Raw genomic sequence first — 57,671 nt, forward strand, 5'->3', positions numbered from 1 at the left:
GAATCTTTGGTTTTCTATATCAGCTCACTTTGCCTGGAACTTTTTTCAAGGCCCTATTTTGGGCAGTCCGGTTAGTGGTTTAAAAACCGAAAGTATTTTTAAGCAAACCTTAAATGGGCCAGATTATATAACTGGAGGCAAATTCGGTTTCGAGGCATCAATAATTTGTACATTACTCCTTTTGGTATTTATATATTTATTGTACTTGTTTTGTGAATCTAGAGCAAAAGGTATAGCTCATAAAAATTCTAATCTAAAAATTGTTATAGGCTGAGAAATAATTTTGCACGTTCCTAATTAAAAGATAAAATCAATGCCCCTCATATCAAAAGACACTTTAGATGGTACTTCCCTAATCTTCCTCCACCAAACCCACATCCGATCGCAAATAATTTACAGCACTACTACAATAGCGGGTTTAGTAGCCTTAGCAAACTTGCCTTTTTTGTACAAACCGTAAGCGTAAAAGGCACTGGCTTACTACAAAGTGCGGTAGAAAAAACAGAATTTCGCTAACAAACGATAGCTAATTTACCGTTTTCAAAAATTTCATCCTTGAAAAACACGATTTCATCCTTGAAATTAGAAAGTAGATGTTTTTTTTGCAACTATTGTGCTACAGAAATAACTGGCCAAAAAGTTTTTGATTTAATGTTTAACTTAAATTTAAAACAAAATGAAAAAATTGGAATTGGAAAATTTTGGTGTTCAGGAATTGAATGCTAAGGGGATGGAAGATGTTAATGGAGGAGGTTTTTTTGGAGCACTCATTGGCTTTTTGGTTGGGGCTACATTAGCTCTTCTTTCCGGTGAAACTACAATCAATGGTGAAGTTGTTTCTGGAAGTGACAATTGGTTTACCGCTGGATTAATTGGTGCTGGTGCTGGAGCAGTGATTATACCTATTTAACATTAATGGGTAGTGGATTGTAAATTTTAGCAATCCATTACTATTACTTTAAGCAATCTATGCTATAGCTCACTTCAGATGGAACACTTGAAATGGTTAATCTGATTATATTTCCTTTAGTTAATATGAAACATCTGATTATTATCCTAATTTTTTCAACCATCCTTATTAACATTACGTTTGCACAAACCATTTTACTTAAGGGTGAGGTTATTGATAATAAGGATAATACAAGATTATCTGGTGTAACAGTGGCTGTTGGTAATACAATTACAAAAACAGATAAAAATGGTTTTTTCGAACTAAACGCCGAATTGAAATCATTGAAAGAAAGAGCAATAGATTTTAGCCACATAGGTTATCTAAACGTTCGCTTAATTTATCAACCCAATCATTTTTACATTGTAGAGTTATCTGAATCCACAAATGAACTAAAGGAGGTAATGATTGGGATAGGTGATGACATTTTGAAAAAAGCTATCAAAAGAATTCCTGAAAATTATCCAGATAAACCAATTGCTATGAAGGGAATATTAAGGACACAAACGTGGCGCAATCAATCTGAATATTTTAAAGCTGATGCGATTATAAAAGCATATATCCCATCGTATAACAGTACAGAAAGAACAACCATTGCTGTTTTAGAAAATCGAATAGATACGCTATTTGATAGATCGTTAATGTTTCTAAGGCATTCTTCCAACTATAATGTTGTAGATTTTCAGGATATTGCGCATAATCAACGCTTGTTAAATAAAATTTCAAAAAGAAAGAATTTTGACTATCTATTAACTGGAAAACAGTTTTATAATAATCGTAAAGTATTTGTAATTAACATCACTCAGAAAGATTCTTCAAAGGTTTACGATAAGATTGATGCAACGTTTTACATTGATACGGCCTCTTATGCTTTTGTTGCATCAAACATCTATTTATATAATTTAGTTAGGGTTGGCTTGATTAAGCATAAAGTATTGAATTATAGCGTTTCTTACGACAAGATTGGAGCCAAATGGTATTTAAATGAAACGCATACTCATGCAAGTTCAGAATTAAGAAGAGAGGCTCCTGAAACTACTGTAGACTTTTTAAGGACAGAAATTGATAGTATAGATGTTGCAGTGCTTAAATATCAAGACATTATTCAAAATCGAGACGATATTTTTTCGGTTGATAAGAGAACGAGAGGGGATATATGGGCTAAAAGTGAAAGTTTGTTTCAGCAAGCCGAGAAAGAAGGTAGAATTGAGCGAATTGCAAATACACTATTAGATACAATTAAGTATAATAACCTAGTCTCAAATCAGAATATTAAAAAACCTTCTTTCGGAAAAAGGTTTGTAAATTATTTAAGTCATGATAACGTTAGACAGATATTTGGTGCCAAAAAGTTTGCGGTTGAATTTAGCGATGGACATGGATATAAATCCGTAACAGCAAATTATGGACTAAATACAGGAGCCGATTTTAGATTATATAAAAATGTTTTCTTAGGCTATCAAATATCTGCTAATTTATGGAATGATAAACGTATCAATCTTTCAGCACTCAATCTTAACTTATCACATGCCTTTATCTTCAATAAGTCATCTAGAAATATAATTCTTTCACCATATTTCGGTTTTGAATATTTGGGTATAAGAAAAAAGGACGAAAGATTATATAGAGATTATTTTAATTATGGATTGAGGATGTCTTATGAATTGACACATCGAAAAGCATTATTTTTTTCTTCTGGATTAAATTCTACATTAAAAACTTCTACATTCAACGAGTTTTTTATAAATCCAAGCCAGTACGTATTTGGTTTTGGCATCGTGTTTAAACGTTAGATTCCAATTTCTATACGCAACTTAATAAATGTCTTAAATTTATGCTTCTTTGAGGATAATCTAACCCCTTATATTTGTTTTACACTTTTATCATAATAACAACCGCTCATCTTATTTCTTTAATAATTATTTGTAGTTTTACAAATAATTGAATATGCACGATTTTTGGAATAACCTGCATCAGCTAATCGATCCCGAGAAATTATTGAGGGAAGGCGGTTTCTATCTCGTGATATTTGTTATCTATGCAGAGACTGGTCTGTTTTTTGGTTTTTTTCTCCCTGGAGATTATCTTTTATTTCTTGCCGGTATGTTTGTGGCCACCGGTAAATTAGATGTAAATATAGCTATACTCCTTGCAGGCTTATGTATTGCAGCAATATCTGGTAATTTTACAGGCTATTGGTTCGGGCGAAGAACAGGTCCACTTTTGTACACCAGAAAGGATAGTTTCTTCTTCAAGAAAAAATATTTAAGGGCGGCCGAAGCATATTATAACAAGCAAGGTGCCTTTGCGCTAATTATGGGAAGGTTTGTTCCGATCGTTAGGACCTTTGCCCCGATTTTTGCTGGTATAGTGAAACTAGATTTCAAACGATTTGCTTTATATAATGTTGTTGGTGGAGTACTCTGGATTTGCTCGCTTACATTATTAGGCTATTTCCTGGGCAGGAGGTTTGAAAAAGAGATTAACGATTACTTATTATATATTATTATTGGCTTTATCCTTATCACAACTATACCATTATTGATTACCTTTGTAAAAAGTAAGGTTTCGAACCTGGAAGAGGAAAAGACAGATTTAAATTAAAAATGGCAAAAGAAGAAAATCACGCTTGGCATAGCGTATCACCCGGAGCAAACGTTCCAGAAATTGTAAATGCAATTATTGAAATTCCTAAAGGCTCAAAAGCCAAATATGAGATCGACAAAGAATCAGGATTGATTAAATTAGATCGTGTTCTTTTTTCATCTGTAATGTACCCTGCGAACTATGGCTTTATTCCGCAAACATACTGCGATGATAAAGATCCATTAGATATCTTGGTGTTATGCTCGGTAGATGTTTATCCAATGACCGTTATCGAAGCCAAGGTTGTGGGTGTAATGCATATGGTGGATAATGGCGAACAAGATGATAAGATCATCGCAGTAGCAAAAAATGATATGTCGGTTAATTATATCAACGATTTGGACGAATTACCACCACATACAATGAAAGAAATTGTTCGTTTCTTTCAAGATTACAAAGCATTAGAAGAAAAAAATGTGACAATCGAACACTTACTAGGTGTACGTTATGCACACAAAGTGATTAAAGAAAGTATAGAACTTTATAATACTACATTTAGAGAATTGGCATAATGGATTTACCCACGGTCTGCTTGTTTTTAAATTTCGACTTAACTGCAATTCCAACAACATCAAATCTAGCTATGGTTGCCATAGCCGAAACAGATACATCATCAGTTGGGTGGCGATTATTTTTTGCGTTATTTTTAGTTTTATTGAATGGGTTTTTCGTTGCAGCTGAGTTTGCAATTGTTAAAGTTCGTGCATCGCAAATAGAAATTAAAGCCAAATCAGGCAGCAGAGTTGGCAAAATGGCCAAAACCATTATCCACAATCTCGATGGCTATTTAGCCGCCACACAACTTGGAATAACCCTCGCATCTCTGGGTTTAGGTTGGGTTGGTGAGGGCGTGATGCACACCATCTTTAAAAATCTTTTTGATAGCTTAGAATGGGGTTTAAGTGATGCTTTCATTCACTCTGCTTCTACAATAGTTGCTTTCTCGTTAATTACGATTATGCATATTGTATTTGGAGAGTTGGCGCCAAAGTCGTTCGCTATTCAGCGTCCGGTGGCTACAACCTTATTTGTATCTGTTCCATTGCAGATCTTCTACGTGGTATTAAGGCCATTTATTTGGATGTTGAATAGTTTGGCGGCTGTTATTCTTAAGCCATTTGGCATTGATACTTCAGCTGGTCATGAATCACTTCATAGCACCGAAGAGTTACAATACCTGCTTGATCAGGGCAAAGAAAGCGGCGCATTAGATAATAATGAGCATGAACTGATTAAAAACGTTTTCGATTTTAACGAACGCGTGGTTAAAAACATCATGGTACCACGTACCAAGATATCTGGTATAGAATTAACTTCGCTTAAAGAAGATGTTGTAGACAAAATCATTAAAGAAGGCTACTCTAGATTACCCGTTTACCATGAAATCATGGATAAAATCGTAGGGATTATCCACGCCAAAGATATTTTGCCTTTAGTAGCATCGGGAAATCAGCATTGGACCCTAAACGATATCATTCGGAAGCCTTACTTTGTTACAGAAACGAAGAAAATTAAGGATTTGATGAGCGAGCTTCAAAGCAACCGAATTCAGATCGCTATTGTTTTGGATGAATTTGGGGGCACTGCCGGAATGGTTACGCTCGAAGATATTGTAGAAGAGCTTGTTGGAGAAATTCAAGACGAATACGATGAAGAGAAACCTTTAGTTGAACGCGTATCTGATAATGAATTCATCGTTAATGCGTTCGCAACAGTTTATGATGTAAACGAGTATCTTCCGCACGACTTACCAGAAGACGAGGATTTTGATACCATCGGCGGATTAGTTTCTCACGTTTTTGAACGTATTCCTGAAGTAGGCGAGAGCAATGAATCATACGGTTATCTCTTTACTATCTTAAAGAAAACCGAACAAAATATCGAAACCATTAAGTTAGAACTTGTTATAAATAAGGAAGATATGGTTGATAACCATTAAGTTTCAACCATGCATATTTTTTATACACCAGATATTGCGCAAGATACTTACATCCTAAACGAAGAAGAAAGCAAGCATTGTGCCCGAGTGTTACGTTTGCCTATTGGTGCCTTGGTAAATTTGGTTGATGGGCAAGGTGGTTTCTACACTGCCGAAATTGTTTCTGATCATCCGAAAAAGGTCGTGCTTAAAGTTCTGGAAGTCATTAAAGATTTTCAAAAGCGAAATCATTATTTGCATATCGCAGTTGCGCCAACTAAAAACATCGATAGGTTAGAGTGGTTCCTGGAAAAGGCTACTGAACTAGGAATTGATGAGATTACACCAATAATTACTGACCGGTCCGAACGTCGTGTTGTAAAAGAAGATCGGCTGAATAAGGTAATTACTTCTGCAGTAAAACAGTCTATCAAAGCTTACCATCCAGTTCTGAATGATGCAATATCTTTTGAAACATTTCTGAAACAGGAGCGGGAAGGGAATAAACTTATTGCCCACTGTATTGGCGAAGAGGAAAAAGCCTATATTTCAGACTTAGTTAAGCCTTATCAAAAATACACTATTCTTATTGGCCCTGAAGGCGATTTTACACCCGAAGAAGTAAACTTGGCTTTGAATAAAGGCTTTAAAGCATTAACTTTAGGTACAAACAGGCTGCGTACTGAAACTGCGGCGCTTGCTGTTTGCTTTGAAATCAATTACCTTAATCGTTAATCAGTTTGAAATTAATAGTTGCCAGGTTACCTAAATATATTATACCCGTTTTCAACATTGGTTTAATTGCCATTTCATTCTGGCTAGTGGCTTTTATGCATATTCCGTCTTACCGCATGGCGAAGCTTAAATACAGTGGTGGAGGAGATTGGTATGCAGACCGAACAGCGCTGCCAAATTTGATCGCATTTTGCAATAGCAATTTGAAAACGAATTTTTATCCTGAAGAAAGCATCGTTGAAGTAGGCGCTAAAGAAATTTTTAATTATCCTTTTATCTATATGACAGGCCATGGAAACGTCGTATTCAGCGACCAGGAAGTTAAAAATTTACGAAGTTATTTAACCGGGGGTGGCTTCTTGCACATTGATGATAACTACGGCTTAGATAAATTTATTAGACCTCAAATGAAGAAGGTTTTTCCCGAGTTAAGTTTTGAGGAGTTGCCAGCCAATCACATTATCTACAACCAGAAGTATAAGTTTCCTTCGGGCTTGCCTAAAATTCACGAACATGATAATAAAAGGCCACAGGGTTTTGCATTAATTTACAAAGGGCGGTTGGTTTGTTACTATACCTTCGAATGCGATTTAGGCAACGGCTGGGAAGATCTTGGCACTTATCCTGAAGATACGCAGGAAACTCGAACGAAGGCGCTAAAAATGGGTGCAAATTTAGTTCAATACGCTTTAACACAATAATCATATGTATAAGGTAACAATAGATGATCATTTTGATTTCGACATTGAAGATACTGCAGGAGCAATCACTGTCAACGGGCATTCTGTTGAGTTAGATTCAAGCATAATAAACGCCAGGGAAACCAATATTTTGTATCAAACTAAATCTTATAACGTAGAGGTTGTAGAGGTTGATCAGCAAAGTAAAGTATGCAGAATAAAAGTTAATGGAAATATATATTCAGCAAGAGTAGAAGATCAATTTGATCAACTGCTGAAGCAATTAGGTATGGACAAATTTGCATCCGGAAAGGTAGCAGAAATCAAAGCACCCATGCCTGGTTTGGTACTTAAAGTGTTGTTGGCTTCGGGTGATGAAGTTAAAAAAGGTGATAATCTACTCATCTTAGAGGCCATGAAGATGGAAAACATGATTAAATCAACAACCGATGGGGTGATTAAGAATATTGCTGTGAAGCAAGGTGATAAGGTGGAAAAAAATCAAATCCTGATTCAATTTGCATAGTATAAAATAAAATTAAAGCGCATAAAAAAACCCGATGAAACGCACCGGGTTTTTTTATATATTCTATTTTCCTTTAACCCTGTAAGGTTTTTGCGGAGGATTTTTAAAGCTTCTTTTCCCAGCAGTACTAATCTCTGGTGCACCAAGCATGGTCATGGCGCAACGGAAACCTAGCTCTGCAGAAGATTCGTCTTGTTGCATAAAGCGACGGGTAGCAGGATTTAACCAATAAGCCATATCGTTCCAAGAACCGCCTTTATAAACTCTTGATTTGTCATTAATCAAGGTTACACCTTCTTCGTTAAGAACTAGGTTTTGCCTATCGCGGTAACCTCTTTGATCGGCTTGATAAGTATTTGATGCAGTAATTGACTGCGGATCAGTAGATTTTGAAATCGAATCTGCTCGTTTCGCCTGTGCTTGCTTATCAGCCCAGCTTTGCTTTCTTCCAGAATAGGCGTTTTCCTTAATTGGGTTGCCATACTTATCCAGCGCAATTTTGCCTTTTTGCGTGTCTTCAAGTTTTTTATTGGTAAAATAGTTACCACGATAAGGATTAAATGCATCAGCATCTGTAAAAGTTCCAGTTCTGTAAACATCGTTTACCCATTCGTTTACGTTTCCAGCCATATTGTATAAGCCAAAATCGTTTGCCGTATATTGGATAACAGGAACAGTTAAATCTCCCTTATCATTTAATGAACCACCAACACCCATGTAATCTCCAGGCGCCCGTTTAAAGTTGGCCTGAATCATACCCCTGGTTTTTTTCTTCGCCGAGCTTACGCCCAAGCCATTCCAAGGGTAAATTTTGTTTTGGTTGATGTTTTCGTATTCGGTATTTCCAATTAAGCCTAAAGCTGCATATTCCCATTCAGCTTCAGTAGGTAAACGGTAAGGCTGCATGATTACACCATCCTCTAAAGTGGCCGTTCTACGTGCCTGTGTATTGCCCTTGGCAGCACCAGCGGTTGATGTTGCAGCACCTGCTTTAGTATTATAGTCGATAGGCGCATTTTTGCCCTTATCATCATATTGCCCGTTCAGGTAAGCATCGGTGTTAAATGGCTTATCTGGTTTTGGTGTAGCTGCTGCAGTATTGCCTTTGCCAGTTGTTCCTGCATTTAAACTCTTATAATCTGTCAAGATGCCTTTTTCACGCAAGATAAATTCGTTTGCTCTCGAAGTTCTCCATTCGCAATAACGAGATGCCTGTTCCCATGAAACGCCCACAACCGGATAATCACGATATGCCGGATGTCTAAGGTAATTATCTACATAAGGCTCATTATAAGATAGGGCACGGCGCCATACCAACGTATCAGGAAGTTCATTATAATAATATTCCGCATCTTCTGGATAATTATATCTAATCCAGTGCAGGTATTCTAACCAGTCTGTATTCGATACTTCTGTCTCGTCCATGTAAAACGATGGTACCGTTACCTGTCTTTTGTAGTTATAAATACTAGGTTCTACCCCAGGAACTTCAATTGCGCTTCCACCTACAACCAGTACACCACCTTCTATAGGAATCAGCCCGGGACCAGGTGCCCGCCTGTATTGCGTCGCAACAGCAAAAGCGCCTGAAGCATTATTTTTACTTCTACGATCGGCATACGGAATACCTGTTTTACTAGAGCTATTTCCCCCTTTAGAGCTACAGCTTGTAAGCAAAATTGCTAATGATAAACAAGTAAAAGAGTATAGTAATAATTTTTTCATATGTACTTTAGGAAATACCACCTGATGGTGATTAAGACGATAAAATTAAACAATTTAGATGAATATATAAATATTGTGACAATAAATATTGAATATAATTTTAACCCATAACGTATTATTTTCTTTCGTATTGTGTCTGTTTAATTTTTCATGGTGTAAATGGTTAAATCGTTGTAAGCGTGCAAGATATTTTGGACTGTTTATTGCCAGTGTATCATTCCAAACATTTTATTCTCAAGATTACAAATCATGCTTAAAAAACTTTTATTGGCCATTATTACGGTTTTTACTGTAATTCTGCTTCTTGCTGCTACCATTCCGTTCTTTTTTAAAACAGAAATAGATCAAAAAATGAAAGCAACAATTAATGCTAAGGTAAATGCCAAGGTAGATTTTGCAGACTATGATCTAAGCTTAATCTCATCTTTCCCCAATCTGGGTATAAAAATACACAATTTAAATGTTGTTGGTGTCGATAGCTTTGCGAAGGATACATTAGCTAAAATTAAAAGCTTGCAAGTTAACCTCAACTTATGGAGTGTGCTTAAAGGCCAAACCTATCAGATCAAATCTGTAGCGTTGCAGGAACCAAATATTTATGCGAAAGTATTGAAAAGTGGCAAAGCAAATTGGGATATTCTTAAACCCTCAGCACCGCAAAATGCAGATACTGCTAACAAAAGTGCTTTCAAGATCGCAATTAATCAATACGAAATTGAACAGGGTAGAATTGTTTATGATGATGCTTCTCTGGGTTTCTTTATGGATTTAAAAAATGTAAATCATACAGGTAAGGGAGATTTTACGCAAGATTTAATTGCTTTATCAATCCAGTCAGATATAGAAAATGCTACTGTAACTTATGCGGGAATTCCTTACTTAAATGGGGTTAAACTAGATGCCGAGCTCCCCCTGGAAATTGATGTGAAGCAAATGAAGTTTACATTTGGCGAAAATAAGATTAAGCTTAACGAGCTATTGCTAACTGCAGTAGGTTATTTTTCTATGCCGAATAGTGAAGACATCAATATGGACTTTAAGTTCGATGCGAAAGAATCTGATCTTAAAAATTTCCTGTCTTTGGTTCCCGCTATTTATGCCAATAACTTCAAAGACATGGAAGCAACGGGAAAATTTGCGCTAAGTGGTACTGCAAAGGGTATTTACAACGACAAATCTCTGCCCGCCTTTAAGTTAAATATGGGCATCCAGGATGGCAAAATTAAATATCCCTCGCTGCCATCATCAATCAATAACATTCAAATGAGGTCTGTTATTAATAACCCCGATGGAATTCTTGACCACACCATAGTTGATGTACCAACTTTCCATCTGGAATTTGGGCAGGTACCTGTTGATGGAAGGCTTTTGCTTAAAAACCTGAACACCGACCCATTTGTAGATATGGCTTTGAAAGGTAAGCTAGACTTGAAAGAGCTTACTGCCATTTTCCCTATGAAAGACATTGCTTTAAGTGGTCTACTAGCAGTAGATGTAGCTGCAGCGGGAAGGAAATCCTCAATTGACCAAGGGGCATACCAAAACTTTAATGCTTCGGGTCAAATTCTTGCAAACAATTTTATTTATACAGGCAAAAATGTACCTATGCCAGTTCATATATCCAATGCAAAGATGGTATTTAGCCCAAAGAATATTACATTAAGCCAGTTGGTAGCAAAGCTTGGAAAAAGTGACTTTGAAGCCAGTGGATCAATAAACAACTATCTTGCATACTTTTTTAAACCTAACCAACCACTTTCTGGCAGGTTTAATCTTTCTTCAAATTTAATTGATTTAAATGAGTTGATGGGCAAAAAGCCCGAGATTAGTCATAAATCTTCAGTTCAAAATGAACTTAATGTTTTCCAAGTGCCTGGAAATTTAGATTTTGGAATAGCTGCTAAGGCTGGAAAGGTTCTTTACGACAATTTTGATCTATCTAATGTTAAAGGCGGGCTCTTAATTAAGGATAAAGCTATCAATTTCAATAATATAGGTATGGAAATGCTTGATGGCATATTAAAAATGAATGGTACTTATGCTACTATTAATCCTCAAAAACCACATGTTAATGTAGACTTTGGAATTGAAAAAATGAATATCCAAAAGACATTTGCGGCATTTAACACGATCAAACTATTAGCCCCTGTAGCAAAATATACTAATGGCGTATTCACAACCCAACTCAAATTTAATTCTGACCTGGATCAGCATATGATGCCGGTTTACGAATCCATCAATGCACAAGGATTAACCAATATTGTACAGGCTGTGGTAGCGGGCTTCGAGCCTTTAAATAAGCTAGCTTCTGCATTAGGTACTAATGCGCTTAAGCAACTTGCTGTAAATAATTTGATTGCTAAATTCAATATTCAGGATGGGCGTTTGAATGTTGCGCCATTCGATATCAAAAAGGATGGTATAGTCATGAATGTTAAAGGTTCTAATGGGTTAGATCAATCTATCGCTTACGATTTAGCCCTAAATGTTCCCAGAGAGATGCTTGGCACAAGAGCAAACGAAGCTGCTAATGCTTTGCTTGCAAAAGTAAACAGGAGTGTTGGTACAAGTGTTGCTATAGGCGATAAAATTAAAGCGAATGCTGCAATGGGTGGTACAATTATGAAACCTACCCTAAATTTAAAATATGCTCTGGTCGACACAAAATCAGCGGCAAAAGCTGTTCTAGATAATGTAGTAGCTGAAAAAAAGGTAGAAATCCAACGTAAAGCACAAGAAAAGGTCGATACGCTGAAAGCCAAAGCAACTAAAAAGATCGAAGAAACCATTTCAGACAAACTTAATGGATTATTTAGGAAGCGAAATTAATCATTATTCAAAGCCAAATACCCTACATGTATAGCTTGCACTAATCATCGATCTCACATTTGCGTGTAAAAATCGTAGGTTTAATTAGTAAGTATGTAGTTTATTCGTAATTTGGTGAAATATAATTTTTGGTTTTACGTTAAAGAGCTAATCAATCTCATGTTTTAGCGAACACCAAAATCTAAAATTACGTACCTTAAAGGATGAATTTCAAGTACATTGGTAAACTTGCTTTTTCTGTAATATCTATGGCCTTGGTGTTTGGTAAAACAAATGCTCAGGTAACTATAGGCAATACACAAACCAACGGTACCGAGTCTAATAATATAGTTACAGCTGTTCCATTCTTACTTATTACGCCAGATGCACGTGCAGGCGCTATGGGAGATGCAGGAGTTGCCGTAGCTGGCGATGTAAATTCATCGAGTATAAATCCATCTAAGCTTGCTTTTCTAGAAAAACCTTATGGCTTTTCGGTATCTTATAGTCCATGGTTAAAAAACTTAGTGCCAGATATTAACCTTGCGTATTTGAGTGGTTTTTATAAGTTAGATGATCGCAATACTTTGGGTGCTTCCCTTCGGTATTTTTCTCTTGGTTCGATCCAGCTAACTGACATTAACCAGCAGGATCTAGGTATGGCTAATCCAAATGAACTTGCCTTTGATGTAACCTTTGCCAGAAAATTCGGTGAAGAATTTTCATTAGGCACTTCGTTAAGATATATTTACTCTAATCTTGCATCTGGTCAATTTACATCTGGTCAGGTTCATGGCGGTAATGCCATTGCCGTAGATGTATCTGGTCTCTATAAAACGGGTACTACTTGGTTTGGTAAACCGACTATTGTTTCGGCTGGCGCCAATATTTCCAACATTGGTACAAAAATGAGCTATTCTGATGGCGGAGAGAATTTCTTTTTACCTACAAATTTTAAGCTTGGTGGCGCCTCAACAGTTTCGGTAGATGAGTTTAGTACCCTTACCTTAGCCTTAGATTTTAATAAGCTTCTTGTGCCAACTCAGCCCATATATGATGGGAATAATAATATTGTAAGCGGCCAAGACCCCAATAGATCTGTTCCGGCTGGTATATTTGGCTCATTTACAGACGCACCCGGAGGTTTCAGCGAGGAACTTCGCGAGGTTGGAATTTCTACTGGCCTGGAATATTGGTACAACCAACAATTTGCTTTAAGAGCCGGATATAACTATCAAAGCCCAATGAAAGGCGACAGTAGATATTTTACTTTGGGCCTGGGCCTGAAGTATAATGTGTTTAATATTGATTTTTCTTACTTGCTGGCGAATGCACAGACAAGTCCGCTGGCCAATACCCTCCGCTTTGGTCTTTTGTTTAACTTTGGCGAAAAAAGGTTGTTAAACACTAAATAATCGGTTAGAAGATACCGGTAATCTTATTTACAAATCATGAAAATTAAAGTTGGATTTGGTTTCGATGTACACCAATTAAAGGATGATCATCCCTTTGTGGTTGGCGGTGTAAACCTCGAACACCACAAAGGCGCATTTGGGCATTCTGATGCTGATGTTTTATTGCATGCAATTTGCGATGCCCTTTTGGGTGCTGCAAACCTGAGAGATATTGGATTTCATTTCAAAAATACCGATGAGCAATGGAGAGGAATAAGCAGTTTGATATTGCTTAAAGAAACCATCAAGTTATTAACGGGTAAGGGCTGGAAAGTAGGTAATATTGATGCAATGCTTTGCATAGAGGCACCAAAAATTAATCCGCATATTCCAGCAATGCAAGAAAACATTGCGCATGCAATTGGAATTTCTACAGAAGATATTTCTATTAAAGCAACCACTAACGAACAAATGGGTTTTGTAGGTAGGGAAGAAGGCGTGGTTGCATACGCGGTTTGCTTAATTGAGAAAGAGTAACTGGAAACCTACTTCAATAGTTTATCATGAGAAAGCCGGCAAATTATTGAAACTGCCGGCTTTGTTATATGGTATTCAATATCCACGAAAACAGTAATTGCTGCGATAACATCGCTATTGCAACATTTTTTGTGTAGGAAATATCTTGGGTCTATGCTTGTTTTACGAATTGCAATTCGCCTAGCAATCTTACTTCTTCACTTACCATTACGCCACCTGTTTCTAATGCTGCGTTCCAGGTTAGGCCAAAATCAGATCTGTTAATTTTACCGCTTAAAGTAAAACCTGCTTTGGTATTTCCCCATGGATCTGTTGCTATACCGCCAAACTCTGCGGTAAGTGAAACAGGTTTTGTTTGTCCCTTGATGGTCAAATCACCTTTTACAATATAGTCACCACCATCTTTTTCTATTGTTGAAGATTTAAAGGTAATTGTAGCGAATTGTTCAGCATCAAAAAAATCACCACTTTTTAAATGGTTATCACGATCAGTATTTCCAGTATCTAATGAGTTAATCTCACCACTGAATGAAACTTCAGCATTTTCGAATTCATCTCCTTCTGAAGTAAGCTCAGCAGTAAAAGACTTTAAACTGCCGGTAACAGTTGTAATCATTAGGTGTTTAACTTTAAACTGAAGTTCGCTGTGTGTTGGATCTAATGTCCATTTTGTAGTTGCCATATCTTTTATGTTTTTGAGATTTTCTATTTACAATACAAAGATATGGCGTTGGATTTTCATCCCGATTGATGTATGATAAGTATTCAAGATGGGCCAAGCTGCTAAGTAACTTTACCCGCTTAATTATATATTTCAACATCTGGTAATGTATCAGTTTTAAAACCGACCTGCCTTTATTCCCGATTAAGTTCTAAAGTGTTTATTTGCCAACTCTTTTCTAACCCTGCTAAGCGATTCAGGTGTAATTCCAAGGTAGGATGCGATCATCCACTGTGGAACCCGCAATGTGAGGTTTGGGTAAAGTTTGATGAAATCCAAATAACGTTCTTCGGCGGTAGCACTTAAAAGCATATTAATTCTCTTTTGCATAAAGCGAATAGAATTGTTCAGCAGTTTAGTGTGCATGGGTTGCAAACACGGAACCTTCATAGCGGCCTGCTCCATAAAATCGTTTGGCATGATGATAACTTCAGTGTTTTCTATTGCATCGATGAAGAAAATAGACGCTTCGTTATTCATATTGTTGCGATCAGAAATTAGCCAATTTTCTGGTGCAAACTGAAGGATATGTTCTTTGCCTTTCGCATCAATAGAATAAGCACGTAACAAACCTTTTAAAACAAAAAAACCATTCTTGTTGATATCGCCCGTATACTGGATGATCTCATTTTTTTCAAACTTCTTAATTTTTAAATCGCCTGATATGCTGTCGAACTGCTCGTCTGTAATTTGAATTTTTTCTTTGAGATAGTTTTTAAACTGATCAATCATAAAGCGGATGCCTATTTCTTAAGCGGTTTAATATCAGAAAAATCTACATTACATTTGCAATTTCCACCACAACCATCTTTTTTCACTTGCAAAGATTTGTATACAAGGCGGCCAACATAGGCAATTGCCACGGCAAATAATAAGAACACTAAAATGGTTTGGATGTCCATAAGCACAAATATATACCTCAAATTCCGTTTATCGTTCAGCTTATTGTAAAAAGAAACATTTGTAATGAAGCCAAAAGTAGCTGAGAATGTATTTTAGATTATCCAGTCTTACCAAAACTACTTTGAGCAAGGCTTGCCAGTTCTTTTATCAGGAGGCTCTACTTTTCCATAAACCCAACTGTGCCGCCTACCCAGTCAAAATCTGCATTATACCTCACACCGATCATTTTGCCTCGGCTTAGCCTGGCGAGGTTAATACAAAGCTGAGGCTCACCTCCATCTGGCCATAGGTACATCATCCTAATCTCTGCTTTAACTCCACCATCTGGCGCTTGAACAACAGGTTCGTAAGATACTTTCTTCTGTAAGATCCAATTTTCAGGATCTTCAATTTTGCTGATATCCTGCTCAGTAACATCAATAATCACGCCCATGCCCGCGAAAGAAAATAATGGTTTAAGCACATAATTCTTTAAATCCGCTGGGATACTGTCGATTTGATTCAAGAAACGCGTTTCTGGTACGAATTCGCTATTCAGAAATGGCATTGTGTACTTGCTGATTCGGTAAAACCAATTAGGATGCGTAACCCACTCAATGTCTAAATCATCGCGTGGATCGAAACTATTGGCAAAAACAGCCATGTCATCGGCAACCTCATCAAAAATTAGGCGATTGTAAATCCTTTTTAGTCGAATTTTCTCCCCATTTTCTGTGTAAAATAATTGGTTTCCAACTTGCTCAATATCTGCTAATGATAGCACTTTTATTCCGAGCATTTTTTTAGTAACCAAAAAGTCGATTGCGGTTTTTTGGTTTGGCGCATCAACATCCATCAGCGCAACTTCATGTGCCTGGTGTTTGCCAATAATCACTTCCCGTAATAGGTTAACGTAACTTTCTTCATCGTAACCATTCAAGAAATGGTCGGTTGAGGAATCGATATCGAAACATGTTCTAAAGGTATTTGCTAGGTGCACCTGGAAACCATAGAGCGATGGAAAACCTTGCATTTCAATCAGCATAGGCGTCAATGCTCCAGCTTCATTTTTACAAATACCAAAATCGAAAGTTAAAAAATGGGGCTGTTCATTTTCATTCGGAACATTCCAGTCGGCAGGAATGGCTTTGTTCGTTAGCGTTTTGAAATTAGGTTGCCTAATCAGTTTTATGATTTCCTCACCCGCTGAGATTAATTTTTCCTTTAGGTCTTTAGGAACAAATACAGGAGTTTCTGCTACACGAAATGGGATCTCGGCATATTCTTTCTCGAGTTCATGCAGAAATCTTTGATACTTTTCTTCGGTAAACTGTCGGTTATATCTATCTCGTTGACTGGTTATCATGGCTTGCGGTTATTGTTTGAATATGTTTGTTAGGCGCATCCCCGTGCACCATGAAGCCAAATTAAATCACAAACTTTAGTATAATGCTGGTTTTATAATTGCTTCTGTAAGCACAAGATCGGCTATTATGCTTCCTGAAAGTTTCCTATGGCTTTGTTTAGAAAGTTAGGCAAAATAACGCTTTGTGTTAGCACAATCCTAGCTGGGTCATCCAGACTGGTTAGCATATCTAAGTATTTTTGTTCGCCATGAGTTTCAATAATCACTTTACGTTTTTCTTCCTGCAAGAGATACATTTTCATTCCCACCGGATCTGCTTCTGGATGAAACTGGGTACCAATAATCTCCTCAGAGAAGCGAATAGCCATCATGCAACGCTCTAAATTTACGTGTTTTCGTTCCTTTTCTATGGCCAGCAATGTGGCGCCTTTCTGATGAAAAGCGTTAAAATCTGGTTCTATTACCTGCCAATCTCTACTATCTACTGAGAAGAAAGGGTTCGTAATACCATCAAATATTTCGTCATTTTCTCCATCAGGGGTTAGCGTAATAGGAAAAATACCAAAAGCATTTGATTTCCTCTCAGTTACGTTTCCCAATTCATATTTACGGCATGCCAATTGAAAGGAATGGCAAATTAAAAAAGCATACTTTTTTTTTTCCTGGCTTTGCTCATTAAATTCTGTTATTTGATCCAGCAAATGGTAAAAATCATTCTCCCATTTCTCACCCTCACTTTCTAAAGGACTGCCCGGTCCCCCACTCGAAATGTAAGCGTCATACTCAATACCTGGTATTTCACCTTTTTGCCTCAAATCGAAAATATCGAAGGTTAGATTGACATTATTTTCTTGCCTAAATCGGGATAAGATTTCCTGAATTCCCCTCATTCCCTGGTTTGGTGCGCCATTATTCATATCAATAATGGCCACCTTTAAATCTCTTTTATCCATGTTGAAGTTTACTTAGCACCTATAAGTGTTTGAGTAGTAATGTAATCTACTACCGATTCAAAGTTACCAGTTTGTTGATAAACTGCCAACTGCCTGTCGGCACCAGTACCATGTTCCAGAATTTTGTGAACGTAATTAATGTCTTCACGGCAACCTAAATCGTCTACTACATCGTCAACAAAATCCAATAATTCCAAAACAAGATTGCGGCAATTTACTTCCATTTCCTTTCCAAAGTCGATTAGGTTACCATCTATTCCATACCTGGCGGCACGCCATTTATTTTCGTTAATGAGTGCCCTTGAATAGCTGATAAACTCCATATTTTGAAGCCGGAGCTTATAGAGCTTAGCACATAAAGCCTGAAACAATGCTGTAAAAGCCATGGTTTCATCAATAAGCATTGGGCAATCGCAAATTCGAAATTCTACTGTATCGAAGAACGGATGTACCCGAATGTCCCACCAAATTTTCTTTGCATTGTCCATGCAATTAGTTTTGATGAGTAATTTTACATAGTTATCGTAATCCTCGATGCTATTGAAGATATCTGGAATGCCCGTACGGGGAAATTTGTCGAAAACTTTTGTCCTAAATGATTTGTATCCGGTGTTTCTAGCTTCCCAGAATGGCGAGTTGGTGGATAGCGCAAACACGTGCGGTAGAAAATACCTTACCTGATTTGCAATGTGAATGGCCAGTTCTCGGGATTGAAAACCAACATGTACATGAAGTCCAAAAATTAGGTTCGATCTCGCAGCTTCCTGTAGTTCATTTACAATCTCATTATAGCGGGGATGTTCGGTAATTAATTGCTTTTCCCAATGTGAAAATGGGTGGGTGCCGGCCGCTCCAATTCTTAAGCCTTGTTCTCCGGCCAGTTGAGAAACGGTATATCTTAATTGAGAAATTTCTTTCCTTGCCTCGCCAGTTGTTTTGCAAATGCCCGTGCCAACTTCTACAACGGCTTGGTGCATTTCTGCTTTCACTTGATCTTTATGGATCCTTTGAGCAGCTTCGACAATTTTTTGGTCGTGTGAGGTAAGTTCTCTGGTAACGGGATCGATTACCATATATTCTTCCTCTATGCCCAGCGTAAATTCATTCATCCTGATGTGTATTAATTAAATCCCTATTACTTTTTTGGTGCGGCTTTTTTAGGCTTTGCAGGCGCTTTGGCTTTTGCAGCAACAGGCTTAGCTGCAGCTTTGGTTGCAGCCTTCGCAACTAAGGGTTGGCCTGAAACAGATGCTTTCATATATTCACCCCAGGTTAAATTATCCTGCCCGTCCTTCTGTGATTTTGCACGCTCTATGGCATAGTTTGCCGTGGTTTCAACTACCCAATCAAAGTTTTCCTGTCCCACGCTTTTGATATCTGCATCTGGCGCCGGGTTACAAAAGTCTATGGCTATAGGTACGCCATCCCTAACTGCAAATTCTACTGTATTGAAGTCGTAACCTAAATATCTGCAAAGTTTAAGCGTATATTCTTCAACAGTTTTTAGAAGTTTAGGATCGGGTGCTTTACCGTCTACGGCATAACGTAAATGATGTGGGTTTCGCGGATCATATTGCATAATGCGCACATGTTTTCCGCCAATACAATAACACCTAAAGTATTCATCGAAAATAATTTCTTCCTGTAAAAGCATTACCAATTGTTCTGTTCCGCTGTGCTTATCAAAAAAATCTTCCTTATCATGAAGTTTATAAACATCTCTCCAGCCACCACCGTTATAAGGTTTCATGTAAGCAGGAAAACCGGTATATTCAAATATTGCATCCCAATCTAAAGGCATGGTAAGGTTAGAAAAAGACTCGCCAGTAGTGCCAGTTGGATGTTGCCTTGAAGGTATGAGGGCTGTTTTTGGTACGGGAACGCCAATTTGTTCTGCCAATGCATTGTTAAAAAATTTTTCATCGGCGCTCCACCAAAATGGGTTATTAATTACAGCGGTGCCGGTAATGGCAGCATTTTTTAGAGAAGCCCGATAAAAAGGTACGTCTTGCGAGATGCGATCGATGATAACTGAATAGCCCAGAGGCTGGTTCTGAAATATTTTATCAATTTTTACCGCCTCGGCTACTATGCCACTTTCTGCTTTTTGATTAATTCTTTCGATAACGGCTTCAGGAAAAGAACGCTCCTGGCCAAATAAAATCCCTATTTTTTTCATTGGTCTATTTCTTTTAATGTTCAACTTGTTTATGCAATATTTGTTTGCAAAACTTTGTCTAATTGGTTGTATTTTTTAGGTTATAGTTGTGCTATATAGTTAGGAAACATCTCACGCCAGATCGGCCAGTCGTGGTCTGCATTTTGCCTGATATCGAGCCAGTGGTTTATTCCTTTTTGGTGGAGGATTTGAGACAGGCGCTCATTGTCTGGCCTGCACATATCTCTATCTGTTGTACCCAAAACAATTTTCATGTAGTGTAACTCCGGGTTACTGTTGTTCATGATATAATCCATCGGGTTGTTGAAATAGACATCATCATTGTAAAAACCCTCTAACTGCCCGGTTATATCAAATGCACCACTTAAGCTAAACATATGGCTCACCAGCCATGGGTGGCGAAAAGCAAAGTTAGCGGCATGGTATCCGCCAAAACTGCATCCTGCTGTAATAATTTTGCTGTGCCCTGTTTCATTTCTGGCTAAAGGGGCAACTTCCTCAAGCAAATATTTATCATACCAGATATGATTTTTTACTCGGTCTGCGGGATGTATGCTTTTGTTGTACCAGCTTAATTTATCAATGCCATCAGGACAATAAATCTTAATCTTTCCCTCGTTAATAAATCCTTCTACAGCATCTATTAATTTGAAATCTTTGTTTTCGAAATATCGCCCCATGCTCGTTGGGAACAGTAGAATAGGGATACCACCGTGACCAAAGATGAGCATGTCGATTTCAGCACTTAAATTTGGGCTGTACCACTTTTTATGTTCTTCTTTAACCATAATCAAAATTGAATGTTTTAAGATAGAAATTTAAAATCATAAAATGCATCTATCTTTTAAAAATAAAGCTGATGTAAAAATCCGTCATCGATCATCAATAGTTTGTTCAGATTTGTAACTTTGGCCAAAATTCTGTGGTGCTATGCCAAGTGATAGGGGGATTACAAACATGTATACTACAATTTTATCAGTAAAAATAAATACCAGTAATTATAAAATCCCTTCTGCTTATCTCAAGCGGGAGGTAGAAATAGATATGTATTTACCTGAAGGCATTTTAGGTAATGAAAAAATAGAGCTATTGCTGTTAAACGATGGACAAGATGTTGCTAAAATGGATTTTGCCAGAATTTTAACAGAAGCACATCATTATAAAAGAAACCATAGACTGGTTGTTGTTGCTATTCGTGCTTCTGCACAAAGGCTTTTAGAATATGGTGTTGCAGGCGTGCCCGATTTTAAGGGTCGGGGTGCCAATGCAAAGCAATACAATGATTTCATAGTTAAAGAACTTTTGCCTTTTGTAAAGAAGAAAATTGCATTGCCCATTACTGGAAAAGTTGCCTTTGGCGGTTTTTCTTTAGGTGGATTATCTGCCTTTGATATTGCCTGGAATAACCCATCAGTTTTTGATTGTATTGGTGTTTTTTCTGGTGCTTTTTGGTGGCGTAAAAAAGATTTAGCAGAAGGCTATACAGATGCAGACCGAATTATGCATGCAATGATAGCAGCTACATCTACCAAACCAGGCATGCGGTTTTGGTTAATGACAGGGACTGAAGACGAGAAAGCTGATCGAAACAAAAACCTCATTATTGATTCAATCGATGATACCATAGATGTTGTTAAAGCACTTTTACTTAAAGGTTATAAACGGCCTGAAAATATCTTTTACTATGAGAGAGTAGGAGGAAAGCACGATGTACCTACTTGGGAAAGTGTAATGCCCGCATTTTTAAATTGGGCCTTTGAGGTTTAGTTTGAAAGTTATTTTTTAGCGTAGCGGTTAAACCACCTGCTGCCGTTTGCCCTAGCTATTGTATAAGCGATCTGCTCAATAGCTCGATTAAGCAGCATTATTTCGGGCTTACTCATTTGCAAGTTTTTTATTTTAACATGATAGGAAGAAAACTTATTTAGCTCTACCTCTCCACTACGGTTTAAGGCGTTACGAAACGTAATCACAAAGCATGGCCTTTCTTTCTTTATTGCATTGGTAACATAGTTCAAATAAATCACCCTATCTGCCTCTTTAATGCTTTGCACAAAAACAATGTTTTGATTTGGCATAAAGAATTTTTTGATCTGTTGGGCAAGGTCTTTCGGGATGGGCAGAAGTACAGCAAACCTACGATTGTTAGCATTCGATAGAATTCGCTTTCCCTCGCCTAATGTATTATTAAAACCAAAGGTGGGGCTTTGTAAATCATTATACCAGTTAAAATAATCTACATAGTTCTTTTCTGTACTTATCGGAACGATTTCATTTGTTATATTTTTTAGGAACTCTATTGTATTGAGATGAGTGGTTTCAATATATAGTTTTAGAATTGGATTTGAGCTTCGGTAACTATCCTGAAGAGAAAATACGTCACCTTTTTTTATTTTAGTGGCGGGGTTGATTTTAGCAATTGCGCTATCGGGGTAAACGCTAATTACATCTGCTGTGGCACTTTTATTTGCGTTAACCAATCGATTTCCATTTGCAATGCCGCTGAGATATCCAGCACCAAGCGTAATGGTCTGCGCCTTCCCATCAACACAATACAAGGGCTGCTTGTTAATTTTGTTAGCTAAAGGTAAGCCAATAAGGTTTCGATTGTTTCGATTAGCATCATTATGAAAAATGGGCTTCTGTTTAAACAGTTGGAAGCCATTAATTTCGGTGCTAATTCCGTTTAACAAGCTCAGAAACACAATATCCGTTTCTGTTTTTTCGAACATGCTTAGAATAGTTCTTGTAAGTGCACCATGTGGAACGCCAGATTCATCCCAGATTTCCTTTGCCTTCTCATCATCTTTGCATGCGGAGATAGAGGCGAAGTAAGAGTTTTTGGTGTCTGATGGTCGCGGCACTATTTCTTTATCAGGTATTACAGGCATTACACTTAAGTTAACAGCCTTGTCTTCACTTTCCAGGGCGAAAAATGGGATTGATTTCGTGCTGCCACTATCTGGTACATTGCCATCAAAATATGGGTTATGTTGCATGAGATCAATGGTAGTCGTCATCGAGATGTTGCCGCTATAACAACAATCGAAGATGGCTGTGAAGATTACTTTTTTGGCTACGAATTGATTAAATATTTTTTTTAAAGTGTTGTCTTTCATTAAGCAATTATAGCCTGGAGAATACAAATCGCTTAATACCAGCGACTGGTTGTAACCTTTCTTCACCGGATCGTTATTGATTTCGAAATTGTCTATGTAGATGCCGTGTCCGCTAAAGTAGAAAACAACTACATCGCCCGACTTACTCTTATTTAAGGTAGTTGCAAAAGCATCTATTAAATTTTGTTGGCTGGCTTTTTCATTTAAAATGAGGTTGATGTTTTTGTCGTCAAAATCGAAACGCCTGCTGAGCAGTGTTCGCATGCTCATGGCATCGTTAACACAACCTTTAAGGCTATACTCGCTTTTTTGCCCAGGTTTGCTATAATAATCATTAACACCTACTAAAATGGCGTATTTACTTTGTGCGAAATGTATGGTTGGGAAGCATATTTCCAGCAAGATGATTATTGCAAATAACTTACGCATTTGAAAAATTTTATATTAAATTTAGTTTTTAATTACCTGAAAATGAAATTAATAACGCTCTGTTGTATAATCCTTTTTACACCTTTCACAATTTTCGCCCAAAGAAAAATTATCGATAGCTTATATCGAGATTTGAGTATCCAAAAAACAGATACCGGGAAAGCAATTACGCTTTACAATTTAAGCTATTATTATTTAAACTTTAAGCCAGATTCTGCAATGTACCTGGCCAGATCTGCCTATTCCATTTCAAAAAGAAGCAAATTTTTAAGAGGAGAATCCTGGGCGCTTGGTAGCATGGCCAATGCATTCCATGTGTTGCATAATTACCCGAAGGCGATAGAATACTACATCGAACAATTAAAAATTGAAGAAAAGCGAAATATCCCTGAAAATATAGGTGGGATCTACCTGGCCATGGCTTTAGTTTATAATAGTGAGAAAGAAACCAAGAAGGCACTTGGGTATGCTTTTAAGGCTGATTCAATTGCTAAGCTGTGCAAACTTCCTGAACTGGCTTTATTCGCGAAATTAAACATTGGCGATATCTATGAGAAAGCTAACCAACTTGGCTCTGCTATGATTTATGCACACAATGCTTATGATCTCTCCATACTACAAAAGAATGATCAGATAACTGGTGTAGCACTAAATAACTTGGGCAATATTTATGCTAAGCGATTAGATTTTTCAAAAGCAAACGGCTATTACCGGAAAAGTTTAACTTATTTGCAGCAAAGCGAAGATTACAATAATCTTGCTGAATGCTACCTGGGGATGGCTAAAATATGCCGTGCCCTGCAAAGGCCAGATTCGGCTATTTTTTACGCACGGGAGAGTTATCATTTAGCCAGCAAGAACGAATTCTTTGCTAAAGCTTTAGATGCCAGCGCATTTTTGGCAGAAACTTACAAAGCCAGCAATAACATTGATAGCGCATTTGCCTATCAAAATACCATGCTAAAACTAAAGGATTCTATTGATAGCAAAGAAAGGGCAAAGGAATTGCAGAGCATTACTATTGCAGAAGAGTTAAGGCAAAAGGAAATTGCAGAAGCACGAGAGAAAGAAGTGGAGGAAAGAAGGCAGAAGTTGCAACTGCTTACTATTGGCATCCTTATACCTATTTTTTTTCTATTTAGCATTTTTTTAAGCAGGAGAAAAGTGAGCAAGAAAGTAATCGAATTTTCGGGGATTATTTCCTTGCTCATGTTTTTTGAATACCTAACGTTGTTTATCCATCCTTTTGTTGCAGAAAAATCGCATCATTCACCATTTATAGAAATTGTGGTTTTTGTGGTTATTGCAGCCCTGCTTACACCAACACACCATAAAGTAGAGCATTGGCTAATTAATAAGCTCAGTAAAATCCGCGATCATCATTTACAGTTAAGGCAGCAACAGATAGAGGATTTAGAAAAGGACGAAAAACCCTGAGTCAGGCTATTTTTTAGGTGGCGGTACCAATGTGCCTTTTCCGCCAGTATCAACGGTGTCTGTCATTTTCGATGTCATAACTTTGCCGCTATCTACAACGGTGCTATCTACCATTGTTGTAGTGGTGGTAAGGGTATCGGTATTTTCCGCTTTTTTCTCGCTATTGCAACTGTGCAGCGAAAGCACACCAAATAAGGCGACTCCGAAAGCCCCGGTCAAGATAATTTTTTTCATATTGTTTGAGTTTGATTTGCCTTGAAGTTACAATATTTTTTTTATTATAAGTTGCTGTAAACTATTTTGTTAATTGGTGTGTATTAACAAAAAGCATTTGAAATAATTGAACTAAATGCGAATGGAAATGCCCGGATTTATTTATAGTTGAAACGCTCCACGATTACTTTTTCTCCATTTAGCTTTTCAATAAGTATCTGGCTTGTGCCGCTATTCGCTGTTCGCCATAGAACATACTCGCAAAGGTTAGCGAATGCATTGGCTGGTTTTCCATCTATACTTCTAATCTCCTCATTCAAGGCCAGTTTTTCTGCAACGTTGTTTACCGCGAGGTTAAGGCCTACAACCTTTAGTTTCCCATCAATAAGGTAAATATCTGCACTCGGGCCCATGTTTTTCTGCACTGGCGATTTTTTGGGAAGAACCCAGTATTTATGTTGGGTGGCATTAAAGATAAATTGTCTGGTGTAGTTTAAAAAGAAAGCAAAGCCAAGTTTACTTTGAACACCATCTCTGAGGCTTAATTTAACATTTTGGTATGGCTGGTTAGCAAAGTTGACATCAATGAAAGTAAGCTTAACATCTGCGCCGATACTGAAGCTATTGAGGCCTTGTGAAAATATCTTGGCTGGATACAGCAAGTTTGATTCGTTTATTTTACTTGCTAAATTTTTGAAGGCCTTATCTTTGTTATTTCCTTCTAATACACCCGCGTACCCAAAATCAATCAGGCAGCTTTTAATCTCCTCTCCAGCTACATTGAAATCAGCAAAATGCCTGTTCCCAATAAATTTTACGTTGGTTTCCTGCATTTCAGGTGCAGGCTCGAAAGGTGTGGTAGAAACATAGGCTTGGTTGGTTTCGAAGTCGAATTTCCAATTGAGCTTATTTATTACATCTGCACCGAGGAGGTACAGGTTATTGCACTGCAAGAAAGGCATATCTGCAATAGCAGTGCTTTGATTTTTAAACACATGACTACCAATTTCTATGGTTTCCATGGTTCCGTAGCCTACAGATTTAGAATTTTCCTGACTATCTTTAACGGTTCTACTTTTGTTTGCCGTTAACCCACATGCTGTGGCTATTGTTGAATTGGCTACGCCGGTATTTGCGCCAGTATCGAATGCAAAATTTGCCGAAACACCATTTATCTTTCCCTTGAACACTAATAACGAGGTATTGGAAGCAATGCTAAGGGTGTCTATTTTAGCCTGGGCTGCCAGTAAAAAGGGCGTGAAAAAAATTAGTGTGGGTAAAATTTTTATCTTCATAAATATGCTATCAATCAGCAGTTTGGTTACTTTTAATATTGCCAATACCTTAATAAAGCCTTCGGCAACTGCTGCTAAAAATAGTAAATTGAATTGATTTACAATCGAAGTTGAAGGCATTTACCCGCTAACTGCCTTCAAACCATTAATTGTATAAACTCAACCTGCCATCTAAACCCAATGGCAGCGGCAGCCCCGAAATGAAATGAGGGCTATAGCGAACAGTGGGGCTATCTTAACCGAAATGCTACTGCTATTGCTTTTCTGATTAAAAATGAGCGCATTACCATTTTAACATACTATTAAATAGTGGTTTATATAGTACAAAATCCATTTCAAAACACTATCTTTGCGCCAAATTTGAGGCGCATTTTATGCAAAAGATTAGAAATATAGCTATTATAGCACACGTTGACCACGGTAAAACCACGTTGGTTGATAAGATTTTACACTCTTGTTCTATTTTTCGTGACAACGAACAAACAGGAGATTTAATATTGGATAACAACGATTTAGAGCGTGAGCGTGGTATCACCATCGTATCTAAAAACGTATCTGTACAATATAAAGATGTAAAAATTAACATTATTGACACTCCTGGTCACGCGGATTTTGGCGGCGAGGTAGAGCGTGTTTTAAAAATGGCCGATGGTGTACTTTTACTTTGCGATGCTTTTGAAGGTGCAATGCCTCAAACCCGTTTCGTAACGCAAAAAGCATTGGCCCTTGGTTTAAAACCGATTGTAGTTGTAAACAAGGTAGATAAAGAAAATTGTAGACCTGAAGAGGTTTACGAGCAAATTTTCGAGTTGTTCTTTAACTTAGAGGCAACCGAAGAACAATTGGATTTTCCGGTAATTTACGGTTCATCTAAACAAGGATGGATGAGTACCGACTGGCAGAAACCAACAACTGATATTTTTGCTTTGTTAGATGCTGTTGTTGAAAACATTCCGCCAGCACCAATTAATGAAGGTACTTTACAAATGCAAATTACTTCGTTAGATTATTCATCTTTCGTTGGCCGTATTGCTATTGGTCGTGTACACCGCGGTACAATTAAAGAAAACCAACCTGTTACATTAATTAAACGCGATGGTAAAATTGTTAAATCTAGGGTAAAAGAACTTTATACTTTCGAAGGTTTAGGTAAAATTCGCACCACAGAAGTTAGTTCGGGCGATATTTGCGCAGTTGTGGGTATAGATGGTTTCGACATTGGCGATACCATTGCCGATTTCGAAGCACCAGAGCAATTGCCAGTTATTAGCATCGATGAGCCAACAATGAATATGTTGTTTACCATTAACAACTCTCCATTTTTTGGTAAAGAAGGTAAGTTGGTAACCTCTCAGCGTATAAAAGAACGTTTATACAAAGAGATGGAGAAAAACTTGGCTCTAAAAGTAGTAGAAACGCCATCTCCAGATTCATGGTTGGTTTACGGTCGTGGTATTCTCCACTTATCGGTATTAATTGAAACCATGCGTCGCGAAGGTTACGAAATTCAGGTTGGCCAGCCACAAGTTATTGTTAAAGAAATTGACGGCAAAAAGCACGAGCCAATTGAAACATTAATTGTAGATGTACCTGGAGAAGTTTCTGGTAAAGTAATCGAATTGGTAACCCAACGTAAAGGCGAGTTATTAATTATGGAACCAAAAGGCGATTTACAACACTTAGAATTCGAAATTCCTTCTCGTGGAATTATCGGTTTGCGTAACAACGTACTAACCGCAACTGCTGGCGAGGCCATTATGGCACACCGTTTCAAAGCATACGAGCCTTGGAAAGGTACTATTCCTGGTCGCTTAAACGGCGTTCTAGTGTCGATGGAAAAAGGTCAAACTACTGCTTATTCAATCGATAAGCTGCAAGATAGAGGTCGTTTCTTCGTAGATCCGGGAACCGATGTTTACGAAGGTCAAATCATGGGTGAGCACATCCGCGATAACGATTTAGTAGTAAACGTGGTAAAAGGAAAAGCCTTAACCAACATGCGTGCCTCTGGTACAGATGATAATACGCGTATTGCACCAGCAATTAAATTCTCTTTAGAAGAGGCAATGGAGTACATCCAGGCCGATGAGTACATTGAGGTAACACCTGCAAGCATGCGTTTACGTAAAATCTTTTTAACAGAACAAGAACGTAAAGTTAAAGGAAAGCAGTTCGCTTAATCCAAAGCAATCCTCCCACTTAGGCGGTAATCAAAATACATCAAGCCCATTTCTTAATTGAGATGGGCTTTTTTATTACCGTTTTTTACCTTTTAATAGCCGTTCGCTAAATTTTCTTTCATCCTAACTACTTACACATCAAGCTTTATAAGAAAAGCAAGTTGCTACCCTTGTTTTAAGTTAGTCCTTCTTTCCGCTGTATCTTTTTGGGTAAGCTAATGGATAAAGTTGATCGTCTGAGCAACCAAAAAGGATGCCGCTATAATAAGGTTTATTTAGTCAATACTTTGCAACATACTACGGAATCTTTACCCCAGAAAGTTCGTAAGCACCCTCAATATTTAATCAGCTGAACTTATTTCTGTCAGCATTATTTCACAAATCTTTTTGGAATAAAAATCTAACAGTTTAATGGCAAAAGATTTTTCTGACCCATATAATTTTGATCATTCTCATTATCCTATGATAAAAAAGGGCATTTCTCACCTCGGTTTATTATTTCTTGGCGCAATAGCGCTACTACCACTTTCTGTTTTATATGCCCTGGCCGATTGTGCTTATCTTATGCTTTATTCCGTTTTTGGCTATCGCAAAAAGGTGGTTAGAGAAAACCTGTTAACTGCCCTCCCAGAAAAAACGTTACCTGAAATTATTAAAATAGAACGCAAATTTTATAGATACCTGGCCTCACTCATTTTTGAAATTATAAAAATGAATAACATTTCTAAAAGGCAATTGCAAAGGCGATTTGTTTTTAAGAACAAAGATTTAGTACTTAGCTATCTAAACAGGGGCAAAAGTGTATTAATCTGTTCTGCACATTATGGTAACTGGGAATGGGGAACAATGGGTATTGGTCTAAATTTCACCGGCAATCATTATCCAATCTATAAACCCTTAAGTAACCCTGTCTTTGATGACTGGTTTAAACACATACGTAGCCGCTTCGGTAATAAGCTCATTGCGATGCGCCAAACCATGCGGGCATTGGCCATGAGTTATGGCGAGGCAAGCATTTTTAGTTTTGGTAACGATCAAGCCCCAGCTAAAGATGAGTCGCACTATTGGACAATTTTTTTAAATCAGCCAACTTCAATACAATTAGGTATCGAAAAAATAGCTAAAAAAACCAACCGACCGATCTTTTATTTCAAAGTTAAGGTATTAAGAAGAGGTTACTATGAGGTAGATTGCGTTCCATTATGTCTAAATCCTGCAGAAACCAAAGAATTTGAGATTACGGAAATGCATACCCGCTTTCTGGAAAATCTTATTCGTGAGGAGCCTGAATATTGGCTATGGAGCCATCGCAGGTGGAAATACAAACCAAAACAAAACGTAGATATTTTTAGGGGGCAAATTAATCTTCAGCATGCTTAAGTATATTTGTGGTACAATCCTCACCGCATGAAATTGGTTTTAAAAGCATTGCGCTACACTTTATTTGCTATCGTAATCATCCTTGGCGCCTTATTTATTTGGCAACCCTATTTAATGCGGGTATTGTGGTATAGAACGCCAACGGCAAACACCTACAGAATCTTTCCTCAAGAAGTCATAAAAAAGAGCGATAGTGCTTTCAACTTTATTCGTGCAACAAAGTTTCGGTTAGATTTAGATACTTTAACCGTTTTAGATGGCAAGCACAACGCTATACCCTTTGCAAGCTATTTTAAGCAAGGCGATCTAATGGCTTTTATCGTCATCAGAAACGATACGGTTTTGTACGAAAAATACGCCGAAGGCTACAGCGATAGTACCCTGACATCGGTATTTTCGGGTGCCAAAAGCATGGTTTCCATTCTACTGGGACAGGCTTTAGCCAATGGAAAAATTGAAAGCCTAAATGATAAGGTTACACGCTACTTGCCAGAATTAAAGGCGAACAGTGCGTACAATGATATCACCATCAAAAACCTTCTAAACATGAATTCTGGTTTAGCTTTCAAAGATGCATTAGGTGGTGTTATGGGTGCTTTCTTTTCTGATGAGGCAAAATACTACTATACCCATGATATGGCTGCAGCATTAAAAGCAGTGAAATTAGCCAATAAACCTGGAACGGTTTGGGTGTATAAAAGCATCGACCCCATATTACTGGGTTGGGTTCTCGAAAAAGCAACCGGAAAATCTGTGGCCAAACTTTTCGAAGAAAGTATTTGGCAAAAGATTGGTGCAGAATATAATGCATCTTTTGGGCTAGACCACGAAGGGGGCTTGGCTAATACAGCAAGTCGGTTTCAGGTTACAGCTATAGACTGGGCAAAAATTGGCCGACTTTATTTGATGCAGGGTCAGTATGCGGGTAAACAAATTGTTCCAGCAAGTTGGGTGAAATCGTCTATTACACTGGGCAACATGGAGCCAGTATCGCCAAAAGGTTGGCAAAAATCTGCCCATCATTACTTATGGTGGCTACCGCAAACGGGCGGTTACGGAGATTTCGCAGCTGAAGGCATGCTTGGACAACGATTATACGTAGATCCGAATACCCACACCATTATTGTACAATTTGCCCGTCGTGGTGCGGGCGATTATCCTTACCGAAAAATAAGCAGGTATTTAGCAGGCTTACCTTTTAGTTATCCTAATTAGGCGGTTTACAAAAAATTTGTCGACTTCTTAATGCCGCAATAATTTGTTGTGGCTCAATTTTTAAAGTGTTACATTGTGTATCAATGGAAACAGACGACGTAAAAATCCTAAAGAAGAAACCGATTTTTCCGGTTACGCCAAGACTACAAAAGTACTTGCGCATGTATCAGCGTGAGGCTAAGTTGCCCATTACCTACCAAGATTTAATGCAATTTAATGAGGCTTTCCCGTTGATGGATAAAAATGGGCAGGACTCACTTTGGGAGGGCCCTATTTATGCACAAGACCGACTGGAATTTATCCACAATGGTTTAAAAGAGATATATGCCAGTTTAAAGGCCTCTGGCAACTTGCGTATTGTAGAACATAAGTATATCGACAAAATTGAATACTGTACATTCGGGAATACGCATCCTTTTAGAATTAGGATTGTTAACCGTTTAAACGATGTTTATGATTATTTCTATATCAAGAAAGCCGACTCATCACGAATTTATGGCTTAGAATTGGAAGAAATTTTATCCCCTAACCAGGTTAATTATTTAGTTGATGGCGACACTTTGGTTGAAGAACATATTGCCGGAATTCCAGGCGATGTTTTTACGAAAGGTCAGTTATATACCCCTGAATTTAACCCTACCCGTATTGCAAAAGAGTTTGTTAAGTTTAACGAGCGGTGCCTGATTATGCTATTGGGGGATATGAGAGCATACAATTTCGTAGTGCAAATTACGCCTGACTTTGATGATATTCAGTTCCGCATTCGGGCCATAGATTTTGATCAGCAATTTTATGAAGGAAACTTAAAAGTTTACCTTCCGCAGTTTTTTAAGGAAAACCTACCTTATGTTAAAATGAGCATGGAGCAACTTACAGATAAAACGGTGTTGCAATACCAGCAAGAAGAACGCTCATCTATTGTGCACCGGGTACGGAGTGAGCGCCACCGCCTTACCGACCTGCGAGATGTTTCGAACAAAGAAGAACTGACTACGCCAGAGAATATCGCCATCTTAAAACAAAGTATGAGCGACTATTTTAAAGACGCCAACTATCTTCGCTGTAAAAACATGACAGATATTATCGAGCTGAATATTAAGAACATCATAAGACAGGTAAAACTATAAAAAAAGCGGCTGGCCACACGCCAACCGCTTCTAAGCATTAGAAATTGCTTTTTATTTAGGCATGCTGTCCTTCATGTACGCCTTCGGCAAATTCTTCTACCATTTTATCATTAAATGCAGGTAAATCTTTTGGCGTTCTGCTGGTTACCAAACCCTGGTCTACCACTACTTCTTCGTCACTCCAAAGTGCTCCGGCATTAATTAAATCTTGCGAGATATTTTTAACCGAAGTTAGTTTTCTACCCTCTACAACCTTTGCGCTAATTAATGTTTGCGGGCCATGGCAAATGGCAGCTACAGGTTTTCCATCTTTAAAAAATTCAGTTACAAATGCGATTGCATCCTCATTTACACGTAGTTGATCTGGATTAATTACCCCACCTGGCAAAACCAGTCCGTGGTAATCTGCTGCACTTACCTCTGTTAAAGTTTTATCTACATCAACTTCTATCGACCAATGATCTTGATCCCAAGCTTTAATTTTGCCACTTTTAGAAGAAATTACATGCACTGTTGCACCTTCTTCTTTTAACCTTTTTACCGGTTCTGTTAATTCTACTTCTTCAAATCCGCTCTCTGAGAGTACGGCGATATTGCGATTACTTAATTGTCCCATAATGTTTACTGTTTTTAATAGTTGATGTATTTAAGACAGTACTAAAGGAAAATTTGTTTTTAAAAATTTGGATTAGCTTGGATGATAAGCGTCGTTTCCCGATCTAAATCATAGTTATACAACACCTCATAGATAATCCTGCTCACAATTGCTTTGATCTGCATTGCGTTTTTAAAATCTTCCTGTGGATATTTTAAATGGTAATATTTTTTAGACTTATTTTTAGTGAAACCAATTCGCCTTAAATGACGTATCGTAGGTTTGGAGAAGTAATCTTTGCTTGGCAGTTTGGCAAATGACGTAATGCGAATATTAATTTTTTCTTTTTTGATTGAGAAATGAAGATAAAGCTGATCTGCTTTACGAAGATAAAAAGTGGACGATAAGGTTTTCCCATCAACTAAATCATAAATGGCGTCGTCGAAGTCTTGTCCATCATTAAAATAGTGGTTAGATTGGAGCGTATTTAATTCCAACAGCTTGTTAATTGAGGGAGCCAACAGTTTCGCCTTCAATTCATCCGGGTAGTTTAATCTTTTGCTGTAAACTTCAATAATTTGTTCCAGATGTTGTTTCTCCCTCCAGTTCGGGTCTGCAATTAAATTCAGTATATAGATTTGATGCCTGGTATTTAAGATTGCCTTATTAAGAAGATAAACCGTTTCGTAATCACCATGTATTTGGGCTTCTTCAATTTCAAATTGCAACGCTGCTAATTCCTGTTCGTATGTAGCAAAAAGCAACTGGATATCTTCATTCATTCCCTAATCGTTAGTTCTTCGGTGTTTAACAAAATAAGCCACCAAATTTCCAGCGATAATAAGATGGTTGAAGATGTTTGGGATTAATCCGTAGTACTTTGTGAAAATTTTAAAGCGCTCTTTTAAGCTTTCGCGGTGCTTTTTCTTGCTGATTCCGCCTACCAAATATTTGGCCACATAAGTTTGAACGTTTACAATGTTCGATGCTTTTTTAGCAGCCTTGATAATCCAATCGATATCGGCACTGTATTTATACTTTAAATCATAAGGTTCAACAATGTTTCTTCGAATGTAAATGGCTTGGTGACTAATGTTCATGCCATACTTAAAACTTTTCCAGTCGAATTTTTCTGGTGCTTCATGCCGCCTTCTTCCTAAACTTTGCCAGGCATCGTTGTACATTTCTGTTTCTCCGTAATAGATATCGGCTCCATCGGCGGTTGCAAAAATGTCTTCGACAGTTGTTTCATCATAAATTTCATCACCAGAATTCATAAACAAAACATAATCGCCACTGGCCAGGGCCAAGCCTTTGTTCATTGCATCATAAATGCCTTTATCGGGTTCCGAAACGATCTTAGCAATTTGATCTCGGTATTTTTCGATGATAGATAAAGTGCCATCAGTAGATTTTCCATCGATAACAATGTATTCGATTTTCTGATAGGTTTGATTTAGTACGGATTTAATTGTTCGTTCAATATCCCGAACATTGTTGTACACAATAGTGATGACAGTGAGTTTGGGCATATTAATGCGTTGGTTTTTTAGCTGATCCCATATTATTTTGGCTGCAAATCAATTAAAGTTTCGTACAGATGAATATGTTCTGCAGCAATGATATCTTCAGAAAAGTTTGCTAAAATACTCAATCGGGCTGCTTTCTGGATATCCTCTTTGTTTGGACGATGGTATAACCATTCTATGCCATTTGCAAGGTCGTCTGCATCCTCATATTTCGCCAGATAACCGTTTTGCATGTGCTGTACCATATCTGGAATCCCCCCTGTGGTAAATGCAATAACCGGTGTGGCACAGGCCAGGCTTTCCATAACAGTATTGGGTAAGTTATCTTCCAATGATGGTGTAATAAATGCATCAGCGGCAGAATAGCACTTTGCTAAATGTTCATCTTTATTAATGGTGCCTAAAAAAGTGGTTTTAAATGGAAAATCGGGCATCTCTGCGTTGTCCTTATTTCCGAAAATAACCAATTCTATATTTTGTTGAGCTATACCGGCTCGGCGTGATAAAATCTCCAGCGCCTCGATTAAGTATGGTGTTCCCTTATGTTTATCGTTTTTGGAGGGCATAAAGCCACTCATCAACACAAATTTATCAGAACTAATTTTCAGTATTTTTTTAGCTTCCGATTTAACGTAGGGCTTAAAGATCTTGGTCTCGATGGTATTAGGGATAACCGTTGTTTTTCTCGTTCCCAGTAAGCTGCTAAACTTCACAGAATTTGCCATCCATCTACTCGGCGCTACAACATGGAAATTCAGGTTGGTGTAGGCTTTTTGTTTGCGAAGCCAGGTTTTATGTGAAATATCGTTGCCGCCACTAATTTTTAAGATGGGGCAGTTGCCACACTGCTGATGAAAGTTTTCGCAGCCGTAACGCACATGGCAGCCGCCAGTAAACGCATTGCTATCATGGAAAGTCCAAACGATGGGTTTTTCCAATTCATCTAGCTCGGCCAGAAATTTCGGGGTCAAAAATCCATGATTTACCCAGTGCAAGTGAATAACATCTGCATTTTTTACCATGGGATGGTTTTTTATCGAACGACCAAACCATTGCAAACTAAAGGGCGTTTTAACAGATTTGCTCAGCCATTTGGCATAATACCTTTCCGATAAAATATTAAAAATAGCTTTTGCTTTTTGGATAGGAGACTTTGTAAAAGTATCTACCGACGGATTTTGGCCAAATTTATAATACGCCAATACCGTAGAATCTACACCATTTGCTTTAAGCGCATCGCTCAGCCTTAAACAGGCCCTGCCTGCGCCGCCATTTCCATCATAGGTATTTAGGTGTACTACTTTCAAATCAATCAAAAATACATTTATTGTTTACGAATGTAAAATCTGTTGTGTAATTTCATCTTTTCCAAAGCCAAACCAACTACAACCATGATTAAACCCTTTCTGAAATCGCTTGCGGCAGTGGCTTTTTTGCTGCCCATGCAACTGTTTGCCCAAGACCAAACTTACTTTGCCTCTTACCCTGCTTTAACGCCCGATGCACAGACAATCGTATTTAGCTACGATGGCGATATTTGGAAAGTTGCAGTTGGTGGGGGCGTAGCTTCAAGAATTACGGCTATGCCCGGAGAGGAAATCAATCCAAAAGTTTCGCCCGATGGTAAGTTGCTCGCCTTCTCATCCAATCAATTTGGAAATAATGATGTTTACGTGATGCCCATAAACGGTGGCGATATTAAACAGCTAACCTTTAACGATGCGAGTGATGAGGTAGATAATTGGAGTTGGGACTCGAAATCGATCTATTTCACATCCGGGAGATATAATTCTTTTTCGAGCTATATGATCGGTGTTGGTGGCGGCACCCCTGTCCGCTTATTCGATAACTATTTTAACACTACCCATCACATTGCCGAATCGCCAAACGGAGCGTTGTTTTTTAACGATACCTGGGAAAGTTACCGCTTTCCAAACCGTAAGCACTATAAAGGTGCCTATAATCCCGATATTCAATCTTATAATCCTAAAACCAAAGAATATAAACGATATACGGACTACATCGGCAAGGATTTCTGGACGAGCGTAGATCAAAAAGGCAATGTCTATTTCGTATCTGATGAAGGCAATGATGAGTACAATCTCTACACATTTATCAATGGTAAAAAAACGGGGTTAACTAAATTCGAAACTTCAATAAAAAGACCTTTTGTGGCCGCAAATGGGAACGTTGTTGTCTTCGAAAAGGATTACCAACTGTATGTTTATAATGTAGGCACAAAGCAAACGGAAAAGGTAAACATCAGCACGTCGAGAAACCAGGTGTTAAGCAAAGAACAGGAATATGATGTGCGATCAAATATTTCTGCTTTTGATGCTTCAACAGATGGAAAAAAGATTGCCTTCATATCGCGTGGAGAGGTTTTTGTTAGCGATGCCGATGGTAAATTTATCCGTAAGATAACCAATAGTGGCGAGCGTGCTATGGAATGCAAGTGGCTTGCCGATAATAAAACCATACTTTTTAGTCAAACAGCCAATGGCTATCAAAATTGGTTTAGCATTGCCGGAGATGGAAAAGGTAAGGTTAAACAACTTACTACAGACCAGGCCAACAACCGAGATATCTGCCTGAACAAAAGCAAAACCATGGCAGTTTACCTAAGCGGCCGTAACGAATTAAAACTATTGGATCTAAAAACATTTGATAGCAAAACTTTAGTTACCGATGAGTTTTGGGCTTTTCAGAATTCCGCACCAAGCTTTTCTCCAAATGATGAATATGTTTTATTTACTGTTTACCGAAACTTTGAGCAAGATATTTTGGTTCACCAGATTAAGACAAATAAAACTATTAATTTAACCAATACAGGCGTTACAGAGACAGGCCCATCCTGGTCGCCCGATGGAAAGTATATTTTCTTTACCAGCGCTCGTACAAAGCCATCTTACCCAACAGGCATGTCTAATGCGCATATCTATAGAATGGCGTTGGATAATTACGATGAGCCATTCCGTTCTGATAAGTTTGATGATTTGTTTAAAGAATCTAAACCTGCAGAAATTAAGCCAGCTGTTGTGGTTACAAAGGAAAAAAAAAGCAAAGCAGATACGGCAAAGAAAGCAGAAGCTAAACCAACACCTAAGCCTGCGAGTGTAATCACCATCAACACACAAGATATTTTAGACAGGATCGAGCTGGTTGGGCCTGCTTTTGGCGGACAGAACGGTACTGATGTTTTTGCCAAGGGCGATAAGACATATGTGTTCTTTACCTCAAATCATGAAGGTGGGGTACCAGGACTTTATAGAACAACAATAGAATCCTTTGAGGCGAATAAAACAGAGAAAGTTACAGATGGTGGGGATTATTCGATCGTACAAGCTGGAGATAAATACTTTGTACTTTCTAGGGGCGTAATCAATAAGTATAGTTTAGAGAGTAATAAACTGGATAAAATTGACCATGGGTATAAATTTACGCGAAATTTAAATGCCGAATTCAATCAAATGTTTTACGAAACATGGGTGGGATTAAATGAAAACTTTTACGATGAGAAGTTTCACGGTGTAAATTGGGATAACATGCGTAAACGTTACGCTGCTTTCTTGCCTTACGTAAATAATCGTAGCGATTTAAGAACCTTACTGAATGATATGTTGGGTGAGCTGAACTCATCGCACATGGGTTTTAACAGCAGTGGTGCCGAGGAAAGAAAAAACCTCAATTATGTAACCAATGAAACAGGAATTATATTTGAAAACGAGAATCCACTTCGGGTAAAACGTATTGCTGCCAAAAGCAATGCTGCGCATACAGGAAATAACGTTTTGCCAGGAGATGTTTTAATTGCCGTTAATGGGATTAGGGTGCAACCGAATATCGATCGGGATTATTATTTCAGCAAACCATCCTTAGATAAAGAAATGACACTCACTTTTAGTCGTGGAGGGAAAGACATTTTTGTTAACCTTCATCCCGAAAGTGCAGCAATGTTAAGAGCCAATTTATACGATGAGTGGATCACAACAAATCGGAAAAATGTAGATAAATGGGGTAATAATCGCATTGCTTACTCGTATATGAAAAATATGAGCGGCGGCGAGCTGGAAAGTTTCTTACTCGATATGGTGGCGCAGGAAGAAAATAAAGATGCCATTATTTTAGATTTACGTTACAACACCGGTGGAAATGTACACGATGATGTATTGAAATTTCTTTCGCAACGGCCGTATTTACAATGGAAATACCGAGGGGGAAAATTGGCGCCACAAAGTAATTTTGGCCCTGCTGCAAAACCTATTGTATTGCTTATAAATGAACAATCACTGAGTGATGCCGAGATGACTGCAGCCGGGTTTAAGCAACTTAAACTGGGGAAAATTATCGGCACCGAAACTTATCGTTGGATTATTTTTACCTCGGCTAAAGGTTTGGTTGATGGTTCTTCTTACCGATTACCATCATGGGGTTGCTATACGATGGATGGCCAAAATTTAGAAAGCAACGGCGTTAAGCCAGATATTTTTGTGAAAAATACTTTCGAAGATCGTTTGGCTGATAAAGATCCACAGTTACAGAAAGCCGTAGAAGAGATTTTGAAAGACCTTAAATAATTTTTAATTAGTCGTTGTTTTAACAGTTTTCCTGCCGAAGTAACGATTAATTTTTAAACTCTACACTTATTTCCGTTTCTTTGAAACTGGATTTTAAACTTACATGGCAAACTTATTAACCGACAGGGCTTTTTGGGTAAATTATTGGGAGCGGAAAAAAGGTCTTGCGGTGCAATTACCCGCCAATTACTTATTTCATCGGCAACTTGCCGAAGTCGTATCTAAAAACGATGTTAAAGATGCCATTGAACTCGGCGGTTTTCCAGGTTATTATGCTGTGTTTTTAAAGAAGTATCTTAAGCTTGATGTTACCCTCTTAGATTATTTTGTGCATCCGCCGGTAGTGCAGGCCCTTCTAGAAAAAAATGATTTGAAAGAAAGTGATATTCACATCATTGAAACCGATTTATTCAATTATCAACCAGAAAAACAGTACGATTTAGTATTGAGCTGCGGCTTGATAGAACATTTTAACGATACTGCTGATATCATAAATCGGCATATTGCCTTTGTTAAACCAGGGGGAACGTTGTTTATAACCCTGCCAAATTTTAACGCGGTTAATGGTTGGTTTCAAAAAACCTTCGACAAAGAAAACTACGATAAGCATAACATCGAAAGTATGAACCCTCGTTTACTGAAAAATATTTGCGAGGCTGCAGGTTTAAAACAAGTGCAGGCGGGTTATTTTGGTCGGTTTAGTGTTTGGTTAGAAGATGAGAGCCAAAAATCCATAGCCGTTCGGTTTTTTAAGAAAGCGGTTTGGATAACCGGTAAAATTTTTACGAAAATTATCCCTTTCGATAGCAAAAATCTTTCGCCTTATATTATCTTAGTGGCAAAGAAATAAAAACGCTCTATGTCTGTTAGTTGGGGTTACTCTCCTAAAATCGAAAAATTTATCCCGCTAGGAGATTTTCCTGCCGATAAATATTTAATTGTTGCACAACAAGCTATTGAAAATCTGGGATGGAAATTGAGTCATATCTCAGAGACAGGGTTAATCGCCTATACACCTATTTCATTTCAATCTTATAGTGAAGAAATATCTATAAGAATTCATGGGAATTTCGCCGTAGTGAAAAGTGAGTGTGTGGGTATCCAAATGCTTCTAAACGATTATGGTAAGAACGATTTAAACTTAGAAAAATTCTTTCACGAATTTGAGTATGTTCAATTTCACTTAAAAGACGTTTGGGAAGAGCGTATTACTGCATTCCACACCCTCATTGCCGAGCAAGACGATCAGTATTTCGAGAAAGCCCCTTTGGCAATCAAAAACAAAATCAAAAACGTTTTATACCTGTTTTTCCCGCAGAAGGGATATTCGGTAACGCCCATTGTGTTGATTTTGAATATAATTGCTTTTGTAGCCATCAGTATTATTTCTGCATTTTTCTTCAGGTATGTATTAGCACATTCAGAGAATCTCGATGCAGTTGAAATCCGCCAGCGCATGCAAAACTTTACATTAAACTTTGGTGTAAACCACCGGAATGCGGTACTCGGTGGGCAGTATTGGCGCCTGGTTACCTATCAGTTTATTCACGGCTCTTTATCACATATCTTTTTTAATATGTACGCCCTAATTTATCTTGGGTTAATGATCGAGAACAAACTGGGCTGGAAACAATTTCTATTTATCTACCTGGTAAGCGGTATTTGTGGCGGCTTGGTAAGCTTAACTTTCCACCAAGAGGGTATTATGCTTGGTGCCTCAGGCGCCATTATGGGTTTGTATGGCGCATTCATAGTGCTGCTCCTTAATAAAACTTTCGAACGTGCTGCCAATCAGGCATTGTTGTTAAGTACGTTAATCGTTTCATTTTTAGTATTGATAAATGGTGCGTTTGGTAAAAACGTAGATAATGCGGCACATATTGGCGGCTTTATTTCTGGTGCTATCTTTTGTTACCTTTTTACGGTGAAGCCGAAAGTAGAAATCGATTTTAAACCTTGGAAGCGTTACGCAACAGCTTCGCTCTTATTTTTGGGTTTCGCCTGCAGCATGATCTACTTTAGTCCGAAGTATCAAACGGAAGAATTTAAGCTTTTAAGCTACAAATTTAATGGCAACCTAGAGTACTTAAATGCAATTACCAATTTGAAAATAGATCTTCCGAAACATGCTAAATTACAATCGATAAAAGAGGATGGCATAGATAGAATGGAGAAAAACCTCGTTATCATTAAAAAAATGCAAGCGCTGAACCTAAAGAAACAAGAGGCAAAAGAGAGAGATCGAAAAGTGAAGCTATCAAAGGTTTCTTACCGGGCGGTAATGTTAATGTATCGAGATATAAATGGTGATAGCACTTTTAGGTATAGTAAGCAAACTTCTAAAGCGCTCGGAGATATGTTTGATCTTCTTTATGGCAGGTAATAGTTGGTTTTAAAAAGTACGCTTTCATCGGGTAAGATTTATTAAATCAAAGGGTAAGCATTTATCTATTGAAGTAAGGCGCAAATTTCTCGTAAATAAAACGCCTAATCCGCGTGGCTAAATTGCCCTTTCTTCCAGCTAAAAATGTTTTGATGATTTGATATGCTTCTTTGTTTTCTGCGATTACCTTTGGAAATTGACTAATGGGTTTCGGGTTAATTACCACATTATAAATGTCATTAATGCCAGAATGCACTCCAGTGCCATCGTGTCCGATGTTGTTTACCAGTGATTGAGATGGGTTTAACGTTAGGCCTCCCTTTAAGAAGATAGAGGCGTACCAGCGAATGGCCCAACTATTATTTTTTCCTTTTTTAAAATCTTGCATTTGCTTCCAAAAGTTCATCTTGTTTTCAATAGCAAAAGCAAACTTCTTCTTTTGGTCGAAGGATCTCATTAAGACATCAATATTGGGTTCGAAATGCTTCCAAGCCCTGCCCCAGGTTGCCCAGCCCCAACTTGTTGCCGCACGATAAAAGAAGGATTCAGGAAGCACATCGGCTTTCAAGGGATACATGTATGCCCCAACATGCATTACTTTTTCTTCTTCGCGATATAGGTCTAAAGCATTATTAAAATACAACAGCGTGTGAGGTGAGGTAATTAGATCATCTTCCAAAACAATTACCTGATCGTAATCTGCAATAAGTTTAGATACACCTTCTATAATTGCGTTTGCTAAACCAGCATTTACCTTACGTTCAAATACCTTAACAGATTTAAACCCTTCGGTATGGTTAATAATCGCCCGTACCTCTTCTACCTTTTGCTCATCTGATACAGATTTTGCGCCATCAGAAAAGATAAAAAGCCTGCTCTCGCTAGCCAGCACATTTTGTTTGAGAAACTTTATAGTTCGCTCAGTGTGCTGGGGGCGATTGTAGACAAATAAGGCTATTGGCGCAAGTTTTTGCATGGTTACTATATTACCTTTTAAATTTCTTTTGAATGTTTTACAGTCAATTTTATTTTAGCTCAGCATTTTTGAGAGATACAGTTGGCTCAATTTATACCGAACCGTAGCATGAGCTATCACTTAAAATATTTGTAAAGTTTGATCTGATTTTTTCGTTAAGACGGTGTATGCATTTGCAAACTGTTCTTGTTTCTTAGTGCCAAGCATCTTGCCTAAGGTAAATTTAATGCGATACTCAAGCTCTATTTTTAGGTTGGTTGCAAAATTATTTGGTCTTTTTCTGTTGATGAATTCATTAAATTTCACCGTTTCAGGGGCAGTCATAGACACTTTGTCTGCCAAAATTTCTAAACCTTCGCTCTGCAACAAAAACCGTAAAGATGTAGGCGTGTACATGTTAATGTGGCCATAATCTAAGAAGTGTTTCATCCGCTTATCTACACCAAAACGATAATCTTTTGGAACCTCTATTACAATATATTTTGCAACGCGTTTAAGTTCTCGTATAAGCACTCGCTCATGTTCAACATGTTCTAATACGTGTGCCAGGATAACCAAATCGAAGGTATCATCCGCAAAGGGAATTTTGTAGCCATCAAATGTGTTGGCACTTACCAGTTTGTTTAGCTTTCTTTCGTTGATGAGATCTACCCCACTTTGTGCAATTTCTAAGGCATAAAGTTCTGGCGCAAAATTCCACTCGTTTAAGAAATGCAGAATGCTACCATCGCCTGCACCAACTTCTAATACTTTCTTCGGATCTAAATCTTTACAAACGGTTACAACATTTTGGGCTTTATATTTTGCACCCAACATTCGCCAGGCCACGTCGTTATTGGTGTAAAAATTATCGTATGCTGTTTTAACTTCTTCGCTGAGCATAAGTGTAAATAATGATTATATCCCCAAACAATTGTCGGCCTTGTAAAATACAGAGGTAGCTTTTTCATAAAAAAGACCCGGCGAAATCCCACTGAAGCTAATTTCTTTAAAACCTTGTGCTTTAAGCAAAATCCTGGCAGGATTATAGACTTCCCGTTCGCTGTCGTCTAACACTATTACCCCATTCGGTGTTAATGCATCCAAACTATATTTGCAACACCTTACCCTATCGCGGCCATCTACAATAATAATATCGAATTTCTGATCCAGAAGCGCAGCTTTTTTGGCGTACTCACCATCCCTTTGTAATTCGCAAAATATCATTTCAGCGTTCGCCGGACTGCCATTTTTAACCTTATTGTACCAATCTTTATCGTGCTCAACAGAAGTTACAGCGCAAGCTCTTTCAGCGTAAAATATAGTAGAGTTGCCAGATCCATACTCGAAAACCCGGTGCGATTTATTTATTCGTTCTTTAATAAAATCGATAAATGAATAAGTAACCCAAGGCAGTGGTTTTCCATTTCCATCTACGGCCTGTTTCTTGTCGAAAGCGGTAAACCACCCAATGCTATTGAGATAACCTTTGTGTCCGTAAGATAATAATGCTTTTAACCTATTAGGTTTTGCAATTAATGTGGTTAGTGCTTTTAAATTATTCAACGTTTAAGTATTTTTTGAAATGTTGTGATCAAAAATAGTGATTTTAACATCATAATTCCTTGCTGCCTGGTTTTAGGGATGAGTAAAACATAGAATGTAGAAACAAAGCATGCAATTAGTGTAGCTAAAGAAGCACCAACACCTGCATATTTGGGTATTAACCAGATGTTAAGTACTATGTTAACTATAGCGCCTGCGGCTGTTCGGTAAAACGAAATTTTTGTTAATCCCTCTGCAACCAGGTATTGAGAACTGGCCATACCCAGGAATACAAAAATACCCGACCAAATGTGGATAGATAACATTTCTCCGGCTCCATCGTATTTTCCGTTGTAGATGATGTGAATAATATCTGCGGCGAAAAAACTGATAAACATAGCCAATGGCAGGTTAATGTATACCAAAAGATCGTAAAGATTGCCGAGCCGTTTTTGATATCGGCCCAAATCTGTTTTGCGGGCATTAAGCAAAGCTGGAAAGACGGAAATCACGATCGCATTTGGAATAAAATACCAAGCCTCGCTTAGGTTTTGTGCACTGCTGTAGATGCCAACGGCTTTACTCCCAACGCTTTTTAACATTACCACATCAATTTTCATGTAAATGGTAACCATTACAGCCGAAAGTATTAACGGCGATGATTGACGCAACAGGCTCTTAGCTCTTTGTTTATTAAACGTCCAATTGAAGATGCTTAAGTTTCTATTCTGGTAAATGATGGTTAAGCCAATAGCTAATACTACAGCGTCTAATACATAAGCTAACACAATATATATTAGCGGCAGATTTAAACTAATAATGATAATTTTCACCACGGAAGTGATAATTAGGCAGATGTTTTGCACCTGAACCACATATTTCGATTGTACCTGTGATTGAAAATAAGCATCGATTATATTGAACGATTTGAAAAAAGAGGCCACAGCAAGCAGGCCAACTAGCAAAGTTAGCGGTTCACCAGGCGCAGGGGATAGCTTGTTACTAACCAAGTAGATAATTATTGCAGTAGGAACCAATAATGCATTGGTAACCATTCGAAGCCACAAGGATGTTCCCAGAATTTCATCTTTTTTATTTGGCTGCTGAATAATTTCTCTAATGATGAAGGTATCTAATCCTAAACCCCCAATCGCAGCTAAAATTGCAACAAGCGAAAGACCAAAACTTAAATCACCAAATAAGATAGGGCCAAGGTATCGAGTAATTAAAACATTTACTATTAGGCTTAATGCCTTTCCAAACATTAACCAGCCCGTATTTTTTAAATACTTATTAAATGCTTCTTCATCAAAACCTTTTATGGCGGGTAATTTCATCAGCGCAAAGATGTAAAATTTAAATGCTTTGCTGAAAACTCTTTTCTATCCGTTGCAGTTGCTTCAAATGATGTTTAAGATGTATTTCGATAAACCTTAACCATTGTTTGGCATTGAGGTAACCTAACCTCGGATGTTTGGTTTTAACCTTTGGGTTTGCATCAGCTATTTTGGCAAACGACTGTTCAAATGCCGTTTCAAATTCAAGAATAAAATCTAAAGCCTCAGTTTTAGCAATCTTTTTAACCCTGCTGGCCAGCCTTTGTGGCACTTTGTATTTTGCTGCCGGCGGGAAAGCGCCCATAAATAAGATCATTTTTACAGCAAAGTGTGTTGGCTGGTTTTCACCCTTCCCACTAATACAATCGTTTAAAGCAATTAGAGAAAGTAAACTGGCATCAAAAATATGCGAATAAACTTCACTGTAACTCCATCCATCTGCCGGCGGTGTTTGCGTAAAAACTTCATCTTCATACTGTGCTAACTTCGCTTTATAAGAGTTTACAATGCGGTGTATAGAGCGCCTTACTTTTGCAGTATTCATTGCTAAAGATAACTATTAAAGTACTAGAATCGCGTGAGCAAATCTTTTAAATGTTTAATCTCATGTTTTACATCAGCAGGCTTTTCTTTTTCCATTGGATTAAAAAAAATTGCCTCCATCCCAAAGTTTAGTGCACCATAAATGTCAGCTTCTAAACTATCGCCAATCATAATGCTATCTGGTTTGGTCGTCTTGGCTCGGTCTAATGCATATTCAAAAATGATCGGACTTGGCTTATTAACCCCTACATCTTCAGAAATGATCACGTTTTGGAAGTATGGATTTAGTTTCGACAGATCCATCTTGGTTAAAGTAGTTTCTTTAAAACCATTTGAAATAATATGGAGTGTATATTTTTTCTGGAGATAAGCCAATACCATTTCTGCATCTTCAAAGAGATTGGTTTTGGTCGGAGAAATACGCACATAATCATCCTCAAATTGGTGCGGAACTGCATCAGGATGTACGCCGAGCGCTATAAATGTTTTGCTGAATCGTTGCGAGCGTAGGAAATCTTTAGTGATTTTGCCTAAATGATAATCTGCCCACAGTTGGTGGTTATTTTCGGTGTAAGTGGCAATAAAATCTGCGCAGGAAGTTACGCCCAGTGTTGCTAGTTTATGGGTGTCATAGAGCTCATTCAAGGTTTCTTCCGCATTGCGGTCGAAATCCCAAATCGTGTGATCAAGATCGAAAAAAATATGCTTTTTGTGGTGATGCATGTATTTGTTGTCGTTTTTTATAAATAAGAAGAAACTTTTGCGGTAAGCTCATCAATCAATTCCTCATCCATGTATTGATAGTCGTCTGGAATATCCAGCACAATCATCGAAGCGATAAGTTGACTATTGAATTTTTCTGCTATTTGCTGTTTGTGCTTTTTCTCCATAACGAATATGATATCTGCCCAGGAGATGTGTTTAGCTGTGAGTTTAATTCTTGCTGAAGGTGCTGTACCTGCAGACCTAACCTGGTGGTTTGGGTGGTTTTTGAAAATGGTTTCGGCGGTGGCACTGCGCCACTTATTCCTACTGCACACAAAAAGAATATTCATCAAAAACGGTATACTAAAGTTTCTCTCCGTATGCTAAATCACCAGCATCGCCCAAGCCCGGTACAATGTAAGATTTGCTGGTCATTTCTTCATCTATTGCGCCGAGCCACAATTTAGCTTTTGGTAAATTTGCCCTTACATGCGCCACACCCTCAACGCTGGCTATCGCCGAAACAATATGCAGCTCGGCAATCTTATAGCGGCCGATGAGTTCCTTGCAGCACATGACCATGCTTTGCCCGGTCGCCAGCATGGGGTCGGCCATAATTAAAGTTCTGCCTTCTAAATCTGGCGATGATACATAATCCATCTGGATTACAAAATCTCCACCTTTTTTTACCTTTCTATAGGCAGAAATAAAACAGCACTGGGCTTGGTCAAATACGTTTAAAATTCCTTGTTGTAAAGGCAAGCCTGCTCTAAGAATGGTTGCTAATACAGGTTGTTCGGCCAAAATAGCGCAAGTGGCTACGCCAAGAGGGGTAGTTACTTCTTTATCGACATATTTTAGGGATTTACTAATTTCATATGCAAAAAATTCGCCCATGCGTTCTAAATTCTTACGGAAACGCATCGCGTCTTTCTGGATAGTTTCATCCCGAAGTTCAGAGATAAAGGTGTTGGCGATCGAAGTCGTTTTGCTGAGATTAAAAACCATGTTTGTATTCTTTAATAAGTCTTGCTTGGAGGCTTAAATTTAATGATCCTATTGTTTAACTCAGCGCTTTGTGCACAATTAGTCTTAAAATTAATTTTTGGCACTACCTATCATTGCTTTAAAAGCGGTATTCAATTTCTTATATTTTAGATGGCTTGAGAGCCTTTTGAGTTGCCAGCTGCTACAAAAACACCCACTCACCATCTTAACGGCATCTAATAGGTCATCTATAATATTATTCATGCTTTCCTGGCTCAAGTGTTCTAGAGCAGTATCGGCAAATGCATAAGGTGTTACGGCTAACAGGGTAACTTTTTCAAGTTGTAAATCGTACCAACTAAACGGCGTGCAAGTACCTGCCCTAAATCCTGGGGTTGCTGCATAACCCATGGAGTAATCTGCTGTAACTCCACTGCTAATTAGATTCAGATAACAAACTGGAAATTTTAGTACTTCTAATTGCTGGCTACTAAACAAAACCAAACTTGGTAGATTGGTTTTAAGTCTTGATAGGCTTTCTTTAATATTTCCAATTTGCTGCTTAGTGCTTGTACAGGGAGCCAACAATCCTACAGACTTACCTTTAAGTATAGATGAAATTTCTTTTAACTGAATATAACTTGCTGGTACTTTAGGAAAACCCAAAAAGTATGTTGTTTTAATGTTGGTTGCCACCACATAAGGTTCTACTTCTTGTAAGGCTTTTTCTACGGGTACGCTTATACCAGTTACTAGATCAAACTTGTTGCTTAAATAAGTGTTATCTTTGCTTAAAACAGCATTGGCATAGAATTTAGCTTTTTCAATAATTCCCCCTGGTGCACTAGGCTCAATGTGGATATTAATGGTTAATTGTTGGACAAAACTCTTCTCATGAAATTTCACCTGCGGATATCTTGTACGGATGAGGTTTCTAATGATTAGTGCCCACTCATCAATAATCGGGCGATCTAAGATTTTCCATTTGTATTGATAACTTTTATTTGCTGAAAATTCTTCATCTGTTCTTTTCTGATACAAATATTCTTCATACCTGCTTAAGATAAAAAATGAAGCAGCAAACACATCAAAAGGTAAAAGTGAATTTTGTACCGGGAAAGGCACCTGGTTTTCACCAAAAATTGTCGTTTTTACAACGATCTCTTCTACCTTGTTGGCAAATAATAGAGGGGTGCTTTTAAAAAATAACTCATCGGCAATTGGTTGGTTGCCATAGCTGATTTTAATATCAGTGCTCTCTAAAAATTGCTGTTCGTTTCCGGTAAATAGAACCTCGGCCTTTAAGATATCCCTAAATATAAAATTGAAGATATATTTTATCCTAGGTGTTAATACAGATGAAAATACAATTAACTGCATAATTTATTCAACAATAGGGAATAGGTAAACCTGGCTTTTAATAATCTAAATCTGGCTTAATCTATGCTCACCATTAGCAGATCATTATTAGAGCGGTTTACTATCTAATACAAAGCAAGTATCTAAAAGTTTGCCGTAAAAGTTCGGTCGGGATAAAGAATTTTTGTGCTTTTACGTGTTTCTCCTTTCACTACATGTACAATGCTCATTTGATCATCGAACATATCATATAAAATCGTACTGTTTACCTCTATAGCCTTTACGGTTGATACTTTTTCTACTTCTAAATAAATATTAGTGGCCTCATGGTCAATTTCAAACCCAACATACTGTAAAGTCGTTGGCTTTCCATTGGCCTTAATAAGCACATGGCTGGTAAGATATTTTTTAACCACCTCATCCATTTTGGCTTTTAAAGCAGCACTAGATAGATCTATTTTTTGATTATATTTTTTTGCAAGTATGGATTCGAAATCATCAGTAAAAATTCGGCAACTTATTTCCAATGTTTTATCCTTTCCATTGAAATTTACCTCTGTAGTACTTACATGTAAAGGATGTTTTAGCCGGCCAGAAAAACTGCTTAAAGCAATAAAAAGAAACGGCAAGATATATTTAAACTTACTCATAGGTTTACGTAATGCTAAAAATACTAAACGATACAAAGCAAAGTTACGATATAAAGGCGGCTATTTTTTAAAAGTGATCAGGGTATTTAGACCTGTTCGCTGGATGTTGAATTCGGAGAAATGATATTTGGCAAACACCTTTTTAAGTTTGGCATGCGATGGATGGACATGGGTAAGCTTCACATTGAGTTTCTCATTTAACCAAAAACTAAACTTGATTATCGATTTTTTTAACCTGGATTCCTTTTGGAGTTCCTTTTGCAAGAAGTTATCATTGTTAATCATGATAAATGCATAGCCACCATCGTTTACCAGTTGATAAATATGCTTTGCAAAAGCATAATCGTTAATGCAGTAGTACCAACAAATCCTGTTAAATACAATATCATACGTGCCGTGGGCGTCTTCTAAATAACCCAATGAATATTTTATGTTTACTTTTTCTTGTTTGGCCTTATTTTTCACGATGTTGAGGTAATTCCTGCTGATGTCGTGCCAGGTAACTTGTGCGCCTTTTTTAGCAAAGGCCAAACTATACTGGCCAGGGCCGCCACCAAGATCTAACAAAGATTTTCCTGAAAACGACACCTCTTGGTTCACCATTTCATCAATGAAATCGGTATTGAACTTCCGAAACTCGTGGTCGGCGTATGTTGCTGCGTGGGATAGCGGAACTGGGTCGAAACCTTTTTCCGGCCTTTGAAAGTAATACTTTAATCTAATCATCATGTCGAAAATCAGTTAGCGGTACACTAAGCTAGGGGTTTTTATTGTGAAGATGAGTTTCATTATACTTCACAATAAACGACGTTAGAAATCGGTAAGAGTAAATAGTTTGGGTAACAAATTTAATGGTTAAGCCCTGTTTCGGCAGATAATTTCACGTTTAGTATTTAAAAATTTAATTTTAGCACTTATATTTTATAGTGAGAAACGTAATCCTTTAAAATTCATGGTTTTTCAAGATTTTGTCTTTTATTTTAAGTTGGGTTGGGAGCACATTGTTAGCTTAGATGCTTTAGATCACCAACTTTTTATACTTGCGCTGGTGGCAATTTACAGCTATACTAACATTAGGCAAGTGCTTATCTTAGTTACAGCGTTTACCATTGGCCATTCTGCCACCTTACTTTTAAGCGTTCTAGATATCATTCGCTTTGATAGTAAATGGGTAGAATTTTTAATTCCGTGCAGTATTGTTATTACTGCCGTAAGCAATTTGTTTAAAAGGAACTTCTCATCAAAATCTTTAAGAATAAACTATTTCCTTGCACTAGGCTTTGGCTTAATCCACGGAATGGGATTTGCCAACTCAATTAGGATGATGTTAGCAAAAGATCAAAATATTGGCTGGGGTTTATTTGGTTTTAATCTCGGACTGGAAGCCGGCCAAATTTTTATGGTTTTGATTATTTTATTAATTACCTTTATAATTTTCAACTATACCAAAATCAAACGATTGAGTTGGGTGTTGTTTATATCTGCAGCTGTGTTTAGCCTTGCGTTAAAAATGGCTTTAGAGCGTTTGCCCTTTTAATAACTAACTAAGAATTATGAATAAATTATTTACTTTAAGTCTGCTGCTTTTTTCTGGCAGTATGGCAATGGCCCAAAACATTCAGAACAACCCAGGGAGTAACCATGGAAACAAGTTCGAACAATTGGGAACTATTTTGCCAACCCCTAACGAACAGCGTACCGCAAGCGGTGCCCCAGGCGTAAAATACTGGCAGCAACGGGCCGATTATAACATTAAGTGCGAGTTAGACGAAAAAAACCTAATGTTAACTGGTTCAGAAACGGTTACTTATACTAATAATTCTCCAGATCCGCTCACTTATATTTGGTTACAGCTTGATGAAAATGAGCATAGTACGAGCAAAAGCTCCAACTACCAGGATGCAACGAGAATGCCAGCTGTAGGTACTACGCAAAGCTTAGAGCAGTTAAGCGGTAAAGCCGATAATGGTTTAGGTATTAACATTACAAAACTTACTGATGCTACCGGGAAAAACTTAAAATATACCGTAAACAAAACCATGATGCGGGTAGATTTACCTGTAGCCTTGAAAACAGGCCAGAAATTAATCTTTAACATTGACTGGAACTACAAAATTACCGACAGGATGAGTATTGGTGGTCGTGGTGGTTACGAGTTTTTCCCAGCAGATGGAAACTACTTATTTACCATGACCCAATGGTACCCGCGTTTGTGCGTTTATAGCGATTTCCAGGGTTGGCAGAACCACCAATTTACAGGTAGGGGCGAATTTGCTTTAACCTTCGGCGATTTTAAAGTGCAAATGACAGTCCCTGCAGATCACCTGGTGGGTTCTACCGGAGAGTGTATCAACTACAGTGCTGTGCTGTCGCCAACACAACTTAGCCGCTACAATGCTGCAAAAAATGCAACTGCACCAGTGGAAATTCAAACTTTGGCAGAAGCCACGGCCGCAGAAGCGAAAAAATCTACCGCTAAGAAAACCTGGGTATTTAATGCCAATAATGTTCGCGATTTTGCCTGGACGTCTTCTCGTAAATTTATATGGGATGCGATGCCGCAAAAGATTCAAGCGAATAATAACACCGTAATGTGCATGAGTTTTTACGGTAAAGAGGCTTATAACCTGTATAGCAAATTCTCTACCAGAGCCGTAGCACACACTATTAAGACCTATTCCGATTTTACCATTCCATACCCATACCCGGTTGCACAAAGTATTGAAGCTGCCAACGGAATGGAATACCCAATGATTTGCTTTAACTACGGCCGTACAGATGCTGACGGAACCTATAGCGAAGGCACAAAGAATGGGATGTTGGGTGTAATTATCCACGAGGTTGGCCACAACTTTTTCCCAATGATTGTAAACAGCGATGAGCGCCAGTGGACATGGATGGATGAAGGCTTAAACTCTTTTGTTGAATACTTAACCGAAGAACTTTGGGACAACAAATTTCCAAGTAAAAAAGGCCCGGCTTACACTATTGTAGATTACATGAAGCTGCCAAAAGATGAGTTGGAACCCATCATGACCAATTCTGAAAACATTGCCCGCTTCGGCCCAAATGCTTACTCTAAGCCGGCTACAGGTTTAAACATTCTTCGCGAAACCATTATGGGTAGAGAACTTTTTGATTATGCTTTTAAAGAATATGCTAGAAGATGGGCATTTAAACACCCAGAACCTGCAGATTTATTCCGTACCATGGAAGATGCCAGTGGTGAAGATTTAGATTGGTTTTGGAGAGGTTGGTTCTATGGAACAGATGCCTGCGATATTGCCCTGGATAGCGTGAAATTTGCAAAGGCGGATTTCCCTAAAGATGTTCCTGCTGCGAGATCGAGAATGATGAAAGTAGACAAACCTGCTCTTAATACATTTGATGATATCTCTAAAATTAGAAACAGAGAAGATAAAAAAATTGGTTTCTATGTAGATAAAAACACAGCTGCACAAGATTTCTACTATAAATACGATAGGGGAATGGTAAGCGTTGATACTACGAAAACAACTAAAGTAGAGGTGCCAATGCCTTTGGAGGTAGTACCAGACGCTGAGCAAGATAAGTATGCAAACAAGTTTTTATACGAATTGAGTTTCAGTAATAAAGGTGGGTTGGTAATGCCAATCATTGTAGAATTTACTTACAAAGATGGCACTAAAGAGATCGATAGAATTCCGGCGCAAATTTGGAGACATAATGAGTTGAAAACTTCTAAATTTTATGTAAAGGATAAAGAAGTAGAGTCGATTTTAGTAGATCCACTACGCGAAACGGCAGATATTGATACGGCTAATAACACTTGGGGCGGCAAAGCCAGGGAAAGTAAATTTAGAACTTACAAAATGAAAGCAGGTGGCACAGTTAGAGGCCAGTCTGTTGGTTCTAACCCAATGAAGGTTGCTGGCGCAAAATAGTTGCTACAGTAAACAAAACAAAACTTTATAAAAATTATCCTCGCTGAATAGGTTTCAGCGGGGATTTTTTTTATGGCATATTTTGCACAAAGCTGATAAACCTTTGTTAAATAGACCTGACAGGAGCAAAAATCCTTTTATTGCCTGTTTCAGTAGTTGCATTTATTGTTTGGAAGTTATGCTGTTGTGGCAGAATACAGCAATAAAAGATTGTAGCGAATGGCGGGGCTGCCTTAGCCAAAAGTGATGACATTCGTTTTCCAATCATTTAAGAGACAGTCGTTTTGCATTGGTAATGATTTCCTGCTGCGGCATTTACAACTTTCCTGACTTTTAGCTGTTTTAGTGTTTGCAGCCTAAGTTGTATATTTGATTTGCCCATGAAATTTAAAATTACATCAGAATATAAACCTACCGGAGACCAGCCAACAGCCATACAGCAACTGGTAGACGGCGTAAATGCGAATGAACATTACCAAACTTTATTGGGCGTTACCGGCTCTGGTAAAACCTTTACGGTGGCAAATGTAATTGAGCAAACCCAAAAGCCAACGCTAATTTTAAGTCATAACAAAACACTTGCCGCCCAGCTTTACGGAGAATTTAAAAATTTTTTCCCTGAAAACTCGGTAAATTATTTTGTGTCTTATTATGATTATTACCAGCCAGAAGCTTTTATTGCATCGAGCAATACTTATATAGAAAAAGATTTGAGTATTAACGAAGAGATTGAAAAACTTCGTTTGCGCACTACATCATCATTAATGAGTGGACGTAGGGATATTATTGTAGTGAGCTCAATATCTTGTATTTATGGTATGGGAAACCCTGAAGATTTTTCGAGAATGGTTTTCCGTTTTGGTGTGGGGTTACGGATTTCTAGAAATGCCTTTTTGCATAGCCTGGTAGAAATTTTGTACTCACGTACTACTACAGAATTTAAACGTGGTACGTTCAGGGTAAAAGGCGATACAGTGGATATTTATCCTGCGTATTTGGATCACGCATACCGCATTTCTTTTTTTGGTGATGACATTGAGGAACTTTCGGCGATCGATCCGGTATCTGGTAAAACGTTAGAGAAGCTGGAAGATATGGCTATTTACCCTGCTAATTTATTTGTTACGCCTAAAGATCGTTTTAACCAATCTATTTGGGGAATACAAGAAGAGCTAGAGGTACGTAAGAACCAATTAATTGCCGATAGGCATTTGCTAGAGGCCAAGCGTTTGGAAGAGCGAACCAATTTCGATATTGAGATGATGAAGGAACTGGGCTACTGCTCTGGTATCGAAAATTATTCTCGTTTTTTTGATGGAAGGCAGCCTGGTATGCGTCCGTTCTGCTTGCTCGACTATTTTCCGGATGATTACTTAATGGTGATAGATGAAAGCCACGTTACAGTTCCACAAATTAGGGCGATGTATGGCGGAGATCGATCGAGGAAACTTTCGTTGGTAGAATATGGTTTCCGATTGCCAGCAGCCTTGGATAACAGGCCGCTTAACTTTAATGAGTTCGAAGCTCTGGCGCCGCAGACAATTTATGTGAGTGCCACGCCTGCCGAATATGAACTGGAAAAATCGGAGGGAGTTGTGGTAGAGCAGGTAATTAGACCAACTGGTTTGCTAGATCCGGTAATTGAAATTAGGCCTGCCATTAACCAGGTAGATGATTTGCTGGATGAAATTGATTTGACGATAAAAGATGGCGGGAGAATTTTGGTAACCACCTTAACCAAGCGTATGGCAGAGGAGTTAACAAAATATTTGGATCGCTTAAATATTAAAACCCGGTATATCCATTCTGAAATTAAGACCCTGGAACGCGTAGAGATTTTAAGGGGTTTGCGTTTGGGAGAATTTGATGTGCTGGTGGGGATTAACTTATTGCGAGAAGGTTTAGATTTACCCGAAGTGACTCTAGTGGCCATTTTAGATGCGGATAAAGAGGGTTTCTTGCGTTCGGAAAAATCGCTGATACAAACCATTGGTAGAGCTGCACGTAACGATAGGGGACGTGTAATTATGTACGCTGATGGGATAACCGAAAGCATGGAGAAAACAATTGATGAGACCAACCGCCGCAGGGAAAAACAAATCGCTTACAATTTGGAGCATGGCATTACCCCGAAAACGGTTGGCAAATCCAGGGAAGCTATTCTGGAACAAACTTCGGTACTGGACTTTTCACAAAAAGCCAGCGATAATAAAGCAAGGGCTTATGTAGAAAACGCAGAGGTTAGTATTGCTGCCGACCCTATTGTGCAATATATGGGTAAAGCAGAATTACAAAAAGCCATTGATAATACTCGTAAATACATGCAAAAAGCTGCTAAAGACATGGATTTCTTGCAGGCAGCAAAACTTCGTGATGAGATGTTCGCCCTTGAAAAAATGTATAATGAAAAGTTTGCTAAGTAGCCCTGAGGTAACTATTTCAAAATTTATACTGAAGTTTACGTTTCAAAAATTATAACATGGACGGCCAAAATAGAAAAGACATTTATCCGGGTTTAGCAGTAGGAATTATTTTAAAGAAAGATCAGCGCTCCGGAAACATCACTTACGGCGTTGTACAAAGCCTACTTACTTCTGCAGCATATCATTCTCGTGGAATTAAGGTTAGGTTGGACGATGGCCAAGTGGGGAGGGTAGCGGAAATTGTAGAAGATTAGTTTGTTCAAACGCTTAAGAAATGTAATCTGTGTAATACAATTGCAATTAAACCCGAAAAAAGTAACAATTTCTTCGCTCATCCGTCTATATTTGTAACAACAGTAAATTAAAGCATGGGATTAGTTAAGTTCGTTTTTATTGCAATATTGGTACTTTGGATCATTAGAATGTTGATTCGACTGATATTGCCAATGCTGTTTAACAACCTCGCTAGTAAGATGCAACAACAAGCTAGCGCACAAGGGCAGCAACAAAAGAGATCAAAACCAGAAGGCGCCATATCTATTGATTATATGCCGCCAAAACAAAGTGGTAAAACAGATAAACTCGGCGATTTTGTCGATTACGAGGAAGTTAAATAAGTCAAAGTCTCGATATCCATCGGGACTTTTTTATTTCTAGGATTTTTTATATTGATCGTATTAAACCTCAGCAAGGCTATCAAAATAAGTTGGCTGGAGTTTCTTGTTGTTCGGCTGTTTGTTTGATGATTTGATTTCGTTTTTCAAGTAACGAAGTCATGTAACTTTTCAAAAAGCATCTTTCTGCAATGCTTCCAAATAAACCCAATGGAGCCTTAAAGTCGAAGATATCAATCATCTCGGTTTTGGAGGCTAATGTTTTAAACAGATGTTGGTGATGGAAGTGTTGGAATGGGCCTTCAGTCATTTCATCGGTAAAGCTAAAAGGGTATTCCATTTCGCTAATTTTACTGGTTAATGTAAATGGGATGCTAAAGTGTTTCGCTTTCCAGGTTACTGTTTCATTTAAATTTATCAATCCCGTTACTCTTCCTGCAATAGCTTTTTCGCCAGAAGTCGCCATTGATTTTACATGGAGGTCTATGCTGCGGGCCAAGTTATAACACCGCTCAATGGGCGCATTAATTAGCGTAATAAGTTTGATGGTTGGCATACGTATAATCTTTACAACAAGAAATGAAAGTTACCTTAAAAATTAAGCTGGTTAAGGCTTAGCTATTTGATGTTAGCTTTCTATTTAAAAACCTTCAGAATTGATCCCCAAAACCAACTTTCTTCGGCCTTAAGCATGGTTTCCAAGGTTTTGTCTACATTTCCGGCTAATTTGTTAATATCGGCAATAGACTTTTTAAACGTAGCAAATTCGGGATCTTTCTCATCACCAGATACCGTAGAAAGTTCTGATAATACTTTTAATACAGGTTCCAGTTCGCGTTTTTTACGTTCTTTGGCTACCTGGCGGGCAATGTTCCAAACATCTTTATCGGCAAAAAAATATTCCTTGCGTTCTCCAGCCTTATGTTGTTTTTCAATTAAACCCCAACCAATTAGGTCGCGGAGGGTCATGTTTGCGTTTCCCCTCGAAATACTTAACTGCTCCATTATTTCATCGGTGGTTAATGCTCTGGGAGAGATCAACATTAATGCATGAACCTGAGCCATAGTACGGTTAATACCCCATTCTGAACCCAATTTGCCCCATGCCTCGATAAATTTCAATTTTGCTGCT

Annotated in this window: 55 protein-coding genes (2 of these 55 cut by a window edge); 26 read left to right on the top strand and 29 right to left on the bottom strand. The window is 38.0% G+C overall.

Annotation, left to right across the window (positions count from 1 at the left end; genetic code table 11):
• The 9 genes from OQ268_RS05210 to OQ268_RS05250 form a co-directional block, all read left to right on the top strand.
• Positions 1-274 carry the 3' end of a CPBP family intramembrane glutamic endopeptidase gene (locus tag OQ268_RS05210; protein ID WP_265855041.1) on the top strand. Its footprint begins 596 nt before the window's first position, so the window shows 274 of its 870 coding nt (coding positions 597-870); its start codon lies off the left edge, out of view; the stop codon is at positions 272-274.
• Positions 275-676: 402 nt separating this feature from the next.
• Complete coding sequence (locus OQ268_RS05215; RefSeq protein WP_265855042.1) at positions 677-910, top strand: hypothetical protein; 234 nt, start codon at positions 677-679, stop codon at positions 908-910.
• A gap of 125 nt (positions 911-1,035) precedes the next feature.
• Positions 1,036-2,742, top strand: a complete 1,707-nt coding sequence (locus OQ268_RS05220; protein ID WP_265855043.1) for a carboxypeptidase-like regulatory domain-containing protein — start codon at positions 1,036-1,038, stop codon at positions 2,740-2,742.
• Between the two features lie 154 nt (positions 2,743-2,896).
• Entirely contained in the window at positions 2,897-3,553 is a 657-nt protein-coding gene (locus tag OQ268_RS05225) for a DedA family protein (protein ID WP_265855044.1), read from the top strand.
• A gap of 2 nt (positions 3,554-3,555) precedes the next feature.
• On the top strand, positions 3,556-4,107 hold the full coding sequence (locus OQ268_RS05230) for an inorganic diphosphatase (RefSeq protein WP_265855045.1): 552 nt from the start codon (positions 3,556-3,558) through the stop codon (positions 4,105-4,107).
• A gap of 71 nt (positions 4,108-4,178) precedes the next feature.
• Entirely contained in the window at positions 4,179-5,534 is a 1,356-nt protein-coding gene (locus OQ268_RS05235; protein WP_456153992.1) for a hemolysin family protein, read from the top strand.
• Between the two features lie 9 nt (positions 5,535-5,543).
• Positions 5,544-6,248, top strand: coding sequence for a 16S rRNA (uracil(1498)-N(3))-methyltransferase (locus OQ268_RS05240; RefSeq protein ID WP_265855047.1), 705 nt, complete (start codon positions 5,544-5,546; stop codon positions 6,246-6,248).
• A 95-nt stretch (positions 6,249-6,343) separates the two neighbouring features.
• Positions 6,344-6,949: a DUF4159 domain-containing protein gene (locus OQ268_RS05245; RefSeq protein ID WP_265855162.1), complete on the top strand. Its 606-nt coding sequence runs from the start codon at positions 6,344-6,346 to the stop codon at positions 6,947-6,949.
• Between the two features lie 4 nt (positions 6,950-6,953).
• A complete protein-coding gene (locus OQ268_RS05250) occupies positions 6,954-7,454 on the top strand; it encodes an acetyl-CoA carboxylase biotin carboxyl carrier protein subunit (RefSeq protein WP_265855048.1) in 501 nt (166 codons plus the stop codon).
• Between the two features lie 63 nt (positions 7,455-7,517).
• Here the strand turns inward: OQ268_RS05250 and OQ268_RS05255 are convergent, their stop codons facing one another.
• A complete protein-coding gene (locus tag OQ268_RS05255; protein WP_265855049.1) occupies positions 7,518-9,179 on the bottom strand; it encodes an SUMF1/EgtB/PvdO family nonheme iron enzyme in 1,662 nt (553 codons plus the stop codon).
• A gap of 249 nt (positions 9,180-9,428) precedes the next feature.
• Here OQ268_RS05255 and OQ268_RS05260 point away from each other — a divergent pair, with 249 nt between their 5' ends.
• From OQ268_RS05260 to ispF, 3 genes are all read left to right on the top strand, one after another.
• Positions 9,429-12,008 (top strand): AsmA-like C-terminal region-containing protein, encoded by a 2,580-nt coding sequence (locus OQ268_RS05260; RefSeq protein ID WP_265855050.1) that lies wholly within the window; start codon positions 9,429-9,431, stop codon positions 12,006-12,008.
• A 203-nt stretch (positions 12,009-12,211) separates the two neighbouring features.
• The gene (gene porV, locus OQ268_RS05265) at positions 12,212-13,402 is read left to right on the top strand and encodes a type IX secretion system outer membrane channel protein PorV (RefSeq protein WP_265855051.1); all 1,191 of its coding nucleotides are present in this window, start codon (positions 12,212-12,214) and stop codon (positions 13,400-13,402) included.
• A gap of 36 nt (positions 13,403-13,438) precedes the next feature.
• The gene (gene ispF, locus OQ268_RS05270) at positions 13,439-13,918 is read left to right on the top strand and encodes a 2-C-methyl-D-erythritol 2,4-cyclodiphosphate synthase (RefSeq protein WP_265855052.1); all 480 of its coding nucleotides are present in this window, start codon (positions 13,439-13,441) and stop codon (positions 13,916-13,918) included.
• Positions 13,919-14,069: 151 nt separating this feature from the next.
• Here the strand turns inward: ispF and OQ268_RS05275 are convergent, their stop codons facing one another.
• The 8 genes from OQ268_RS05275 to OQ268_RS05310 all read right to left on the bottom strand — a co-directional run bounded on the left by OQ268_RS05275 (position 14,070) and on the right by OQ268_RS05310 (position 20,807).
• A complete protein-coding gene (locus OQ268_RS05275; protein ID WP_265855053.1) occupies positions 14,070-14,600 on the bottom strand; it encodes a YceI family protein in 531 nt (176 codons plus the stop codon).
• A 183-nt stretch (positions 14,601-14,783) separates the two neighbouring features.
• Entirely contained in the window at positions 14,784-15,371 is a 588-nt protein-coding gene (locus tag OQ268_RS05280) for a Crp/Fnr family transcriptional regulator (protein WP_265855054.1), read from the bottom strand.
• An 11-nt stretch (positions 15,372-15,382) separates the two neighbouring features.
• Entirely contained in the window at positions 15,383-15,541 is a 159-nt protein-coding gene (locus OQ268_RS17870) for a FeoB-associated Cys-rich membrane protein (protein ID WP_265855055.1), read from the bottom strand.
• A 158-nt stretch (positions 15,542-15,699) separates the two neighbouring features.
• Entirely contained in the window at positions 15,700-16,887 is a 1,188-nt protein-coding gene (locus OQ268_RS05290) for an ATP-grasp domain-containing protein (RefSeq protein ID WP_265855056.1), read from the bottom strand.
• A 125-nt stretch (positions 16,888-17,012) separates the two neighbouring features.
• Positions 17,013-17,840, bottom strand: a complete 828-nt coding sequence (locus tag OQ268_RS05295) for a type 1 glutamine amidotransferase (protein ID WP_265855057.1) — start codon at positions 17,838-17,840, stop codon at positions 17,013-17,015.
• 8 nt (positions 17,841-17,848) lie between these two features.
• On the bottom strand, positions 17,849-18,949 hold the full coding sequence (locus OQ268_RS05300; protein WP_265855058.1) for a carboxylate-amine ligase: 1,101 nt from the start codon (positions 18,947-18,949) through the stop codon (positions 17,849-17,851).
• Positions 18,950-18,975: 26 nt separating this feature from the next.
• The gene (locus tag OQ268_RS05305; protein ID WP_265855059.1) at positions 18,976-20,019 is read right to left on the bottom strand and encodes an ATP-grasp domain-containing protein; all 1,044 of its coding nucleotides are present in this window, start codon (positions 20,017-20,019) and stop codon (positions 18,976-18,978) included.
• 80 nt (positions 20,020-20,099) lie between these two features.
• A complete protein-coding gene (locus OQ268_RS05310) occupies positions 20,100-20,807 on the bottom strand; it encodes an esterase family protein (RefSeq protein WP_265855060.1) in 708 nt (235 codons plus the stop codon).
• Positions 20,808-20,976: 169 nt separating this feature from the next.
• Here OQ268_RS05310 and OQ268_RS05315 point away from each other — a divergent pair, with 169 nt between their 5' ends.
• The gene (locus tag OQ268_RS05315; protein ID WP_265855061.1) at positions 20,977-21,786 is read left to right on the top strand and encodes an alpha/beta hydrolase; all 810 of its coding nucleotides are present in this window, start codon (positions 20,977-20,979) and stop codon (positions 21,784-21,786) included.
• A gap of 8 nt (positions 21,787-21,794) precedes the next feature.
• Here OQ268_RS05315 and OQ268_RS05320 read toward each other — a convergent pair whose 3' ends face one another.
• Positions 21,795-23,567 carry a caspase family protein gene (locus OQ268_RS05320; protein WP_265855062.1) on the bottom strand — a complete coding sequence of 591 codons (1,773 nt, stop codon included), beginning with the start codon at positions 23,565-23,567 and terminating at the stop codon, positions 21,795-21,797.
• A gap of 42 nt (positions 23,568-23,609) precedes the next feature.
• On the opposite strand from OQ268_RS05320, the gene OQ268_RS05325 reads away from it, so the two are divergent.
• Complete coding sequence (locus tag OQ268_RS05325; protein ID WP_265855063.1) at positions 23,610-25,004, top strand: tetratricopeptide repeat protein; 1,395 nt, start codon at positions 23,610-23,612, stop codon at positions 25,002-25,004.
• A 6-nt stretch (positions 25,005-25,010) separates the two neighbouring features.
• On the opposite strand, the gene OQ268_RS05330 is transcribed toward OQ268_RS05325, so the two are convergent.
• Together OQ268_RS05330 and OQ268_RS05335 are read right to left on the bottom strand one after the other, a co-directional pair.
• Positions 25,011-25,238 (bottom strand): hypothetical protein, encoded by a 228-nt coding sequence (locus OQ268_RS05330; RefSeq protein WP_265855064.1) that lies wholly within the window; start codon positions 25,236-25,238, stop codon positions 25,011-25,013.
• 137 nt (positions 25,239-25,375) lie between these two features.
• A complete protein-coding gene (locus OQ268_RS05335) occupies positions 25,376-26,632 on the bottom strand; it encodes an aspartyl protease family protein (RefSeq protein WP_265855065.1) in 1,257 nt (418 codons plus the stop codon).
• Positions 26,633-26,886: 254 nt separating this feature from the next.
• Between OQ268_RS05335 and typA the strand changes: the two genes are divergently transcribed.
• From typA to OQ268_RS05355, 4 genes are all read left to right on the top strand, one after another.
• Positions 26,887-28,692 (top strand): translational GTPase TypA, encoded by a 1,806-nt coding sequence (gene typA, locus OQ268_RS05340; RefSeq protein WP_265855066.1) that lies wholly within the window; start codon positions 26,887-26,889, stop codon positions 28,690-28,692.
• A gap of 411 nt (positions 28,693-29,103) precedes the next feature.
• The gene (locus tag OQ268_RS05345; RefSeq protein WP_265855067.1) at positions 29,104-30,072 is read left to right on the top strand and encodes a lysophospholipid acyltransferase family protein; all 969 of its coding nucleotides are present in this window, start codon (positions 29,104-29,106) and stop codon (positions 30,070-30,072) included.
• Positions 30,073-30,099: 27 nt separating this feature from the next.
• Positions 30,100-31,287, top strand: coding sequence for a serine hydrolase domain-containing protein (locus OQ268_RS05350; RefSeq protein ID WP_265855068.1), 1,188 nt, complete (start codon positions 30,100-30,102; stop codon positions 31,285-31,287).
• Between the two features lie 83 nt (positions 31,288-31,370).
• Positions 31,371-32,414 carry a hypothetical protein gene (locus tag OQ268_RS05355; protein WP_265855069.1) on the top strand — a complete coding sequence of 348 codons (1,044 nt, stop codon included), beginning with the start codon at positions 31,371-31,373 and terminating at the stop codon, positions 32,412-32,414.
• Between the two features lie 55 nt (positions 32,415-32,469).
• Here the strand turns inward: OQ268_RS05355 and OQ268_RS05360 are convergent, their stop codons facing one another.
• From OQ268_RS05360 to OQ268_RS05375, 4 genes are read right to left on the bottom strand one after another with little or no spacing between them, the layout of a single operon-like run.
• Positions 32,470-33,030, bottom strand: coding sequence for a type 1 glutamine amidotransferase domain-containing protein (locus tag OQ268_RS05360; RefSeq protein WP_265855070.1), 561 nt, complete (start codon positions 33,028-33,030; stop codon positions 32,470-32,472).
• A 59-nt stretch (positions 33,031-33,089) separates the two neighbouring features.
• Positions 33,090-33,791 (bottom strand): hypothetical protein, encoded by a 702-nt coding sequence (locus OQ268_RS05365; RefSeq protein WP_265855071.1) that lies wholly within the window; start codon positions 33,789-33,791, stop codon positions 33,090-33,092.
• 3 nt (positions 33,792-33,794) lie between these two features.
• Positions 33,795-34,541: a glycosyltransferase family 2 protein gene (locus OQ268_RS05370; protein WP_265855072.1), complete on the bottom strand. Its 747-nt coding sequence runs from the start codon at positions 34,539-34,541 to the stop codon at positions 33,795-33,797.
• Positions 34,542-34,573: 32 nt separating this feature from the next.
• Positions 34,574-35,845, bottom strand: a complete 1,272-nt coding sequence (locus OQ268_RS05375) for a glycosyltransferase family 4 protein (RefSeq protein ID WP_265855073.1) — start codon at positions 35,843-35,845, stop codon at positions 34,574-34,576.
• An 84-nt stretch (positions 35,846-35,929) separates the two neighbouring features.
• Here OQ268_RS05375 and OQ268_RS05380 point away from each other — a divergent pair, with 84 nt between their 5' ends.
• From OQ268_RS05380 to OQ268_RS05390, 3 genes are all read left to right on the top strand, one after another.
• Positions 35,930-39,115 (top strand): S41 family peptidase, encoded by a 3,186-nt coding sequence (locus OQ268_RS05380; RefSeq protein WP_265855074.1) that lies wholly within the window; start codon positions 35,930-35,932, stop codon positions 39,113-39,115.
• A 103-nt stretch (positions 39,116-39,218) separates the two neighbouring features.
• The gene (locus tag OQ268_RS05385; RefSeq protein WP_265855075.1) at positions 39,219-39,965 is read left to right on the top strand and encodes a class I SAM-dependent methyltransferase; all 747 of its coding nucleotides are present in this window, start codon (positions 39,219-39,221) and stop codon (positions 39,963-39,965) included.
• A 9-nt stretch (positions 39,966-39,974) separates the two neighbouring features.
• Positions 39,975-41,498 carry a rhomboid family intramembrane serine protease gene (locus OQ268_RS05390; protein WP_265855076.1) on the top strand — a complete coding sequence of 508 codons (1,524 nt, stop codon included), beginning with the start codon at positions 39,975-39,977 and terminating at the stop codon, positions 41,496-41,498.
• A gap of 61 nt (positions 41,499-41,559) precedes the next feature.
• Here OQ268_RS05390 and OQ268_RS05395 read toward each other — a convergent pair whose 3' ends face one another.
• The 11 genes from OQ268_RS05395 to OQ268_RS05445 all read right to left on the bottom strand — a co-directional run bounded on the left by OQ268_RS05395 (position 41,560) and on the right by OQ268_RS05445 (position 50,308).
• Positions 41,560-42,474 carry a glycosyltransferase gene (locus tag OQ268_RS05395; protein WP_265855077.1) on the bottom strand — a complete coding sequence of 305 codons (915 nt, stop codon included), beginning with the start codon at positions 42,472-42,474 and terminating at the stop codon, positions 41,560-41,562.
• Positions 42,475-42,594: 120 nt separating this feature from the next.
• Positions 42,595-43,356, bottom strand: coding sequence for a class I SAM-dependent methyltransferase (locus OQ268_RS05400; protein WP_265855078.1), 762 nt, complete (start codon positions 43,354-43,356; stop codon positions 42,595-42,597).
• Between the two features lie 15 nt (positions 43,357-43,371).
• On the bottom strand, positions 43,372-44,019 hold the full coding sequence (locus tag OQ268_RS05405; protein ID WP_265855079.1) for a class I SAM-dependent methyltransferase: 648 nt from the start codon (positions 44,017-44,019) through the stop codon (positions 43,372-43,374).
• The gene (locus tag OQ268_RS05410; RefSeq protein ID WP_265855080.1) at positions 44,016-45,335 is read right to left on the bottom strand and encodes a flippase; all 1,320 of its coding nucleotides are present in this window, start codon (positions 45,333-45,335) and stop codon (positions 44,016-44,018) included. The genes OQ268_RS05405 and OQ268_RS05410 overlap by 4 nt, the downstream gene beginning before the upstream one ends.
• Positions 45,336-45,354: 19 nt before the next feature.
• Positions 45,355-45,879 carry a DinB family protein gene (locus tag OQ268_RS05415; RefSeq protein WP_265855081.1) on the bottom strand — a complete coding sequence of 175 codons (525 nt, stop codon included), beginning with the start codon at positions 45,877-45,879 and terminating at the stop codon, positions 45,355-45,357.
• Between the two features lie 23 nt (positions 45,880-45,902).
• Positions 45,903-46,601 (bottom strand): YjjG family noncanonical pyrimidine nucleotidase, encoded by a 699-nt coding sequence (locus OQ268_RS05420; protein WP_265855082.1) that lies wholly within the window; start codon positions 46,599-46,601, stop codon positions 45,903-45,905.
• A gap of 17 nt (positions 46,602-46,618) precedes the next feature.
• Positions 46,619-46,933: a low molecular weight protein tyrosine phosphatase family protein gene (locus tag OQ268_RS05425; RefSeq protein ID WP_265855083.1), complete on the bottom strand. Its 315-nt coding sequence runs from the start codon at positions 46,931-46,933 to the stop codon at positions 46,619-46,621.
• A 13-nt stretch (positions 46,934-46,946) separates the two neighbouring features.
• Positions 46,947-47,591, bottom strand: coding sequence for a uracil phosphoribosyltransferase (upp, locus tag OQ268_RS05430; RefSeq protein WP_265855084.1), 645 nt, complete (start codon positions 47,589-47,591; stop codon positions 46,947-46,949).
• A 90-nt stretch (positions 47,592-47,681) separates the two neighbouring features.
• Positions 47,682-48,950, bottom strand: a complete 1,269-nt coding sequence (locus tag OQ268_RS05435; protein WP_265855085.1) for a DUF7033 domain-containing protein — start codon at positions 48,948-48,950, stop codon at positions 47,682-47,684.
• 122 nt (positions 48,951-49,072) lie between these two features.
• The gene (locus OQ268_RS05440; RefSeq protein ID WP_265855086.1) at positions 49,073-49,579 is read right to left on the bottom strand and encodes a DUF6702 family protein; all 507 of its coding nucleotides are present in this window, start codon (positions 49,577-49,579) and stop codon (positions 49,073-49,075) included.
• A gap of 60 nt (positions 49,580-49,639) precedes the next feature.
• Complete coding sequence (locus OQ268_RS05445) at positions 49,640-50,308, bottom strand: class I SAM-dependent methyltransferase (RefSeq protein WP_265855087.1); 669 nt, start codon at positions 50,306-50,308, stop codon at positions 49,640-49,642.
• Between the two features lie 223 nt (positions 50,309-50,531).
• Between OQ268_RS05445 and OQ268_RS05450 the strand changes: the two genes are divergently transcribed.
• The 5 genes from OQ268_RS05450 (at position 50,532) to OQ268_RS05470 (ending at position 56,542) form a co-directional block, all read left to right on the top strand.
• Complete coding sequence (locus tag OQ268_RS05450; RefSeq protein WP_265855088.1) at positions 50,532-51,116, top strand: HupE/UreJ family protein; 585 nt, start codon at positions 50,532-50,534, stop codon at positions 51,114-51,116.
• 16 nt (positions 51,117-51,132) lie between these two features.
• Positions 51,133-53,502: a M1 family metallopeptidase gene (locus OQ268_RS05455; RefSeq protein ID WP_265855089.1), complete on the top strand. Its 2,370-nt coding sequence runs from the start codon at positions 51,133-51,135 to the stop codon at positions 53,500-53,502.
• Positions 53,503-53,882: 380 nt separating this feature from the next.
• Positions 53,883-55,925, top strand: coding sequence for an excinuclease ABC subunit UvrB (gene uvrB, locus OQ268_RS05460; protein ID WP_322973939.1), 2,043 nt, complete (start codon positions 53,883-53,885; stop codon positions 55,923-55,925).
• Between the two features lie 56 nt (positions 55,926-55,981).
• The gene (locus OQ268_RS05465) at positions 55,982-56,179 is read left to right on the top strand and encodes a YwbE family protein (protein WP_265855091.1); all 198 of its coding nucleotides are present in this window, start codon (positions 55,982-55,984) and stop codon (positions 56,177-56,179) included.
• Positions 56,180-56,293: 114 nt separating this feature from the next.
• Positions 56,294-56,542: a DUF4834 family protein gene (locus OQ268_RS05470; protein ID WP_265855092.1), complete on the top strand. Its 249-nt coding sequence runs from the start codon at positions 56,294-56,296 to the stop codon at positions 56,540-56,542.
• Between the two features lie 79 nt (positions 56,543-56,621).
• On the opposite strand, the gene OQ268_RS05475 is transcribed toward OQ268_RS05470, so the two are convergent.
• Positions 56,622-57,095, bottom strand: a complete 474-nt coding sequence (locus OQ268_RS05475; protein ID WP_265855093.1) for an SRPBCC family protein — start codon at positions 57,093-57,095, stop codon at positions 56,622-56,624.
• 80 nt (positions 57,096-57,175) lie between these two features.
• Positions 57,176-57,671, bottom strand: partial view of a GbsR/MarR family transcriptional regulator gene (locus OQ268_RS05480; protein WP_265855094.1) — the 3' portion only. The gene runs 11 nt beyond the window's last position; 496 of the gene's 507 nt are visible here — the last part of the coding sequence; its start codon lies off the right edge, out of view — the gene reads right to left on this strand; the stop codon is at positions 57,176-57,178.

This window comes from Pedobacter sandarakinus (genome assembly GCF_026240095.1).
GTDB classification, from domain to species: Bacteria; Bacteroidota; Bacteroidia; order Sphingobacteriales; family Sphingobacteriaceae; genus Pedobacter; species Pedobacter sandarakinus.

Bases quoted from the DNA above. Each gene is read 5' to 3' on its own strand.
- OQ268_RS05215 (WP_265855042.1), top strand. From the start codon at position 677: ATGAAAAAATTGGAATTGGAAAATTTTGGTGTTCAGGAATTGAATGCT.
- OQ268_RS05220 (WP_265855043.1), top strand. From the start codon at position 1,036: ATGAAACATCTGATTATTATCCTAATTTTTTCAACCATCCTTATTAAC.
- OQ268_RS05225 (WP_265855044.1), top strand. From the start codon at position 2,897: ATGCACGATTTTTGGAATAACCTGCATCAGCTAATCGATCCCGAGAAA.
- OQ268_RS05230 (WP_265855045.1), top strand. From the start codon at position 3,556: ATGGCAAAAGAAGAAAATCACGCTTGGCATAGCGTATCACCCGGAGCA.
- OQ268_RS05235 (WP_456153992.1), top strand. From the start codon at position 4,179: ATGGTTGCCATAGCCGAAACAGATACATCATCAGTTGGGTGGCGATTA.
- OQ268_RS05240 (WP_265855047.1), top strand. From the start codon at position 5,544: ATGCATATTTTTTATACACCAGATATTGCGCAAGATACTTACATCCTA.
- OQ268_RS05245 (WP_265855162.1), top strand. From the start codon at position 6,344: ATGCATATTCCGTCTTACCGCATGGCGAAGCTTAAATACAGTGGTGGA.
- OQ268_RS05250 (WP_265855048.1), top strand. From the start codon at position 6,954: ATGTATAAGGTAACAATAGATGATCATTTTGATTTCGACATTGAAGAT.
- OQ268_RS05255 (WP_265855049.1), bottom strand. From the start codon at position 9,179: ATGAAAAAATTATTACTATACTCTTTTACTTGTTTATCATTAGCAATT.
- OQ268_RS05260 (WP_265855050.1), top strand. From the start codon at position 9,429: ATGCTTAAAAAACTTTTATTGGCCATTATTACGGTTTTTACTGTAATT.
- porV (WP_265855051.1), top strand. From the start codon at position 12,212: ATGAATTTCAAGTACATTGGTAAACTTGCTTTTTCTGTAATATCTATG.
- ispF (WP_265855052.1), top strand. From the start codon at position 13,439: ATGAAAATTAAAGTTGGATTTGGTTTCGATGTACACCAATTAAAGGAT.
- OQ268_RS05275 (WP_265855053.1), bottom strand. From the start codon at position 14,600: ATGGCAACTACAAAATGGACATTAGATCCAACACACAGCGAACTTCAG.
- OQ268_RS05280 (WP_265855054.1), bottom strand. From the start codon at position 15,371: ATGATTGATCAGTTTAAAAACTATCTCAAAGAAAAAATTCAAATTACA.
- OQ268_RS17870 (WP_265855055.1), bottom strand. From the start codon at position 15,541: ATGGACATCCAAACCATTTTAGTGTTCTTATTATTTGCCGTGGCAATT.
- OQ268_RS05290 (WP_265855056.1), bottom strand. From the start codon at position 16,887: ATGATAACCAGTCAACGAGATAGATATAACCGACAGTTTACCGAAGAA.
- OQ268_RS05295 (WP_265855057.1), bottom strand. From the start codon at position 17,840: ATGGATAAAAGAGATTTAAAGGTGGCCATTATTGATATGAATAATGGC.
- OQ268_RS05300 (WP_265855058.1), bottom strand. From the start codon at position 18,949: ATGAATGAATTTACGCTGGGCATAGAGGAAGAATATATGGTAATCGAT.
- OQ268_RS05305 (WP_265855059.1), bottom strand. From the start codon at position 20,019: ATGAAAAAAATAGGGATTTTATTTGGCCAGGAGCGTTCTTTTCCTGAA.
- OQ268_RS05310 (WP_265855060.1), bottom strand. From the start codon at position 20,807: ATGGTTAAAGAAGAACATAAAAAGTGGTACAGCCCAAATTTAAGTGCT.
- OQ268_RS05315 (WP_265855061.1), top strand. From the start codon at position 20,977: ATGTATACTACAATTTTATCAGTAAAAATAAATACCAGTAATTATAAA.
- OQ268_RS05320 (WP_265855062.1), bottom strand. From the start codon at position 23,567: ATGCGTAAGTTATTTGCAATAATCATCTTGCTGGAAATATGCTTCCCA.
- OQ268_RS05325 (WP_265855063.1), top strand. From the start codon at position 23,610: ATGAAATTAATAACGCTCTGTTGTATAATCCTTTTTACACCTTTCACA.
- OQ268_RS05330 (WP_265855064.1), bottom strand. From the start codon at position 25,238: ATGAAAAAAATTATCTTGACCGGGGCTTTCGGAGTCGCCTTATTTGGT.
- OQ268_RS05335 (WP_265855065.1), bottom strand. From the start codon at position 26,632: ATGCCTTCAACTTCGATTGTAAATCAATTCAATTTACTATTTTTAGCA.
- typA (WP_265855066.1), top strand. From the start codon at position 26,887: ATGCAAAAGATTAGAAATATAGCTATTATAGCACACGTTGACCACGGT.
- OQ268_RS05345 (WP_265855067.1), top strand. From the start codon at position 29,104: ATGGCAAAAGATTTTTCTGACCCATATAATTTTGATCATTCTCATTAT.
- OQ268_RS05350 (WP_265855068.1), top strand. From the start codon at position 30,100: ATGAAATTGGTTTTAAAAGCATTGCGCTACACTTTATTTGCTATCGTA.
- OQ268_RS05355 (WP_265855069.1), top strand. From the start codon at position 31,371: ATGGAAACAGACGACGTAAAAATCCTAAAGAAGAAACCGATTTTTCCG.
- OQ268_RS05360 (WP_265855070.1), bottom strand. From the start codon at position 33,030: ATGGGACAATTAAGTAATCGCAATATCGCCGTACTCTCAGAGAGCGGA.
- OQ268_RS05365 (WP_265855071.1), bottom strand. From the start codon at position 33,791: ATGAATGAAGATATCCAGTTGCTTTTTGCTACATACGAACAGGAATTA.
- OQ268_RS05370 (WP_265855072.1), bottom strand. From the start codon at position 34,541: ATGCCCAAACTCACTGTCATCACTATTGTGTACAACAATGTTCGGGAT.
- OQ268_RS05380 (WP_265855074.1), top strand. From the start codon at position 35,930: ATGATTAAACCCTTTCTGAAATCGCTTGCGGCAGTGGCTTTTTTGCTG.
- OQ268_RS05385 (WP_265855075.1), top strand. From the start codon at position 39,219: ATGGCAAACTTATTAACCGACAGGGCTTTTTGGGTAAATTATTGGGAG.
- OQ268_RS05390 (WP_265855076.1), top strand. From the start codon at position 39,975: ATGTCTGTTAGTTGGGGTTACTCTCCTAAAATCGAAAAATTTATCCCG.
- OQ268_RS05395 (WP_265855077.1), bottom strand. From the start codon at position 42,474: ATGCAAAAACTTGCGCCAATAGCCTTATTTGTCTACAATCGCCCCCAG.
- OQ268_RS05400 (WP_265855078.1), bottom strand. From the start codon at position 43,356: ATGCTCAGCGAAGAAGTTAAAACAGCATACGATAATTTTTACACCAAT.
- OQ268_RS05410 (WP_265855080.1), bottom strand. From the start codon at position 45,335: ATGAAATTACCCGCCATAAAAGGTTTTGATGAAGAAGCATTTAATAAG.
- OQ268_RS05415 (WP_265855081.1), bottom strand. From the start codon at position 45,879: ATGAATACTGCAAAAGTAAGGCGCTCTATACACCGCATTGTAAACTCT.
- OQ268_RS05420 (WP_265855082.1), bottom strand. From the start codon at position 46,601: ATGCATCACCACAAAAAGCATATTTTTTTCGATCTTGATCACACGATT.
- OQ268_RS05425 (WP_265855083.1), bottom strand. From the start codon at position 46,933: ATGAATATTCTTTTTGTGTGCAGTAGGAATAAGTGGCGCAGTGCCACC.
- upp (WP_265855084.1), bottom strand. From the start codon at position 47,591: ATGGTTTTTAATCTCAGCAAAACGACTTCGATCGCCAACACCTTTATC.
- OQ268_RS05435 (WP_265855085.1), bottom strand. From the start codon at position 48,950: ATGCAGTTAATTGTATTTTCATCTGTATTAACACCTAGGATAAAATAT.
- OQ268_RS05440 (WP_265855086.1), bottom strand. From the start codon at position 49,579: ATGAGTAAGTTTAAATATATCTTGCCGTTTCTTTTTATTGCTTTAAGC.
- OQ268_RS05445 (WP_265855087.1), bottom strand. From the start codon at position 50,308: ATGATGATTAGATTAAAGTATTACTTTCAAAGGCCGGAAAAAGGTTTC.
- OQ268_RS05450 (WP_265855088.1), top strand. From the start codon at position 50,532: ATGGTTTTTCAAGATTTTGTCTTTTATTTTAAGTTGGGTTGGGAGCAC.
- OQ268_RS05455 (WP_265855089.1), top strand. From the start codon at position 51,133: ATGAATAAATTATTTACTTTAAGTCTGCTGCTTTTTTCTGGCAGTATG.
- uvrB (WP_322973939.1), top strand. From the start codon at position 53,883: ATGAAATTTAAAATTACATCAGAATATAAACCTACCGGAGACCAGCCA.
- OQ268_RS05465 (WP_265855091.1), top strand. From the start codon at position 55,982: ATGGACGGCCAAAATAGAAAAGACATTTATCCGGGTTTAGCAGTAGGA.
- OQ268_RS05470 (WP_265855092.1), top strand. From the start codon at position 56,294: ATGGGATTAGTTAAGTTCGTTTTTATTGCAATATTGGTACTTTGGATC.
- OQ268_RS05475 (WP_265855093.1), bottom strand. From the start codon at position 57,095: ATGCCAACCATCAAACTTATTACGCTAATTAATGCGCCCATTGAGCGG.